This is a genomic window from Methylocystis sp. ATCC 49242 (assembly GCF_000188155.2).
In the GTDB taxonomy this organism is placed as follows: domain Bacteria; phylum Pseudomonadota; class Alphaproteobacteria; order Rhizobiales; family Beijerinckiaceae; genus Methylocystis.
Window position 1 is genome coordinate 1,577,125 of record NZ_KE124774.1, and the last position, 54,371, is coordinate 1,631,495.

60 protein-coding genes, 1 tRNA gene and 3 pseudogenes (2 of these 64 only partly in view) are annotated in these 54,371 nt (G+C 61.6%); 34 read left to right on the forward strand and 30 right to left on the reverse strand.

Going from position 1 to position 54,371, the window contains the following annotated elements:
* On the forward strand, window positions 1-339 hold the 3' portion of the coding sequence (locus MET49242_RS09785) for a Bax inhibitor-1/YccA family protein (protein ID WP_036282657.1). 429 nt of this gene lie to the left of the window's left edge; 339 of the gene's 768 nt are visible here — the last part of the coding sequence; the start codon falls outside the window, past its left edge; it ends in the stop codon at window positions 337-339.
* A 53-nt stretch (window positions 340-392) separates the two neighbouring features.
* On the opposite strand, the gene MET49242_RS09790 is transcribed toward MET49242_RS09785, so the two are convergent.
* On the reverse strand, window positions 393-815 hold the full coding sequence (locus tag MET49242_RS09790) for a DUF2794 domain-containing protein (RefSeq protein ID WP_036287587.1): 423 nt from the start codon (window positions 813-815) through the stop codon (window positions 393-395).
* Window positions 816-1,321: 506 nt separating this feature from the next.
* Here MET49242_RS09790 and htpG point away from each other — a divergent pair.
* From htpG to MET49242_RS09810, 3 genes are all read left to right on the forward strand, one after another.
* A complete protein-coding gene (gene htpG / locus MET49242_RS09795; RefSeq protein WP_036282659.1) occupies window positions 1,322-3,241 on the forward strand; it encodes a molecular chaperone HtpG in 1,920 nt (639 codons plus the stop codon).
* Window positions 3,242-3,267: 26 nt separating this feature from the next.
* Window positions 3,268-4,164, forward strand: coding sequence for a peptide chain release factor N(5)-glutamine methyltransferase (gene prmC, locus MET49242_RS09800; protein ID WP_036287588.1), 897 nt, complete (start codon window positions 3,268-3,270; stop codon window positions 4,162-4,164).
* Between the two features lie 548 nt (window positions 4,165-4,712).
* On the forward strand, window positions 4,713-5,597 hold the full coding sequence (locus MET49242_RS09810) for a DUF4167 domain-containing protein (RefSeq protein ID WP_084678992.1): 885 nt from the start codon (window positions 4,713-4,715) through the stop codon (window positions 5,595-5,597).
* Between the two features lie 6 nt (window positions 5,598-5,603).
* Here the strand turns inward: MET49242_RS09810 and MET49242_RS09815 are convergent, their stop codons facing one another.
* Window positions 5,604-6,359, reverse strand: coding sequence for an MOSC domain-containing protein (locus MET49242_RS09815; protein WP_144259549.1), 756 nt, complete (start codon window positions 6,357-6,359; stop codon window positions 5,604-5,606).
* 202 nt (window positions 6,360-6,561) lie between these two features.
* On the opposite strand from MET49242_RS09815, the gene clpB reads away from it, so the two are divergent.
* From clpB to MET49242_RS09835, 3 genes are all read left to right on the forward strand, one after another.
* Window positions 6,562-9,189 (forward strand): ATP-dependent chaperone ClpB, encoded by a 2,628-nt coding sequence (gene clpB, locus MET49242_RS09820; protein ID WP_036282667.1) that lies wholly within the window; start codon window positions 6,562-6,564, stop codon window positions 9,187-9,189.
* 118 nt (window positions 9,190-9,307) lie between these two features.
* A protein-coding gene (locus MET49242_RS24160; RefSeq protein ID WP_144259550.1) for an IS630 family transposase occupies window positions 9,308-10,238 on the forward strand; the annotation gives its coding sequence in 2 pieces (ribosomal slippage) (window positions 9,308-9,643 and window positions 9,645-10,238; 930 coding nt in all).
* 106 nt (window positions 10,239-10,344) lie between these two features.
* The gene (locus tag MET49242_RS09835) at window positions 10,345-10,635 is read left to right on the forward strand and encodes a hypothetical protein (protein ID WP_036282670.1); all 291 of its coding nucleotides are present in this window, start codon (window positions 10,345-10,347) and stop codon (window positions 10,633-10,635) included.
* A 45-nt stretch (window positions 10,636-10,680) separates the two neighbouring features.
* Here MET49242_RS09835 and coaA read toward each other — a convergent pair whose 3' ends face one another.
* The 7 genes from coaA to hisB are packed head-to-tail and all read right to left on the reverse strand — an operon-like array spanning window position 10,681 to window position 15,183.
* Entirely contained in the window at window positions 10,681-11,643 is a 963-nt protein-coding gene (gene coaA / locus MET49242_RS09840; protein ID WP_036282672.1) for a type I pantothenate kinase, read from the reverse strand.
* Window positions 11,640-11,963 carry a phosphoribosyl-ATP diphosphatase gene (locus MET49242_RS09845; RefSeq protein WP_036282674.1) on the reverse strand — a complete coding sequence of 108 codons (324 nt, stop codon included), beginning with the start codon at window positions 11,961-11,963 and terminating at the stop codon, window positions 11,640-11,642. The genes coaA and MET49242_RS09845 overlap by 4 nt, the downstream gene beginning before the upstream one ends.
* Window positions 11,960-12,736: an imidazole glycerol phosphate synthase subunit HisF gene (gene hisF, locus MET49242_RS09850; protein WP_036282675.1), complete on the reverse strand. Its 777-nt coding sequence runs from the start codon at window positions 12,734-12,736 to the stop codon at window positions 11,960-11,962. The genes MET49242_RS09845 and hisF overlap by 4 nt, the downstream gene beginning before the upstream one ends.
* Complete coding sequence (hisA, locus tag MET49242_RS09855) at window positions 12,736-13,494, reverse strand: 1-(5-phosphoribosyl)-5-[(5-phosphoribosylamino)methylideneamino]imidazole-4-carboxamide isomerase (RefSeq protein WP_192815592.1); 759 nt, start codon at window positions 13,492-13,494, stop codon at window positions 12,736-12,738. Before hisA ends, hisF begins: the two co-directional genes overlap by 1 nt.
* A complete protein-coding gene (hisH, locus tag MET49242_RS09860; protein WP_036282677.1) occupies window positions 13,482-14,132 on the reverse strand; it encodes an imidazole glycerol phosphate synthase subunit HisH in 651 nt (216 codons plus the stop codon). The genes hisA and hisH overlap by 13 nt, the downstream gene beginning before the upstream one ends.
* Window positions 14,129-14,545, reverse strand: coding sequence for a DUF2628 domain-containing protein (locus MET49242_RS09865; protein WP_036282678.1), 417 nt, complete (start codon window positions 14,543-14,545; stop codon window positions 14,129-14,131). Before MET49242_RS09865 ends, hisH begins: the two co-directional genes overlap by 4 nt.
* A gap of 41 nt (window positions 14,546-14,586) precedes the next feature.
* Entirely contained in the window at window positions 14,587-15,183 is a 597-nt protein-coding gene (gene hisB / locus MET49242_RS09870; protein WP_036287594.1) for an imidazoleglycerol-phosphate dehydratase HisB, read from the reverse strand.
* Window positions 15,184-15,377: 194 nt separating this feature from the next.
* Here hisB and MET49242_RS09875 point away from each other — a divergent pair, with 194 nt between their 5' ends.
* The 4 genes from MET49242_RS09875 to trpS all read left to right on the forward strand — a co-directional run bounded on the left by MET49242_RS09875 (window position 15,378) and on the right by trpS (window position 19,465).
* Window positions 15,378-16,274, forward strand: coding sequence for a hypothetical protein (locus tag MET49242_RS09875; RefSeq protein WP_036282680.1), 897 nt, complete (start codon window positions 15,378-15,380; stop codon window positions 16,272-16,274).
* Between the two features lie 78 nt (window positions 16,275-16,352).
* Window positions 16,353-16,916 (forward strand): ATP-dependent protease subunit HslV, encoded by a 564-nt coding sequence (hslV, locus tag MET49242_RS09880; protein ID WP_036282682.1) that lies wholly within the window; start codon window positions 16,353-16,355, stop codon window positions 16,914-16,916.
* Between the two features lie 90 nt (window positions 16,917-17,006).
* The gene (hslU, locus tag MET49242_RS09885; RefSeq protein ID WP_036282683.1) at window positions 17,007-18,311 is read left to right on the forward strand and encodes an ATP-dependent protease ATPase subunit HslU; all 1,305 of its coding nucleotides are present in this window, start codon (window positions 17,007-17,009) and stop codon (window positions 18,309-18,311) included.
* Window positions 18,312-18,430: 119 nt separating this feature from the next.
* Entirely contained in the window at window positions 18,431-19,465 is a 1,035-nt protein-coding gene (trpS, locus tag MET49242_RS09890; protein ID WP_036282685.1) for a tryptophan--tRNA ligase, read from the forward strand.
* Here the strand turns inward: trpS and glcF are convergent.
* Genes glcF through MET49242_RS09905 form a run of 3 tightly spaced genes read right to left on the reverse strand, consistent with a single transcriptional unit; the run spans window position 19,462 to window position 23,466 of the window.
* Window positions 19,462-20,751, reverse strand: coding sequence for a glycolate oxidase subunit GlcF (gene glcF / locus MET49242_RS09895; RefSeq protein ID WP_036282686.1), 1,290 nt, complete (start codon window positions 20,749-20,751; stop codon window positions 19,462-19,464). The genes trpS and glcF overlap by 4 nt on opposite strands.
* A gap of 1 nt (window position 20,752) precedes the next feature.
* Window positions 20,753-21,970, reverse strand: a complete 1,218-nt coding sequence (glcE, locus tag MET49242_RS09900) for a glycolate oxidase subunit GlcE (RefSeq protein ID WP_036282687.1) — start codon at window positions 21,968-21,970, stop codon at window positions 20,753-20,755.
* 2 nt (window positions 21,971-21,972) lie between these two features.
* Window positions 21,973-23,466, reverse strand: coding sequence for an FAD-linked oxidase C-terminal domain-containing protein (locus MET49242_RS09905; protein ID WP_036287597.1), 1,494 nt, complete (start codon window positions 23,464-23,466; stop codon window positions 21,973-21,975).
* A gap of 169 nt (window positions 23,467-23,635) precedes the next feature.
* On the opposite strand from MET49242_RS09905, the gene MET49242_RS09910 reads away from it, so the two are divergent.
* A complete protein-coding gene (locus MET49242_RS09910) occupies window positions 23,636-24,046 on the forward strand; it encodes a heme-binding protein (protein WP_036282689.1) in 411 nt (136 codons plus the stop codon).
* 49 nt (window positions 24,047-24,095) lie between these two features.
* Here the strand turns inward: MET49242_RS09910 and MET49242_RS09915 are convergent, their stop codons facing one another.
* Window positions 24,096-24,407 carry a DUF3572 domain-containing protein gene (locus MET49242_RS09915; RefSeq protein ID WP_036282690.1) on the reverse strand — a complete coding sequence of 104 codons (312 nt, stop codon included), beginning with the start codon at window positions 24,405-24,407 and terminating at the stop codon, window positions 24,096-24,098.
* A gap of 56 nt (window positions 24,408-24,463) precedes the next feature.
* Between MET49242_RS09915 and MET49242_RS09920 the strand changes: the two genes are divergently transcribed.
* The 5 genes from MET49242_RS09920 to MET49242_RS25840 all read left to right on the forward strand — a co-directional run bounded on the left by MET49242_RS09920 (window position 24,464) and on the right by MET49242_RS25840 (window position 27,685).
* The gene (locus MET49242_RS09920) at window positions 24,464-24,838 is read left to right on the forward strand and encodes a response regulator (RefSeq protein WP_036282691.1); all 375 of its coding nucleotides are present in this window, start codon (window positions 24,464-24,466) and stop codon (window positions 24,836-24,838) included.
* Window positions 24,839-24,852: 14 nt separating this feature from the next.
* Entirely contained in the window at window positions 24,853-26,226 is a 1,374-nt protein-coding gene (locus tag MET49242_RS09925) for a PleD family two-component system response regulator (RefSeq protein ID WP_036282693.1), read from the forward strand.
* A gap of 112 nt (window positions 26,227-26,338) precedes the next feature.
* A tRNA-Ala gene (locus tag MET49242_RS09930) sits at window positions 26,339-26,414 on the forward strand.
* A gap of 242 nt (window positions 26,415-26,656) precedes the next feature.
* The gene (locus MET49242_RS25835; RefSeq protein WP_036282695.1) at window positions 26,657-26,989 is read left to right on the forward strand and encodes a hypothetical protein; all 333 of its coding nucleotides are present in this window, start codon (window positions 26,657-26,659) and stop codon (window positions 26,987-26,989) included.
* A 12-nt stretch (window positions 26,990-27,001) separates the two neighbouring features.
* Window positions 27,002-27,685 (forward strand): integrase core domain-containing protein, encoded by a 684-nt coding sequence (locus MET49242_RS25840; protein WP_244430777.1) that lies wholly within the window; start codon window positions 27,002-27,004, stop codon window positions 27,683-27,685.
* On the opposite strand, the gene MET49242_RS24885 is transcribed toward MET49242_RS25840, so the two are convergent.
* Window positions 27,659-28,171 (reverse strand): choice-of-anchor P family protein, encoded by a 513-nt coding sequence (locus MET49242_RS24885; RefSeq protein ID WP_144259551.1) that lies wholly within the window; start codon window positions 28,169-28,171, stop codon window positions 27,659-27,661. The genes MET49242_RS25840 and MET49242_RS24885 overlap by 27 nt on opposite strands.
* A gap of 395 nt (window positions 28,172-28,566) precedes the next feature.
* On the opposite strand from MET49242_RS24885, the pseudogene MET49242_RS09950 reads away from it, so the two are divergent.
* Window positions 28,567-28,800 (forward strand): annotated as a pseudogene (locus MET49242_RS09950) (transposase); the annotation flags it as partial.
* A gap of 484 nt (window positions 28,801-29,284) precedes the next feature.
* Here MET49242_RS09950 and MET49242_RS26605 read toward each other — a convergent pair.
* Window positions 29,285-29,815, reverse strand: a complete 531-nt coding sequence (locus MET49242_RS26605; RefSeq protein WP_371212525.1) for a hypothetical protein — start codon at window positions 29,813-29,815, stop codon at window positions 29,285-29,287.
* On the reverse strand, window positions 29,734-30,639 hold the full coding sequence (locus MET49242_RS26120; protein ID WP_244430778.1) for a hypothetical protein: 906 nt from the start codon (window positions 30,637-30,639) through the stop codon (window positions 29,734-29,736). Before MET49242_RS26120 ends, MET49242_RS26605 begins: the two co-directional genes overlap by 82 nt.
* A 135-nt stretch (window positions 30,640-30,774) precedes the next feature.
* Between MET49242_RS26120 and MET49242_RS25850 the strand changes: the two genes are divergently transcribed.
* The 3 genes from MET49242_RS25850 to MET49242_RS09965 are packed head-to-tail and all read left to right on the forward strand — an operon-like array spanning window position 30,775 to window position 32,795.
* Window positions 30,775-31,596: a ParB/Srx family N-terminal domain-containing protein gene (locus tag MET49242_RS25850; RefSeq protein WP_144259552.1), complete on the forward strand. Its 822-nt coding sequence runs from the start codon at window positions 30,775-30,777 to the stop codon at window positions 31,594-31,596.
* Entirely contained in the window at window positions 31,593-32,306 is a 714-nt protein-coding gene (locus MET49242_RS25855) for a site-specific DNA-methyltransferase (protein ID WP_202804162.1), read from the forward strand. Before MET49242_RS25850 ends, MET49242_RS25855 begins: the two co-directional genes overlap by 4 nt.
* A 12-nt stretch (window positions 32,307-32,318) precedes the next feature.
* Window positions 32,319-32,795 (forward strand): DUF5681 domain-containing protein, encoded by a 477-nt coding sequence (locus MET49242_RS09965; protein WP_036282699.1) that lies wholly within the window; start codon window positions 32,319-32,321, stop codon window positions 32,793-32,795.
* A gap of 93 nt (window positions 32,796-32,888) precedes the next feature.
* Here MET49242_RS09965 and MET49242_RS25525 read toward each other — a convergent pair whose 3' ends face one another.
* Complete coding sequence (locus tag MET49242_RS25525) at window positions 32,889-33,053, reverse strand: hypothetical protein (protein ID WP_158497280.1); 165 nt, start codon at window positions 33,051-33,053, stop codon at window positions 32,889-32,891.
* Window positions 33,054-33,261: 208 nt separating this feature from the next.
* Here MET49242_RS25525 and terL point away from each other — a divergent pair, with 208 nt between their 5' ends.
* The 6 genes from terL to MET49242_RS09990 all read left to right on the forward strand — a co-directional run bounded on the left by terL (window position 33,262) and on the right by MET49242_RS09990 (window position 38,275).
* On the forward strand, window positions 33,262-34,242 hold the full coding sequence (gene terL / locus MET49242_RS09970; protein WP_158497281.1) for a phage terminase large subunit: 981 nt from the start codon (window positions 33,262-33,264) through the stop codon (window positions 34,240-34,242).
* Between the two features lie 470 nt (window positions 34,243-34,712).
* Window positions 34,713-35,045, forward strand: coding sequence for a hypothetical protein (locus MET49242_RS25860; RefSeq protein ID WP_036282695.1), 333 nt, complete (start codon window positions 34,713-34,715; stop codon window positions 35,043-35,045).
* Window positions 35,046-35,105: 60 nt separating this feature from the next.
* Entirely contained in the window at window positions 35,106-35,741 is a 636-nt protein-coding gene (locus MET49242_RS25865) for an integrase core domain-containing protein (protein ID WP_244430779.1), read from the forward strand.
* A gap of 121 nt (window positions 35,742-35,862) precedes the next feature.
* Window positions 35,863-36,861, forward strand: a complete 999-nt coding sequence (locus tag MET49242_RS09985; protein WP_144259554.1) for a YheT family hydrolase — start codon at window positions 35,863-35,865, stop codon at window positions 36,859-36,861.
* Window positions 36,862-36,926: 65 nt separating this feature from the next.
* Complete coding sequence (locus MET49242_RS24905; RefSeq protein WP_144259555.1) at window positions 36,927-37,283, forward strand: hypothetical protein; 357 nt, start codon at window positions 36,927-36,929, stop codon at window positions 37,281-37,283.
* A gap of 179 nt (window positions 37,284-37,462) precedes the next feature.
* Window positions 37,463-38,275: an IS5 family transposase gene (locus tag MET49242_RS09990; RefSeq protein ID WP_036282700.1), complete on the forward strand. Its 813-nt coding sequence runs from the start codon at window positions 37,463-37,465 to the stop codon at window positions 38,273-38,275.
* Here the strand turns inward: MET49242_RS09990 and MET49242_RS24910 are convergent.
* From MET49242_RS24910 to MET49242_RS10020, 5 genes and pseudogenes are all read right to left on the reverse strand, one after another.
* Window positions 38,256-38,921 (reverse strand): lytic transglycosylase domain-containing protein, encoded by a 666-nt coding sequence (locus tag MET49242_RS24910; protein ID WP_144259556.1) that lies wholly within the window; start codon window positions 38,919-38,921, stop codon window positions 38,256-38,258. The two genes, MET49242_RS09990 and MET49242_RS24910, sit on opposite strands and share 20 nt — an antisense overlap.
* Window positions 38,922-39,230: 309 nt before the next feature.
* Window positions 39,231-40,116, reverse strand: a pseudogene (locus tag MET49242_RS09995) (transposase).
* Window positions 40,117-40,619: 503 nt separating this feature from the next.
* Window positions 40,620-40,817, reverse strand: a pseudogene (locus MET49242_RS10005) (L,D-transpeptidase); the annotation flags it as partial.
* Between the two features lie 156 nt (window positions 40,818-40,973).
* Window positions 40,974-41,201, reverse strand: a complete 228-nt coding sequence (locus MET49242_RS10010; protein ID WP_144259557.1) for a hypothetical protein — start codon at window positions 41,199-41,201, stop codon at window positions 40,974-40,976.
* A 386-nt stretch (window positions 41,202-41,587) separates the two neighbouring features.
* On the reverse strand, window positions 41,588-41,968 hold the full coding sequence (locus MET49242_RS10020; protein ID WP_144259558.1) for a hypothetical protein: 381 nt from the start codon (window positions 41,966-41,968) through the stop codon (window positions 41,588-41,590).
* A 368-nt stretch (window positions 41,969-42,336) separates the two neighbouring features.
* Here MET49242_RS10020 and MET49242_RS10025 point away from each other — a divergent pair, with 368 nt between their 5' ends.
* The 7 genes from MET49242_RS10025 (at window position 42,337) to MET49242_RS10055 (ending at window position 47,246) form a co-directional block, all read left to right on the forward strand.
* Complete coding sequence (locus MET49242_RS10025; RefSeq protein WP_036282710.1) at window positions 42,337-43,134, forward strand: bifunctional DNA primase/polymerase; 798 nt, start codon at window positions 42,337-42,339, stop codon at window positions 43,132-43,134.
* Window positions 43,135-43,746: 612 nt separating this feature from the next.
* Window positions 43,747-44,127 (forward strand): flagellar basal body rod protein FlgB, encoded by a 381-nt coding sequence (flgB, locus tag MET49242_RS10030; RefSeq protein ID WP_036282712.1) that lies wholly within the window; start codon window positions 43,747-43,749, stop codon window positions 44,125-44,127.
* The gene (flgC, locus tag MET49242_RS10035) at window positions 44,124-44,543 is read left to right on the forward strand and encodes a flagellar basal body rod protein FlgC (protein ID WP_036282714.1); all 420 of its coding nucleotides are present in this window, start codon (window positions 44,124-44,126) and stop codon (window positions 44,541-44,543) included. Before flgB ends, flgC begins: the two co-directional genes overlap by 4 nt.
* Entirely contained in the window at window positions 44,543-44,869 is a 327-nt protein-coding gene (locus MET49242_RS10040; RefSeq protein WP_036282715.1) for a flagellar hook-basal body complex protein FliE, read from the forward strand. The genes flgC and MET49242_RS10040 overlap by 1 nt, the downstream gene beginning before the upstream one ends.
* A gap of 12 nt (window positions 44,870-44,881) precedes the next feature.
* Window positions 44,882-45,670 (forward strand): flagellar basal-body rod protein FlgG, encoded by a 789-nt coding sequence (gene flgG / locus MET49242_RS10045; protein ID WP_036282717.1) that lies wholly within the window; start codon window positions 44,882-44,884, stop codon window positions 45,668-45,670.
* Window positions 45,667-46,146 carry a flagellar basal body P-ring formation chaperone FlgA gene (gene flgA, locus MET49242_RS10050; RefSeq protein ID WP_051134111.1) on the forward strand — a complete coding sequence of 160 codons (480 nt, stop codon included), beginning with the start codon at window positions 45,667-45,669 and terminating at the stop codon, window positions 46,144-46,146. Before flgG ends, flgA begins: the two co-directional genes overlap by 4 nt.
* Window positions 46,146-47,246 carry a flagellar basal body P-ring protein FlgI gene (locus MET49242_RS10055; protein WP_036287615.1) on the forward strand — a complete coding sequence of 367 codons (1,101 nt, stop codon included), beginning with the start codon at window positions 46,146-46,148 and terminating at the stop codon, window positions 47,244-47,246. The genes flgA and MET49242_RS10055 overlap by 1 nt, the downstream gene beginning before the upstream one ends.
* A 99-nt stretch (window positions 47,247-47,345) precedes the next feature.
* Here MET49242_RS10055 and MET49242_RS10060 read toward each other — a convergent pair whose 3' ends face one another.
* The 8 genes from MET49242_RS10060 to MET49242_RS10095 form a co-directional block, all read right to left on the reverse strand.
* The gene (locus tag MET49242_RS10060; protein WP_036282719.1) at window positions 47,346-48,416 is read right to left on the reverse strand and encodes an EscU/YscU/HrcU family type III secretion system export apparatus switch protein; all 1,071 of its coding nucleotides are present in this window, start codon (window positions 48,414-48,416) and stop codon (window positions 47,346-47,348) included.
* Window positions 48,417-48,431: 15 nt separating this feature from the next.
* The gene (locus MET49242_RS10065) at window positions 48,432-49,460 is read right to left on the reverse strand and encodes a flagellar motor switch protein FliG (protein ID WP_036282721.1); all 1,029 of its coding nucleotides are present in this window, start codon (window positions 49,458-49,460) and stop codon (window positions 48,432-48,434) included.
* Window positions 49,461-49,479: 19 nt separating this feature from the next.
* Entirely contained in the window at window positions 49,480-49,788 is a 309-nt protein-coding gene (gene fliN / locus MET49242_RS10070; RefSeq protein ID WP_051134498.1) for a flagellar motor switch protein FliN, read from the reverse strand.
* Between the two features lie 105 nt (window positions 49,789-49,893).
* Window positions 49,894-50,838: a FliM/FliN family flagellar motor switch protein gene (locus MET49242_RS23310; protein ID WP_051134112.1), complete on the reverse strand. Its 945-nt coding sequence runs from the start codon at window positions 50,836-50,838 to the stop codon at window positions 49,894-49,896.
* The gene (gene motA / locus MET49242_RS10080; protein ID WP_036282725.1) at window positions 50,835-51,710 is read right to left on the reverse strand and encodes a flagellar motor stator protein MotA; all 876 of its coding nucleotides are present in this window, start codon (window positions 51,708-51,710) and stop codon (window positions 50,835-50,837) included. The genes MET49242_RS23310 and motA overlap by 4 nt, the downstream gene beginning before the upstream one ends.
* A 78-nt stretch (window positions 51,711-51,788) precedes the next feature.
* Complete coding sequence (locus tag MET49242_RS10085) at window positions 51,789-52,346, reverse strand: transglycosylase SLT domain-containing protein (protein ID WP_371212526.1); 558 nt, start codon at window positions 52,344-52,346, stop codon at window positions 51,789-51,791.
* Complete coding sequence (locus tag MET49242_RS10090) at window positions 52,297-53,610, reverse strand: flagellar hook-length control protein FliK (protein ID WP_036282728.1); 1,314 nt, start codon at window positions 53,608-53,610, stop codon at window positions 52,297-52,299. Before MET49242_RS10090 ends, MET49242_RS10085 begins: the two co-directional genes overlap by 50 nt.
* A protein-coding gene (locus MET49242_RS10095) for a hypothetical protein (protein ID WP_144259559.1) crosses the window boundary here: on the reverse strand, window positions 53,607-54,371 show its 3' portion. Its footprint extends 396 nt past the window's final position; only the last 765 of its 1,161 coding nucleotides appear in the window; its start codon lies off the right edge, out of view — the gene reads right to left on this strand; its stop codon occupies window positions 53,607-53,609. The genes MET49242_RS10090 and MET49242_RS10095 overlap by 4 nt, the downstream gene beginning before the upstream one ends.

Here is a 54,371-nt window from a genome sequence, read left to right on the forward strand (position 1 = left end):
GCTTTCGGCGGCCTCAGCCTTTATGGCTACATGACGAAGCGGGATCTGTCGGCATTCGGCTCCTTCCTGGTGATGGGCGTGTGGGGCCTTGTCATCGCCGGACTCGTCAATCTGTTCCTGCAGTCCACCGGCTTGCAGTTCGCCCTGTCGATCATTGCGGTTCTGGTCTTCGCCGGCCTGACCGCCTGGGATACGCAGAACATCAAGGACATGTATTACGAGGGCGACGGCTATGAAGTCGCGCAGAAGAAGAGCGTGTTCGGAGCCCTCTCGCTCTATCTCGACTTCATCAACATGTTCCAGTCGCTGCTGTATCTGTTCGGCCAGCGCAACGACTGATCCGCCCCGCGATCGTGAAAAGCCCCGCTTCGGCGGGGCTTTTTTGTTGGCCGCTATTCGGCGCCGACCAGTTTCAACCCGCGATCGAGCACGCGAATGACGCGTGCGAGATCATGCCCGCGGCGCATGACGAGGCCGGTGGCGGCGATGACGGCATAGGCGCCCTGCCGACGCGCGAGTTCGGGATTTTTCTCGATACGGTAGAGCGGCGCCTCGCTCGAGCGGCGGAAGATGGAGAAGACGGCCTTCGCCGGCGTGAAGTCCAGCGCGTAATCCCGCCACTCTCCGGCGGCGACTTTCGCGCCATACAGATTGAAGAGCATGTTCAATTCGCGCCGATCGAAAGATACTGGCGCGTAGCTGCGCGCTTCGCCTCGTCCGCGATTCTGCTCGCCCCGTTGCGCGCGGCCGGCGCCCGCCACCACGACGAGGGCGGGCCGGGAGGGGCTGGGCTCCGTCGTCTCCGACTCCGCCATGCAACGATTCTCCTCGAACCTCCTCATGTTCGCGCGATGCGACGCCGGGGGCAAGCCTTTCATGTCAGCCTCGTGACAATAATTGCGGCGATCGGCGCGGCCTTAGCAAATTGGAAAGGAAAAATCACATTTCCGCCGGTATTGAGCCCCTTGCAGGCCAAACGATGTAGACAATATCTACGTGTTGCCCCGACAGGCTTCGCGATGGGCGTTTCCGGTTTTCGTCAGCCCCCCAGCCCCCCGGAATCGCGCGGCGCGAGGATCCTGAGCTATCGTGGCGATGGGCGGGTCGGCCGGGATATTCCCGCGCCGGCTCGTCTGCCCGGCAGATCCGGGACAGCGTGCCGATTCGGCGTTCACAGCCGGCGGTCAGGCGTTTTTTCCAAAGCTCCGGACTTGCAAAATCGTCACGAATAACGAACTCAAGGGCGCGGCCGATTGCGGCCCATTTTCCCCCTTTTATCGTTCTCTCCCGGGATGGAGAGGAATCTTCTTCTGGAGACGCCATGACTGACGACGCTGCTTCCGCCGACGCCGCTTCCCTGTCGCGCGAGCCGAGCGAAGCCGCCAATTTCGGCTTCGAGGCGGATGTCACGCAGCTCCTGGAGCTGATGACGCATTCCGTATATTCGGAGCGCGAGGTGTTCCTGCGCGAGCTGATCTCGAACGCGGCCGACGCCTGCGAGAAACTGCGCTACGAATCGCTTTCCAACGAGAAACTCGCCGCGATGGCGGGCGCGCCGCTGGTGACGATCTCGCTCGACAAGGAGAAACGCACCATAACCGTCGCCGACAATGGTGTCGGCATGTCGCGTGACGAGCTCATCAGCGCGCTCGGCGCGATCGCCAATTCCGGCACGCGCGCTTTCCTCGAAAAGATCGGCAAGGAAGGGAGGGACGCGGGGTCGTCCCTCATCGGCCGATTCGGCGTAGGCTTCTATTCGGTGTTCATGGTCGCCGACAATGTCGAGGTTGCGACGCGCCGCGCCGGCGAGGACAAGGCCTGGCTGTGGACCTCGCAGGGCAAGGGCACATATTCGATCGCGCCGCTCGCGCTCGAAGACGCGCCGCCGGTCGGCGCGCGCGTGACGCTGCATCTCAATTCCGAAAGCGACGAATTCCTCGAGCCGTGGCGCATCGAGAGCATCGTGCGCGAACATTCCGGCGCCGTCTCGACGCCGATCGATCTCGTCGAGGAGCCAGGCAAGGAGCCGCGGCGCATCGCCGACGGCGTCGCGCTGTGGACGAAGCCGAAATCGGAGATCACGGAGGAGCAGTATCTCGACTTCTACCGGCAATTGTCCGGCCAGTTCGACGAACCCGCCCTCACCGTGCACTGGCGCGCGGAAGGCCGCACGGAATATACGGTCCTTGCCTTCATTCCGGGCAGCCGGCCATTCGATCTCTTCGATCCGGGGCGCAAGAGCAAATCGAAGCTCTATGTCCGCCGCGTGCTGATCTCGCGCGAGGTGGACTTGATGCCGGCGTGGCTGCGTTTCGTGCGCATCGTCGTCGACAGCGCCGACATTCCGCTCAACGTCTCGCGCGAGATGGTTCAGAAAAGTCCCGTCATCGCCTCAATCGGCAAGGCGGTCGCGACGCGCATCCTTCAGGAGCTGACGAAGCTCGCGGAAAATGAGCCGGAGAAATTCGCGAAAGTCTGGGAGAACTTCGGCGCCGTTCTGAAGGAGGGCCTGCATGAGGATCCCAGCCGTCGCGACGGTCTTTTCGCCATCGCGCGCTTCGCTTCGACGAAGTCCGAGGGGAAGACGCGCACGCTGAAGGATTACGTGGCCGATCTGCGCGAGAACCAGACGGCTATTTATTATATCGCCGGCGACGATGCGAAGCGCCTTGCCGCGAGCCCGCAGCTCGAAGGATTCCGAGCGCGCGGAATCGAGGTGCTGCTGCTCGACGACGCGGTCGATTCCTTCTGGGTCACGAGCGCGCTGGGCTTCGATGGCAAGCCTTTCAAATCGGTGACGCAGGGTCAGGCCGACATCGATTCGATTGCGCTTCTCGACGAGCCGAAGGAAGACGCGACTCCGGCGACGGAAGTCGGCGACCTTGTCGCCGCGCTGAAGGAAACGCTCGCCGAAAATATCGAGGACGTGCGCGTCTCGACACGATTGACGGAAAGCGCCGCCTGCCTCGTCGCCTCCGACAGGGGACTTGACCGGCAACTGGAACGAATCCTCGCGGAGAGCGGACAGAAATCGATGTTCGGCAAGCCGGTGCTGGAGATCAATCCAAGGCATGCGGCCATTGCCGCGCTTGCCGCAAATCTGCGCGACAAGGGCCGCGAAGGCGCCAAGGATGGACTCTATATGCTGCTCGATCTCGCGCGCGTCGCGGATGGCGAAACGCCGGTCGATCCGGTGGCCTTCACGCGGCGACTGAGCGCTCTCATCGCGAAAGACGCGTAAAGGCAATGGACGCAGGCGGCGGCGCAATGACGACATCCGAAGCGCGCGAGGAAACGCCCACGCGCGCTCAGGCCATTGCGCAGGTCGCTAAATTTCTGGTCGCCGGCGGCGTGGAAGAAACGCAAGCGCATGACGATGCGCGCGCGCTGCTGCGCGCCGCCGCCGATCTTTCGAGACTCGAACTCGCCATGCGACCGCAGGCGCCGCTCGCGGAGGAGCATGCGGACGCGCTTTCGCACTATGCCGCGCGCCGCGCCGCGCGCGAGCCCGTGTCGCGCATTCTCGGCGAACGCGGCTTCTGGACGCTCGATCTTCTCGTCGCCCCCGATGTGCTCGATCCACGTCCCGATACGGAAACGCTGATCGAGACGACGCTCGACCTGATCGGCGAGAAACGCAACGAACCGCTTTCAATTCTCGATCTGGGCACGGGCTCCGGAGCCATCGTCTGCGCGCTGCTCAGCGAATTGCCGAGGGCGCGCGCGGTGGCGGTCGACCTTTCCCCGCAGGCCTGCGCAGCGGCGGCGAATAATCTCGCGCGTTGCGGATTTTCGAATCGCGCAAGCGTGATGCGCGGCAGATGGGCGGCGGCGCTATCGGAGCGGTTCGACATCATCGTCTCCAACCCGCCCTATGTGCGCGCGGGAGAAATCCCCCAGCTCGACCCAGAGGTGCGGCTTCATGATCCGGCGCTTGCGCTCGACGGCGGCATCGACGGGCTCGACTGCTACCGGGAGATCATCGACGATCTGCCACGGCTCGTCGCGGACGACGGACTCGTGGCTTTCGAAGTCGGCTCAGATCAGGCGGTGAGCGTCGCTTCGCTTCTCGGCGCGCAGGGATTCGGCGTCGAACGCGTCGGCCGCGACCTTGGCGGGCATGAAAGGGTCGTGGCGGCGCGGCGCGCGCGGTCGCGGTCGTGACATATTAGCTACAGTGCGCGGTTTTTCTGCCCTTTCCCGCGCACGCGCCCTTGGCGGCGGGGAAGCGAGTCACTATAGTCAAATCAAATCCAGCTGATCGTCGACATCGAGATAGGGGTCTCGAAAAATCCGGCTTCGCCGCGTGAGCGGAAGCCAAGGACCAGCCGGCAAAAAGCCGGTGTCGAAGCTGACATGATCCCGGCGGAATGAGGCGACAAGAATTTGTCGCGACGCGCATCAATTTGAAGCTGCGCGTGACGTGTGACCGCCACGGACGTTTGTCGCTCGCTCGACCTGCGGCGCGGGCCGCGGGCGACGCGCACGGTAAGTGCAGCGGGCGGAACGACGGCAATTTTGGGAATACGCAAGGTGGGGCGCGCGCAGACGCCTTGCGCCGCGCGCGAAGGATCGGAAAGGCCGGCCGTGCCGACGGTACTTTCAAGTCTGCGGATGAATGAAGCGACGCAGCGGACCGTCAAAGAGCGAAACAACGCACGGTGCGTGCGAACCTCTCGGGGAGTTTGATGAGACCAGGACAAAACAAGAGAATGCGGGGTCGCAGCGGCCGCAAGGGGCCCAATCCCCTCACCCGCTCCTATGAGTCGAACGGCCCCGACGTGAAGATTCGCGGCACCGCGCAGCATATCGCCGAGAAATATCTGCAGCTCGCGCGCGACGCGCAGTCCTCCGGCGACACGATCATGGCCGAGAGCCTGCTGCAGCACGCCGAACACTACTTCCGGCTGATCGCGGCCGCTCAGGCTGCGCAGCAGGTCGCTGGCTTCGGCGGACGTCCGCAGATGGAGGCGGAGGTCGATCTCGGCGACGACGACGACGATTTCGCGGCCCTGCCCGACCGTTTCGCGCCGCTCTCCGAGCGCCTGCCGCCGGCCGCCTATCAGGCCCAACCGCAGCCTTTCGCGCCGCAACCCCAGCCGCAGCCGCATTTCGTCCAGCCGCCGCAACCGCAGCCGCAACCGTTCGAGGAACGCCCGATAGGCGAAATGCGCCCCGAGCGCATTGAGCGCGCGCCGCGGCCGGAGCGTGCGCCCTATGGCGAGCGTGGCCGTGATCGAAATGGGGAAGGCGGCGAGCGTCCCCCGCGCCATCAGGCCGCCTATGAGCGTAATCGCGACGGCCGACGGTTCCACCAGCGGTCCGAAACCGCCGAGGCTGCGCCTGCCGCGGCTCTGCCGTCGTTCATCACCGCCCCGCCGGCGCGTCCGGTCGTCAGCGAGACCGAGGCCCCCGAGAGCGCGCTGACGACGCCCTCCCGCCCCGCCGCCGCGCGGGAGCATGAAGGCGTGAACTTCCACCTCAGCTCGCGCCGCCGTCGCCGGCCGCGCGCCGCAGCCGACGAGGCCGCTGGCGAATCGCGGCAGGAGGAAGCCCCGCAGGCGAGCGAACTGCCCTTCGAGCCCGACCACATCTGATCGGGATCAGACCAATGCGAGCGCGTCGCCCCGGGTGACGCGCCCGCCCCTCTCGATGCGGGCGTAGACGCCGCAATCGATATGGCCGAAAGCCTTGCGGATCGTCTGCACAAGATCCATGTCGCGCCGGCCGGAGCCCGGCTCGACGCCCGTGGCGGCGCAACGGTCGGTCATCTTCAGCACCGTCAGCGTCGCGCCGCCGAGTTGAAACGTTTTTCCGGGCCAGTCCGCCTCGGCCCAGCGCTCCGCCCTGTCGATGTAGAGGTTGGCGCGAAAGCGCAGCGGATCGACTGAGGCTCCCTGCACCTCCTCGATCGCCTTCACGCTCGCCAGATTGACGAGGGACACGAAGCCCGACTTCGAGTCCGTGAAACGAAAGCCTTCCGGCGCCTGGAGCAGGCGAACGGGGCCGCGGATTTCGTCGCCGAGAAAGCCGGTCAGAAAAGTCTCGATCGCCGCGCGACCTTCGGCGCTCCGCAGATCGCCCCGCGCGACCTCCCGCCCCTTCTGCGCAATCGTCAGCACGCCGCTCGCATGGTCGTAGCGCGTCGCCAGGCCGGCAAGGGCTCCGTTGCGCATCAGCATCAGGAATTTCACCTTCGGCTGATGCTCCGGCGCGGCCGGGTCGAAACCCGAGGGGCCGTTTTCCAGCGCAAAGACGCGGTCGCCGGGGAAATAGCCGTCCGCGTCGAGGTCGGCGAATTCGAGCGCCTCGGGCGAGAGGCCCTTGACGGGATAGCGGTAGATGGACGCGAGGCGCATGATTGCTCCGATTGCGAAAATTCGCTGCGACATTAAGTCCGGCCGATCAAAAACGAAAACGCCGCGACCAAGACGAAGCGCCCTCTTTTCAGGACCCGGGGGCTTTCCCATATCGCCTCAGAGGGTCGCCGCAAGGGACCGAAAGATTTGGACGCGAGGCGCGCCGCTTGGATGGGCCGCCTCAAGGTCGAAAGGGGTGCAAATGAATTTCGAGAAATACACCGAACGCGCGCGCGGTTTCGTGCAGTCCGCGCAGTCGCTCGCTACGCGCGAGGGGCATCAGCAGTTCACGCCCGAACATTTGCTGAAGGTCCTGCTCGATGACGAGCAGGGTCTTTCCGCCGGTCTCATCGACCGCGCGGGCGGCAATTCGCGCGAGGCGCTGGCCAAGACCGAGGCGGCGCTTGCGAAGCTCCCCAAGGTGATGGGCTCGGGCGCTGGGCAGCTTTATCTGGCGCCGGCCACGGCGCGGCTTTTCGACAACGCCGAGAAGATCGCGCAGAAGGCGGGCGACTCTTACGTCACCGTCGAGCGGCTGCTGCTTGCGCTCGCGCTGGAGAAGGACGCCGAATCCGCGAAAATCCTCGCCGCCGCCGGCGTGACGCCGCAGACGCTTAACGCCGCGATCGAGGATCTGCGCAAGGGCCGCACCGCCGATTCCGCCTCCGCCGAGAACGCCTATGACGCGCTCAAGAAATACGCCCGCGACCTGACGGAAGCGGCGCGCGAGGGCAAGCTCGACCCCGTGATCGGCCGCGACGAGGAAATCCGCCGCACCGTGCAGGTTCTGTCGCGCCGGACCAAGAACAACCCGGTGCTGATCGGCGAACCCGGCGTCGGCAAGACGGCGATCGTCGAAGGCCTCGCGCTGCGCATCGTCAATGGCGACGTTCCCGAGTCTCTCGAAGACAAGAAGCTGCTTGCGCTCGACATGGGCGCGTTGATCGCGGGTGCGAAATATCGCGGCGAGTTCGAGGAGCGGCTGAAGGCCGTGCTCAACGAGATCACTGCGGCCGAGGGCAAGATCATCCTCTTCATCGACGAGATGCACACGCTGGTCGGCGCCGGCAAGGCGGATGGCGCGATGGACGCGTCGAACCTGCTGAAGCCAGCGCTCGCGCGCGGCGAGCTGCATTGCGTCGGCGCGACCACGCTCGACGAATATCGCAAGCATGTCGAGAAGGACGCGGCGCTCGCCCGTCGCTTCCAGCCCGTCTTCGTCGATGAGCCGACGGTCGAGGACACGATCTCGATCCTTAGGGGCTTGAAAGAAAAATACGAGATGCACCACGGCGTGCGCATCACCGATTCGGCGATCGTGGCGGCTGCGACCCTGTCGAACCGTTACATCTCGGACCGCTTCCTGCCCGACAAGGCGATCGACCTCGTGGACGAAGCCTCGTCGCGCCTGCGCATGCAGATCGACTCGAAGCCCGAGGAGCTCGACGAACTCGACCGCCGCATCATCCAGCTCAAGATCGAGCAGGAGGCGCTGCGCAAGGAGACCGACGCGGCCTCGAAAGACCGGCTCGTGAAGCTCGAATCCGAGCTTGCCGATCTGGAAGAAAAGTCGTCGTCGCTCACGGCGCGCTGGCGCGCGGAGAAGGACAAGCTCGGCAGCGCGCAGAAGCTGAAGGAGCAGCTGGAGACCGCACGCAATGAACTGGCGCAGGCGCAGCGGCGCGGCGAATATCAGCGCGCGGGCGAATTGACTTATGGCGTGATCCCGGACCTCGAGAAGAAGCTTGCGGAGACGGAAGCCTCGGAGGGCAAAGGCGCCCTGATCGAGGAAGCCGTGACCGCGAATGACGTCGCGCAGGTCGTGTCTCGCTGGACGGGCGTGCCGGTCGACAAGATGCTCGAGGGCGAGCGCGAGAAGCTTCTCCATATGGAGGACGAACTCGCCAAGCGCGTCGTCGGTCAGCGCGAGGCGGTCGAAGCGGTTTCGACCGCCGTGCGCCGCGCCCGCGCCGGCCTGCAGGACCCGAACCGTCCGATCGGCAGCTTCATCTTCCTCGGCCCCACGGGCGTCGGCAAGACGGAGCTCACCAAGGCGCTCGCGAGCTTCCTGTTCGACGACGAGACGGCGATGGTGCGCCTCGACATGTCGGAATATATGGAGAAGCACTCTGTCGCCCGCCTCATCGGCGCGCCTCCCGGCTATGTCGGCTATGAGGAAGGCGGCGCGCTGACGGAAGCGGTTCGCCGCCGGCCCTATCAGGTCGTGCTGTTCGACGAGATCGAGAAGGCGCATCCGGACGTGTTCAACGTCCTGCTGCAGGTGCTCGACGACGGGCGCCTGACGGACGGTCAGGGCCGCACGGTCGACTTCAAGAACACGCTCATCATCATGACGTCGAACCTCGGCGCCGAATTCCTCGTGATGCAGCAGGAGGGCGAGGATTCGACCGCCGTGCATGATGAGGTGATGCAGGTGGTGCGCTCGCATTTCCGGCCGGAGTTCCTGAACCGCATCGACGAGATCATTCTGTTCCATCGCCTGCGGCGCGAGGATATGGGCGCGATCGTCGACATCCAGTTCAAGCGTCTCCAGAAGCTGCTCGAGGATCGCAAGATCACGCTGCATCCCGACAGCAAGGCGCGCGACTGGCTGGCGGCGAAGGGCTACGACCCCGCCTACGGCGCAAGGCCGCTGAAGCGCGTTATGCAGAAGGAACTGCAGGACGCGCTGGCCGAACGGCTGCTCGCGGGCGAGATCGTCGACGGCGCGACGGTGGAAGTCTCCGCCGAAGGCCAGGCGCTGACCATCGACGGCAAGCCGACGCACGGCCCGGTGAAGCCGGTGCTGCGGACGGTGGGGAACGCGTAGGGCGGAAAAAACCGCGGGCGCAATACTAGAGCATTTCCCTGTATTTCTGAATCGGGAGGGATTCCTGTTTTAGCAGGAGTGTGATTCAAGATGCTGGCTGGGCGGAGGCCAGCATCCAATGGTTCGACCTCTCTCCAATGATCTTCGAGAGCGTGTGGTTGCGTCGGTTTTGGCTGGCGAGAGTTGCCGCGCCGTGGCTTTGCGCTTTGGCGTGGCCGTGTCATCGGTCGTGAAGTGGTCGCAGCGCCAGCGCGAGACGGGCTCGGTCGCGCCGGCGAAAATGGGCGGCTATCGCAAGCGCGTGCTGGAGCCGCATCGCGCTTTCATTGTCGAGCGTCTGGCGCAGACGCCGCATTTGACGTTGCATGGCCTCAAGGACGAGCTGCTGGCGCGCGGGGTCAAGGTTTCGCACAACGCCATTTGGATGTTCCTGCGCCGCGAGGGGCTGCGGTTCAAAAAAAACGCTGCTGGCGCTCGAACAAGGCCGCGCTGACATTGCGCGACGGCGCAAGCGCTGGCAATCGCTGCAAGCGCGCCTCGATCCCAGGCGGCTGGTCTTCATCGACGAGACCTGGATCAAGACGAACATGACGCCGCTGCGCGGCTGGGGCCCCAAGGGCAAGCGCTTGCGCGGCCTCGCGCCGCACGGCCATTGGCGCACGTTGACCTTTCTCGGCGCGCTGCGCTGCGATCGTCTCGACGCGCCCTGCGTCTTCGACGGGCCAATCAACGGCGCGTGTTTCCGCGCCTATGTCGAACAACAACTCGTCCCCGCGCTTAAGCAGGGCGATATTGTCATTATGGACAATCTCGGCAGTCACAAGGGCGAGGCGGTGCGACGCGCGATCCGCTCCGCCGGAGCCAGACTGTGGTTTCTGCCACCCTATTCGCCCGACCTCAATCCAATCGAACAGACCTTTTCCAAGCTCAAACACTGGATGCGACAGGCGCAGCAGCGAACCATCGATGAAACCTGGCGACAGATCGGACGCCTCGCAAAAGACATCCAACCACAAGAATGCAGCAACTACTTCACAAACGCAGGATAAGCTTCCGTCAAAATATGAAACGCTCTAGAGCGCGGAGGCCGCCGTTGACGAAACGGCGGCCTAAGTTTTTATTCATAATGCAAATCGAATTTTTCAGAGGTCATCAATGGTCAAGGTGCTCAACGTGTTGGACCAAATTGGCAATCATTGGAAAGAGGGGGACGGAAAATTCGAGTCTGGGTTCTGGTATGGTGGCCCTGTGGATGATGAACTCATCCGGATTTTCAGCGGCGAGGGAAATTCGACTCTGGGCGGCAGAATAACCGCAAGGCGAAATGTGAAGTTTTCAGACGGGCGCACGAGAAAAATCTATACCTTCGAAGCGGACCCGTCCCAAAGTGGGCGACCGCGCCCTCGCGCCTTCAACCCGAACGGATGCGTGGTCACCGAGGAATAAACCGCTCATCCCTTCTCTCACGAGCAGGAGAGGCGATGGGCTGCATTACAACTTCCGCAGCGCCACTTCCTCGATCCTGTGGTCCTCGCCCTTGGTGAGGATCAAACTTGCGCGCGGGCGCGTCGGGGCGATGTTGTTGCGCAGGTTTTCGAGATTGATGCGCGTCCAGATGTCCTTCGCGACGCGCACCGTCTCTTCGTCGGAGAGATCGGCGTATTTGCGAAAATAGGAGCGCGGGTCGCGGAACGCCGTCTCGCGCAGACGCAGGAAACGCTCGACGTACCAGCGCTCCAGCACGTCCTCCGGCGCGTCGAGATAGACCGAGAAGTCGAAGAAATCCGAAACGAAGGGAATGTCGCGCGGGTGGCGCGACGGGCGCGCGGCCAAGACATTCACGCCTTCGACGATGAGAATGTCGGGACGGTCGACGCAGGTCGCCTCGCCGTCGACGACGTCGTAAATGAGATGCGAATAAACCGGCGCGCAGACATTGCGCTGTCCCGCCTTCACGTCGGAAAGAAAGCGCAGCAGCGCCTTGTTGTCGTAGCTTTCGGGAAAGCCCTTCTTCTCCATGAGGCCTTCGCGCTCGAGCACGGCGTTTGGCAGGAGAAAGCCGTCCGTGGTGATGAGTTCAACCTTCGGCGTGTTCGGCCAGCGCGACAGCAATGCGCGAAGAATGCGCGCGGTCGTGGATTTGCCGACGGCCACGGAGCCCGCGACCCCGATGATGTAGGGAACCTTGCCGTCCTCGGCGCCGAGAAAGCGCTGTGTCGCCTTGAAGAGCCCCTGCGTCGCCGCGACATAGAGCGCGAGCAGGCGTGACAGCGGCAGATAGATTTCGATGACTTCCTCGAGGGAGATCGGATCGCCGAGCGACTTCAGCCGCGCAAGGTCATCGAGCGTCAGCGTCAGCGGCGTGTCGGCGCGAAGGCTCGCCCATTCGGCGCGCGTAAACCGGCGATAAGGCGAAATCGCCACGCCCGTTTCAGCGGCGCCCGCTTCGTTCATTTCGAGCCTCCGCGCGACGCCTTTTCGGCAAGGCCCGATTGCGCCGTGCGGCGGCCGAGTTCGGCGACGACGTCGCTCAAAGCGATATCACGCGCCTCGAGCAGCACCAGCAGGTGGTAAAGCACATCGGCGGCTTCCGAGGTCAAGGCATTGTTGTCGCCCTCCATTGCGGCGATCACCGCCTCGACCGCCTCCTCGCCGAATTTCTTTGCGATGCGCGGCGGCCCCGCGTCGAAAAGACTCTTGGTGTAGGAGTTGGAGGCGCTGTCGTTGCGACGCGATTTGATGAGCGCGGCGAGATCGTCGAGAGAAAAGCTCATGCCGCCTCCAGTCCATCGAGCCTCATCGGTAGGCCGGCGGCGGCCATGTGGCGCTTCGCCTGCGGGATCGTATATTCGCCGAAGTGGAAGATCGACGCCGCGAGCACCGCGGTCGCGTGGCCTTCGCGAATGCCGGCGACGAGATGATCGAGATTGCCGACGCCGCCGGACGCGATGACCGGCACGGAAACGGCGTCCGCGACGCTGCGCGTCAGTTCGATGTCGAAACCGCTTTTCGTGCCGTCGCGATCCATCGAGGTGAGCAGAATTTCCCCGGCGCCCAGCGCCGTCACTTCGCGCGCATATTCCACCGCGTCGATGCCGGTGGGGCGGCGCCCGCCATGGGTGAAGATTTCCCACTTGCCCGGCGCGACCCGCTTGGCGTCGATGGCGACGACGATGCATTGCGCGCCGAATTTCTCCGACGCCTCGCGCACGAATTGCCGGTTGGCGACGGCGGCCGAATTGATCGATGCCTTGTCGGCGCCCGCGAGCAGGAGATTGCGGATGTCGTCGAGCGTGCGCACGCCGCCGCCGACGGTGAGCGGCATGAAGCAGGCTTCGGCCGTGCGCTGCACGACGTCGAGCAGAATGCCGCGATTTTCATGGCTCGCGGTGATGTCGAGAAAGCAGAGTTCGTCAGCGCCGGCGGCGTCATAGGCGATGGCGCATTCCACCGGATCGCCGGCGTCGCGCAGATCGACGAAATTCACGCCCTTGACGACGCGGCCTTCCTTCACGTCGAGGCAGGGGATGACGCGGGCTTTGAGCATCAGGCGCTCCCCGCCGTCGCGCGCGCCTTCCTGATCAGCGCCAGCGCCTCGGCCGGATCGAGGCGCCCATCGTAAAGCGCGCGTCCCGTGATCGCGCCGGCGAGCCTGGCGCAGTCCGGTTGCAGCAGACGCTCGATGTCGGCGAGCGAGGCGAGGCCGCCGGAGGCGATGACGGGAATCGTCAAGGCGTTGGCGAGCGCCAGCGTCTGCTCGATGTTGAGGCCCGTCAGAATGCCGTCGCGCGCGATGTCCGTGTAGATGATCGCGCTGACGCCCGCGTCCTCGAAACTCTTGCCGAGTTCGAGCGCCGGCATGCGCGTCGTGCGCGCCCAGCCGTCCACGGCGACCATGCCGTCCTTGGCGTCGATGCCGACGGCGACGCGGCCCGGATAGATCCGCGCAGCCTCTCGCACGAAGGACGGATCCTTGACCGCCGCCGTGCCGATGATGACGCGCGTCACGCCTTTCTCCAGCCAGCCGGACAGCGTGCGCATGTCGCGAATGCCGCCGCCGAGCTGCACGGGAATTGTAAGCACCGCAAGGATGGACTCGACCGCCGCCGCATTGCGTGGCGCGCCGGCGAATGCGCCGTCCAGATCGACGACATGCAGATATTCGAAGCCCTGCGACTGGAAGGCGCGCGCCTGCTCCGCCGGATCGTCGTTGAAGACGGTCGCGCGGTCCATATCGCCCTGCGCAAGCCGCACGCATTGGCCTTCTTTCAGATCGATCGCGGGAAACAGAATCACGGACGCCACCTCAGGAAATTGGCGATGAGCGCGAGGCCGAGCCTCTGGCTCTTCTCGGGATGGAATTGCACGCCGACGAGATTGTCGCGCGCGACGGCCGCGGTGAGCGGCGCGCCATAGTCGGTCGTCGCCAGCACATGTCGCGGCTCGGCCGGCGTCAGATGATAGGAGTGGACGAAATAGGCGTGGAGCCCGCGCTCCCCCGTCGCGATCCCGTCGAAGACCGGATGCTCGCGGGTCAGGCTGAGCGTGTTCCAGCCCATATGCGGAATTTTGAGCGAAGGATCGCCCGGCTCGATCGCCACGACGTCGCCGCCGATCCAGCCGAGGCCGGGGGTCTCGCCATGTTCGAGACCGCGCGCCGCCATCAGTTGCATGCCGACGCAAATGCCGAGGAAAGGTCGGCCCCGCTCGATGGTCGCTTCCTGCAACGCGTCGTAGAGGCCCGGCAGGTCGAGAAGCCCGCGGCGACAATCGGCGAAAGCGCCGACGCCCGGAAGCACGACGCGCTCGGCGCCGCGAACCTTCTGCGGATCATTGGTGACGCAGATTTCCCCGCCGACGCCCGACTCGCGCGCCGCGCGCTCGAAAGCCTTCAGCGCCGAGTGAAGATTGCCGGAACCGTAATCGATGATCGCCGTCGTCAAGCGTCTTGCTCCCCGGAGCGGGCTTGCGGCGCGATCCCGCGCCAACGATGAAAAAACGCCATCTCCGCCTCTTCCTCGTCGTCGCCGACCACGACGTCGGTCTCGACATAGCCGCGCCGCGCCAGAGCCCAGGCGACAATCCGTTCGCCCTCCAAGCCGAGCCAAACCGCCAGGGAAAGACCAAGCCATGACATGGCGTCGCGCGAAATCTTCAGCTTCCACGCCACGAGACCGATGACCGTCAGCAGCGCGGTCCAGGCCGCGGCGGCGATCCAAGCGCGCCTCCATAGCAGCCAGAAGGGGCCGAGGAAAAAGGCGGGCCACGAGAAGCCGTCGCGCAGGAACACGATCTTCTCCGGCGCGGGGGCGGCCCCCTGCGCCGTCGGCGGGAGATGAACGGTGAAAATGGCCATCGGCCGTCCCCTCGTCGTCTGGACGCCAGAGCCGCCGCCGCTCAGGCGGTCAGCGTTCCCTTGGTGGAAGGCGCCTCGCCCTGCAGGCGACGCGGATCGATCGCCACGGCCTTGCCGAAGGCGCGCGCAAAGCCCTTGAACGCGCTCTCCGCAATATGGTGGCTGTTGACGCCGCTCAGGCTGTCGATGTGCAGCCCGACCCGGGCCTGAACCGCGAAGGCCTGAAAGAATTCGCGCATCAGCTCAGTGTCGAAGGCGCCGATGCGCTCCGCCGGGAAGCTGACGTTATAGACGAGGAACGGACGCCCGGAAATATCGACGACGACGCGGGTCAAGGCCTCGTCGAGAGGTATGTGCGCGTCGCCGTAGCGCGCGATGCCTTTGCGGTCGCCGAGAGCGCGGTCCACCGCCTGCCCCATCGCGAGCCCGACGTCCTCGACGGTGTGGTGGCCGTCGATGTGCAGGTCGCCCTTCGCCAGCACGGTGAGATCCAGCGGCGCATGGCGCGCGATCTGGTCGAGCATATGGTCGAAAAATCCGATTCCGGTGGAAATGTCGGAGCGTCCCGACCCGTCGAGATCGACAGTGACCGAAATGGACGTTTCCTTCGTGTTGCGCTCGATAGTGGCGCTGCGCATGGCGAATTGGCCTTCCGGATGACGCCGCCGAGCATCATTCGGCCGCGGGCCGCCAGCTTGTAGCAATTTCGACGCATCTTCGCCACCCGCGCGAGGAGCGCGGCCGGCTTGCTGGCGGCGCGCGGCGGGGACGACTATCATCCCGATCGAGAAAACGCGAAAATTCGCGAAAAAGTCCGCGTTCGGAGGCATTTATGAGACAGACGCCGCTCGCCTTGCTCGCCCTCGTCTTGACCTTGGCCAGCGCCTTTGCGGCGACCCCGGAGGAGGCTTACCTCGCCGCGCGCGACGCGGCGATCGCGAAAATCAAGAAGCTGGAGGCCAAACAGGGCGCGGAAGACGCCGTCGGCAAGGAGCAGCAGAAGGCGCTCGCCGATCTGGAAAAGCGCCTGCAGGGGATCATCGGCGATCTCGCGGTCAAGCCCTATCCGGCGAAAGGCAAGATCAACATCGACACCCTCAGCGAAAATGAAATCGGCTTCGGCATGCTCGATACGCTGCGCTTTTCGCAGGAGGACAACGGCGCTCAGGCGATCGTCACGACGGACGGGCTGCTCGATCACTGGCTGCGCACGCAGTCACAATGGTGGAAGAAGACGGACAAGTCGGCGCCCGACGCCGAATCGGCGTTGAAGTCGGACGACTTCTATACGGAAGCAATCGGCTCCGACGCCGCCTTCACCAAGACCGCCGACATTCCGATCATGAAGCCCGAGGGAGCGGTTTTCGCCGTGGCGCTGCTCGGCGGATGGGCGCAGGATATCGGACCCAATCCTTCGCAGGAGATCATCGTGGCGCTGCGCAGGGGCGGAAAGGTCTATATCGCCACTGAGGCCGCGAAGGGGGCGGAGAAGATCCCCGCCTGCGACGCCATCTGGAAAGACGCCGAGAGCAAGGCGGAAAAGATTTTGCAGAAATACAACGAGGGCGGGATGAAGGACGAGAAGCTTTTCGACGAATCGACCGCCGCGCAGGCCAAGGGCGACGACGACTATCGCGCCTGCTACGCCGCCCGTGCGCCAAAGGAGGCCTTCTTCGCCGCGCTGACCCGCGAGGCCCAGGAGATCGCGGATCGCTTCAAGGACAGGTAAGGCCCGCACAGCCTCCGCCCTTGCTGAAAGCGCGGTTCAGTCCTACATCGGCCAAAACGCTCGGCTCGGAAGGCGCGAATGGACAACGAACAAAACAAGACGCCCGGCATGCACGCGACGACCATCATTCTGGTCAAGAAGCAGGGACAAACGGTGATCGCGGGCGACGGACAGGTCAGCCTCGGCCAGACGATCATGAAGGGCAACGCCCGCAAGGTGCGCCGGCTCGGCAAGGGCGACGTGATCGCGGGTTTCGCCGGCGCTACGGCGGACGCATTCACGCTGTTCGAGCGGCTCGAATCGAAGCTCGATCAATATCCCGGCCAGCTCATGCGCGCCTGCGTCGAGCTCGCCAAGGACTGGCGCATGGACCGATATCTGCGCCGGCTGGAGGCGATGATGCTTGTCGCCGACCAGAACGTCGGACTCGTCCTCACCGGCTCGGGCGACGTGCTGGAGCCCGAAGGCGACGCCAATGGCGCTGTCGCCGCAATCGGCTCGGGCGGCAATTACGCGCTCGCCGCGGGCCGAGCCCTCATCGACACGCCGGCGGACGCAGAGACCATCGCGCGCCGCGCCATGTCCATCGCCGCCGACATCTGCGTCTACACGAACCACAATGTGGTGGTGGAGAAGATATAGGCGAAAAATGCGCGGCGAATGGCGAAGAAAAGACCAAACAAACCGCCCGTTTCCGTGCCAGATGAACGATAGCCCAAGGAAACTGAACTCATGGCCGATTTTTCGCCGCGCGAAATCGTCTCGGAACTGGATCGCTACATCGTCGGGCAGAACGAAGCCAAGCGCGCCGTCGCCATTGCGCTGCGTAACCGTTGGCGGCGTCTTCAGCTCGAAGGGCAAATGCGCGAAGAAGTGCTGCCCAAGAACATTCTGATGATCGGCCCCACCGGCTGCGGCAAGACCGAAATCGCCCGCCGCCTCGCCCGACTCGCCAATGCGCCCTTCCTGAAGGTGGAAGCGACGAAATTCACCGAGGTCGGCTATGTCGGCCGCGATGTGGAGCAGATCGTGCGCGACCTTATCGAGGTCGCCCTGGTCATGGTCAAGGAGCGCCGCCGCAAGGATGTGCAGGCGCGCGCGCAGCAGGCGGCCGAGGAGCGCGTGCTCGACGCGCTCGTCGGTCCCGCCTCGTCCCCCGCCACGCGCGAAACCTTCCGCAAGCGTTTGCGCGACGGCGAGCTCGACGACAAGGAAATCGAAATCGAGCTGGCGCAGAGCGGCGGCTCCACCCCCATGTTCGAACTGCCGAACATGCCAGGCGCGAGCGTTTCCGCCTTTTCGCTGGGCGATATTTTCGGCAAGGCCCTGCAACGCGGCAAGCCGCGCAAGCTGACGGTGAAGGAGGCTCATGACCCACTCGTCGCCGAGGAAAGCGACAAGCTGATCGACCAAGAGGCCAGCGTTCGCGAGGCGATCCACGAGGTCGAGAACAATGGCATCGTCTTCATCGACGAGATGGACAAGATCTGCGCCCGCGAAGGCCGCAGCGGCGCCGATGTCTCGCGCGAAGGCGTGCAGCGCGACCTGTTGCCGCTGATCGAGGGCACGACCGTCGCCACCAAGCACGGGCCGGTGAAGACCGACCATGTGCTGTTCATCGCCTCAGGCGCCTTCCATGTCGCGAAACCTTCCGACCTGCTGCCGGAGCTACAGGGCCGCCTGCCGATCCGCGTGGAGCTGGCCTCGCTCAACGAAGAGGATTTCCGCCGTATTCTGACAGAGACGGAAGCCTGCCTGACCAAGCAATATGTGGCGCTCATGGGCACGGAAGGCGTGACGCTCGAATTTTCGCCGTCGGCCATCGAGGCCATCGCCAAGGTCGCCGTACAAGTAAACACGTCGGTTGAAAACATCGGCGCCCGCCGCCTCCAGACAGTAATGGAGCGCGTCCTCGACGACATCAGCTTCTCCGCCTCGGACCGCGCCGGGGAGACTGTCGTTGTCGATGGCGACTATGTCGAAAGACACATCGGCGATCTCGCGAAGAACCGGGATTTGAGCCGGTTTATTTTGTGACGCAGGGCCTGACCCTCCTCCCTGTCGGAAATGGTGGATGCCCCGTGGATCGCCCCACTTGCGCCCGCGGCCTCGCATTGCCATAAGACCGGCCAAAGCTCACAACCTGCGGCCTGTCCATGTCCACTTTCCCCCAGCGCGTCTTCTCCGGCGTGCAATCCACCGGCAATCTGCATCTCGGCAATTATCTCGGCGCGATCGTCAAATTCGTCGAGCTGCAGAAGGCGTTCGAGTGCCTCTATTGCGTCGTCGACCTGCACGCGATCACCGTGCCGCAGGATCCCATCGCGCTGAAGGCGAACACGCGCGAGATCGCCGCCGCCTTCATCGCCTGCGGCATCGACCCCAAGCAGAACATTGTCTTCAACCAGAGCCAGGTTCCCGAACACGCCGAACTCGCCTGGGTGCTAAACTGCGTCGCCCGCATCGGCTGGCTGAACCGCATGACGCAGTTCAAGGACAAGGCCGGCAAGGACCGCGAGAACGCCTCCATGGGTCTTCTCGACTATCCCGTGCTGATGGCCGCCGACATTCTCATCTATCGCGCGACGCATGTGCCGGTCGGCGACGACCAGAAGCAGCATCTCGAGCTTGCGCGCGACATTGCGCAGAAGTTCAACAATGACTTCGGCCCGTCGATCGAGCGCAACGGTTTCGGCGGCGCCTTCTTCCCCCTGCCCGAGCCGCTGATCTCCGGCCCCGCGACGCGCGTGATGAGCCTGCGCGACGGCACGAAAAAAATGTCGAAGTCCGACGCCTCTGACTATTCGCGCATCAATCTCTCCGACGACGCGGACCAGATTGCGCAGAAGGTGCGCAAGGCCAAGACCGATCCCGAGGCCCTGCCCTCCGAGGAAAAAGGCCTCGAAGGCAGGCCCGAGGCGGACAATCTTGTCGGCATTTTCGCCGCGCTCGCCGGCCGCACGAAAGCCGATGTGCTGACCGAATATGGCGGCTCGAATTTCTCGACCTTCAAGAACGCGCTGGTCGATCTCGCTGTCGCCAAGCTCGCCCCCATCACCGCGCAGATGCGCCGCATCCGGGAGGACGAGAGCTATATCGACGGCGTGCTGCGCGACGGCTCCGAACGCGCCCGCGCCATCGCCCGCGAGAACATGAATGCGGTGAAGGATATCGTCGGCTTCCTGCGTTAACCGCCGAGAGCCGCGGGCTTCGGCCCGCCGCTCGCCCAGTCGAGCAACTCGACAGTGTGAACGACAGGGATTTGCGTCCCCGCCCCGATTTGCACCATGCAGCCGAGATTGCCGGCGGCGATGACGTCGGGCGCGACGTTTTCGATACTGGCTACTTTTCGCGCGCGAAGCTCATCCGCCATTTCCGATTGCAACAGGTTATAGGTTCCCGCCGAGCCGCAGCAGATATGGCCTTCCGGCGGAGCGACGACATCGAAGCCGGCGCGCTCAAGCGCCTCCACAGGTTCGCGCGTGATTTTCTGGCCATGCTGCAGCGAGCAGGCGGAATGATAGGCCACGCGCAGCCGTGGCGCGTCGCCGCTCGCCTTCAGATCGAGCCCGGCGATAATCTCGCTGACGTCGCGGGCAATCGCGGAAATGCGCGCGGCCTTTGCGGCAAGCTTCGCGTCGTTACGGAACAGAAAGCCATAGTCCTTCACGCTCGTGCCGCAACCCGACGTGTTGATGACGATATGATCGAGACCGCCCGTCTCGATCTCGCGCGTCCACGCCTCGATGTTCCTGCGCGCGAACGCATGCGACTGACCGACCTTGCCGAGATGATGCGGCAGCGCGCCGCAACAGCCCGCTCCTTCAGCGACGACGACTTCGACGCCATGGCGCGTGAGAAGACGCACGGTCGCTTCGTTGATGCGGGTATCGAGCACGGTCTGCGCGCAGCCGTTCAACAGCGCGACGCGTATCCGGCGCGCGCCTTGCGCTGGAACGACCTGTGGGCGATCGACATCCGAAGGCGCCGGCAGACTCTTTGGCGCGAGGACGAACAGCGCGCGCAGACGCTGCGGGAAATGATCCCTGAACGGTCGCGCGAGCGCAGCGAGCCGCAAGGCAAGGCGGAACAAGGCAGGCCGCGGCAGCACGAAGGCGAGCGCCGCGCGCAGGGCCCTCTCCTCGAAAGGTCTCTCGAATGTCTTTTCTATGTGCGCGCGCGCGTGATCGACGAGATGCATGTAATGCACGCTCGATGGACATGTCGTCATGCAGGAAAGGCAGGAGAGGCAGCGGTCGATGTGTCGAGCGGTGCGCGCATCGGCGGGACGCTCGTGCTCCAGCATCTCCTTGATGAGATAGATGCGTCCGCGCGGGGAATCGAGTTCGTCCCCCGTGAGAAGATAAGTGGGGCATGTGGCCGTGCAGAAGCCGCAATGCACGCAGGCGCGCAGGATCTTCTCCGATTGCGCCATGTCCGGATCGGCGAGCGCGCTCAGTGAAAAATGCGTTTGCATCTCAGAACTCCGCGCGCATGCGGCCGCGCTCCAGGACATGGGCGGGATCGAAACTGTCCTTCACGCGCCGCGTCAGCGCGGCGAGCGGCGCAGGCTGCGGGTGAAAAACGTCGACGCGCGCGCGTGTGTCTTCCGAAGCGCGAATGAGCGTCGCATGTCCGCCCCGCGCATCGACTGCGCCGCGCACGGCGCTTGCATGCGCATCCGGCGCCGGCTCGAGACAAATCCACACGAGGCCGCCGACCCAGTCGTAATAATGCGCGATGATCGGCGCGCCGGCGCGGCGCAAGGCCTCCACCACCATGAAGCCGTCGGTCGGCGCGACCGAAATGCGCCAGATCTGGCCGGAGTGCGCCGCGATGGGCGCCGCGTCCCGCAACGATTTCCAGAACGCCGCAGACTCCGACGGCTGCAAGACCTCGAATTGCGCACCGCTGTCTCGAAGCTCCGCCATCAGCGCCTCGCAGCGCGTCGCAACGGAAATCTCGGGGCCTTCGACGCGCAGCGCCGCAACATTGGCGTCGATCTGAAGCGGCCCTGCTCCGGCCGGAAGCATTGCGAAGGACGAAACCTCGTTCGGCGTTCCGGAGGCGCCGCGCAATTGCGCGAGGCTTTTTTCCTCATCCAGTCCGACGACCAGCAGGGTTCGTTCCGTTTCGGCCTTTGGCAGAACTTTCAGCGTGACTTCGGTGAGAAGCGCAAGCGTGCCGAAGGAGCCGCAGACGAGCTTGGAGAGGTCGTAGCCTGTGACGTTTTTCATCACCCGCCCGCCCGATTTCACGATTTCGCCGCGTCCCGTGACGCAGTGAAATCCGAGCAGATGATCGCGCGCGGCGCCGGCCTTGACGCGGCGGGGACCCGAGGCGTTGACGGCGACGACGCCGCCAATCGTTGCGCTGCGCGTCGCGCCGCCAAACAGCTGCGCGTAATCTACAGGTTCGAAAGCGAGCTGCTGATTGTTCGCGTCGAGGAAATCCTCGATCTCGCGCAGCGGCGTGCCGGCCCGCGCGGAAAGCACGAGCTCGTCGGGTTCGTAAAGCGTGACGCCCGTCAAAGCCTTCGTCGAGATCGTCTGCGATTGCGGCGCATGGCGGCCGAGCTGCTTTTTCGATCCCGCCCCCGCGACGGCCAGTGGCGTGCGTCGCGCATTCGCCGCGCGCAGCGCTTCGACGGCGTCGGCCGCGTCGCGTATGTCGAGCGTCTGCGAATTTACGTCCATCGCTAGAATCTCGGCAGGTCGGGGAAAGTCGTTTTACCGCCGGAAACATGCATCATGCCGAATTCGGCGCAGCGATGCAGCGTCGGAAACACCTTGCCGGGATTGAGTCGATTCATGGAATCGAAGGCGCATTTGACGCGCATCTGCTGCTCGAGATCCGTTTCGTTGAACATCTCGCTCATCAGATCGCGCTTCTCGACGCCAACGCCATGTTCGCCCGTCAGCACGCCGCCAACGGAAACGCAGAGACGCAGAATGTCGAAGCCGAGCTTCTCGGCGCGCTCGACATCCCCTTCTTTCGAGGCGTCATAGAGGATCAGCGGATGCAAATTTCCGTCGCCCGCGTGAAACACATTGGCGACCTGCAATCCATGTTGTTTCGCAAGCTCATCCATTCCCGTCAGCACATCGGGGAGACGGGCGCGCGGAATGGTGCCGTCCATGCACAGATAGTCGGGCTTGATGCAGCTCACCGCCGGAAAAGCGTTCTTGCGCCCTGCCCAGAACTGCAGGCGCTCGGCCTCGCTGGTTGAAACCCTGGCGGTCGTCGCGCCTTCGTCGCGCGCGATCTTCTCCACGACACCGACGAGATGATCGACCTCGGCCTGCGTTCCGTCGAGTTCGACGATGACGATCGCCTCGGCGTCGAGCGGATAGCCGCAGGGCTGGAAGCGCTCGACGGCGTGGATCGTCGCCCTGTCCATCATCTCCATACCGCCGGGGATGATGCCCCGCGCAATCACCGCGCCGACGAAGCGCGCCCCGGCGGTGACGCTCGTGAATCCGAGCAGCAGGCAACGCGCGACGGCGGGCTTCTGCAAGATGCGCACGGTGACTTCGGTCACGACGCCGAGCAGCCCCTCGGAGCCGGTCATGATGCCGAGCAGATCATACGCCTCGCTGTCGAGGTGCTTGCCGCCAAGGCGCACGACCTCGCCGCCCATCAGCACGACCTCGAGGCCGAGAATGTTGTTCGTCGTCAGGCCGTATTTCAGGCAATGCACGCCGCCCGCATTCTCGGCGACATTGCCGCCGATGGAGCAGGCGATCTGCGAGGACGGGTCCGGCGCGTAATAGAATCCCTCGGCCTCGACGGCTTTGGAAATCGCGAGATTCTGCACGCCGGGCTGCACGCGCGCACAACGGTTTTCATAGTCGATTTCGAGAATGCGATTGAACTTCGACATGCCGAGAAGAATGCCGTCCTCTAGCGGCATGGAGCCGCCGGAGAGCGACGTCCCGGCGCCGCGCGGCACGATCTTCACATTCATATCGGCGGCCAGCGCCATGATCGCGCTCACCTGCTCCACCGTCTCCGGCAACGCGACGACGAGCGGGAGCGCGCGATACATGGTGAAGGCGTCGCATTCATAGGCGCGGCGCGCCGTCTCATCGACGATGAGGTTTGATGCGGGGAGAATGGCGCGAAGGCGCTCAATGAGTTCGTCGCGGCGCGCGAGGATTTCCGTCTCCGGCGCTGGCATCAATAGCGTCATTCCGATGCGCCCCCCCATTTTGCGTCCGCAGGCGGCCGTTGCGCCGGCCGCGGCGACATGGGATTGAACGGCCAACACCCGCGCCTTGGTTTCCCTAGTCGAGCCGGGGGAACGGCGCAAGTACGCGCGCGGCGCTGCGACGACCCATTAATAAGTCATTGGAGGATCAATGAAAACGAAATTCGAGCTCACGCTCGCCGACGCCAGGAGGGTCGCGGCGGCCGCCGCGCGCGAAGCGCAACGCAACGGCTGGAGCGTCGTCATTGCGATTGTCGATGACGCGGGGCTGCTGGTCTATTTTGAACGACTCGACGGGACGCAGCCCGCCTCCTGCGAAATTGCCCAGCACAAGGCCCGTGCGGCCGCGCTGTTTCGCCGGCCGACCAAGGCGCTGGAGGAGGTGGTGGCGGGCGGCCGCGTCGCGCTGCTGAGCCTGCCCCAGATCACGCCCGTCGAGGGCGGTCTGCCGCTGATGCACGAGGGCCATGTCGTCGGCGCAATAGGCGTCTCGGGCGTGCAGTCCTTTCAGGATGGACAGGTCGCGAAAGCCGGCGCGGACGCGCTCGCCGAAGGGGCGTAGGAATTTAACTGATTATTAACTGCGTCGGCGACGGAGGGTGAGAAAGCGCCTATTCCTCGCCGCCGCCCAGCGCCCGCCGGGCTCGGCCAATGGCCTCCGGCGGAAGCGACTCCGCGACCGCGAACTCCAGCAACAGCGTTTCGTCGCCGGCGAGATGGTCCAGAACGGCCAATTGAAAGCCCCTCTCGCCCAGAAGCCCGCGCACCTCGCCGGGATCGAGCCCCGTCAGCGCGAGGAAGCGCGAAACCCTCTCATCGTCCTGGCTGAGAAAGGCGAGCGCGCGCAGCGCCAGCTCCGCGGGCGGGGCGGCAATTTCGTTCTTTTTCAGTCGGGAACCCAAACCGTCTTTGGCGCTTTTCATTAATCTTCCCATGCTAACCGTCTCTCGAACGGTATCGCGTCCACAGAGTTGGCCCCATGACGAAAACGGTCCTCATCGTAGAGGATAACGAATTGAATATGAAGCTCTTCAACGATCTGTTGGAGGCCAACGGCCATGCGACGCTGCGCACCAAGAGCGGCGTGGAGGCGATCGCCCTTGCGCGAGAGCACCATCCCGACCTGATCTTGATGGATATCCAGCTGCCGGAAGTCAGCGGGCTGGAAGTCACGCGCTGGCTGAAGGACGACGAGGAGCTGCGCGACATTCCCGTCATCGCGATCACCGCCTTCGCCATGAAGGGCGATGAGGAAAAAATCCGCCAGGGCGGTTGCGAGGCCTATCTCTCCAAGCCCATTTCCGTCGCGAAATTCCTCGAGACGGTAAATTCCTTCCTTGCGGACAAGAAGTAGGAGACCACGGCGAAATGACCGCGCGCGTGCTGATCGTTGACGACCTGCTTCCCAACATCAAACTGCTGGAGGCGCGGCTTTCGGCCGAATATTTCGACGTCGTGACGGCGACCAATGGCCCCGAGGCGCTGGAGCTCTGCCGCGACGGCCGATGCGACATCGTGCTGCTCGACGTCATGATGCCCGGCATGGACGGCTTCGAGGTCTGCACGCGCCTGAAGGCCGACGCCGCGACCATGCATCTCCCCGTCGTAATGGTTACGGCGCTCGACCAGCCGGCCGACCGCGTGCGTGGTCTGGAGTGCGGCGCCGACGACTTCCTGACCAAGCCCGTGGACGAACTCGCGCTGATCGCCCGCGTTCGCTCGCTGACGCGGCTCAAGATCATGCTCGATGAGTTGCGCGCCCGCGCCACCACGTCGGCCAATCTCGGCATTATCGACCATCTGTCGGCGCAGACGCCAAACGACGGCGCGAAAGGCCGCATCCTTCTCGTCGAGGACCGCGCCGGCTCCTCCGACCGCATCGTCGCCGCCCTGCGCGACCTGCATGACGTCGAAATCGAGCCGCATCCGCAGGAGGCGCTGTTCCGCGCCGCGGAGAATGGCTACGAGCTCGTGATCGTCAGCCTCAATCTGACCGATTTCGACGCGCTGCGGCTTTGCAGCCAGCTCCGCTCGCTGGAGCGCACCCGCTCGATTCCGATCCTGCTGCTCGCCGATCTCGAGGACCGCCCGCGCATTCTGCGCGGACTTGACCTTGGCGTGAACGACTACATCGTGCGGCCGATCGACCGCAATGAACTCGTCGCCCGCGTCCGCACGCAATTGCGCCGCAAGCGTTACGCCGACAGTCTTCGTGACAATGTGCAGGCGGCGATCGAACTCGCCGTGGTCGACGCGCTGACCGGCCTCAACAACCGCCGCTTCCTCGAATCACACCTCGCCAGCGCTCTGGAGCACGCCGCCCATAATGGCCGCCCTCTCTCGCTGATGATTCTCGACATCGATCACTTCAAGTCGGTCAACGACACCTATGGCCACGACGCCGGCGACGAGGTGCTGAAGGTCTTCGCCCAGCGAATCAAGCGCGTCGTCCGGGGAGCCGATCTGGTTTGCCGGCTTGGCGGCGAGGAATTCGTCGTCGTCATGCCCGACACGCCGCTGGTCGTCGCGGAAAAGGTCGCCGAACGCGTGCGCGCGGCCGTGGAGGGCGGCCAGTTTCCGATCGACCCGGCGGCGACGCGGACGATTCCCGTCACCACCTCGATCGGCCTGGCCGAGCGCGGCGCGGACGCCAACGCCGACGCCCTGCTGCGCCGCGCAGACAAGGCGCTTTATGGCTCCAAAGCCTCCGGCCGCAACCGCGTGACCGCCGCCGCCGCATAATCGCGCAAAAGCGCAACACCGGGCTTGCAGCCGGCCGCCGCCTGAACTATACACCGCCCGTCGGCGCTTCGCCGGCCAACGCCTCCCCCAAGAGGCGGGTAAATAAAAAGATGGGGCCATAGCTCAGTTGGGAGAGCGCTTCAATGGCATTGAAGAGGTCGTCGGTTCGATTCCGTCTGGCTCCACCACGCAACTCCCTGAACTTTCTCCCCTTTTGCCCATATCGGTAGTCCCCGGCATATCCGGGACTTAGGGACGCGTTTGGCTCCGAAGCGGCGTCAGAGACCGCAATTTCGGAGACTCCGAGCGCGATTTCGGCGGCGGTCTCTGCGCGCGAAATTTCGTTCTCCGTCGAAAACGACGCCGGCGTCTTGGAGACCTGTGCCTACCGCAAATTCAATCCGACTGGAATGCGGCTGAAAGTTGGGGCATGCTTCGTCTCATGTCGGACGTGTTCAAGCTGGTCTGGTGGACGATCCTCGACCTGTTCCGATCCAGAGCGTCACTGGAGACGGAGATCGTCGCGCTGCGCCAGCAACTCAACGTCCTGCGCAGAAAATCGGCGAGGCGACTGGCGTTCAGCATCGTCGATCGTCTGATTTTTGCTGGGCTCTATCAGGCTGCGCCACGGCTTACTGACGCTTTGGCGATCGTAACGCCCGAGACGGTTATTCGTTGGCGTCGCGCCGGCTTTGGTTTGTTCTGGCGGAGGAAGTCGCAACCTCGCAGCGGCAGGCCAAAAGTGGCGCTGGAATTCCGGTAACTGATCCGCGACATGAGCCTGGCCAATCCCCTGTGGGGAGCGCCGCGGATCTATGGAGAATTGCTGAGGCTCGGCGTCGATATTGGCCAAACCTCGGTGGCCAAGTACATGGCCAAACGCCGCCGGCCTCCTTCCCAAGGCTGGAAGACATTCCTCCGCAACCACGCCGATGGCATTGCGTCGATGGATCTGTTCGTGGTTCCGACGTTCTCCTTCAAGCTACTGTATGGCCAACTGATTTTACGCCACGGCCGACGGCGGCTGCTATGGCTCGGCGTGACGGCGCATCCGACCGCCGAATGGCTGGCCCGGCAACTGACCGAGGCCTGCGGCTGGGATCCCGCGCCGCAATATCTGATACGCGACCGCGACGGCGCCTACGGCGAGATCTTCAAACGCCGCCTTCGCGCGATGGGCATTCGTGACCGTCCAACCGCGCCGCGCTCGCCCTGGCAGAACGGCTGGGCGGAACGGCTGATCGGCTCGATCCGACGGGAATGTCTTGATCATGTCGTCGTGTTTGGCGAGCGGCATCTGCGCCACGGGCTTCTTTCTTACATGGCGTATTACAATGATACGCGGACTCACTTCTCACTAAACAAGGACGCGCCCATATCGCGCGCCATTCATGCTGTCGGACGCATTGTTCCCACGCCAATTCTCGGCGGACTACATCACCGATATGTCCGGATTTAATTTCCGACAAGGACAGGTGTTCGGTGCGACATTGACCGCGACTGGAACGCCCGCAATTTTGAGGTTGGCGAAGGTCGAACCATCGGCATCACTGATGACGGCCGAGTCAGTTGCAGTCGTGTTGGCTACCGCCATGAGGGCATCGGCCGTGATCAGGCCGTTGAGCAGGTTTAGCGCTTGGATTGTGGAGCTGTTCCTCACGATCTTCGCAGTTGTAGTTTCGGCCGTATGCACCGTGCTGATGGCAGTGGCCCCATTGAGAATGTTGCCACCCACGCCCGCTGTGAGCGAGTTCACGCTGCTGCTCAGCGTATCGCCGTTCGTACCTGTGCACGGGCAAGGAATAAAGGCGGTGTTGCCCAAGGCGACGCCAATCAGACCTACCTTGATATTGGAGTTCGTGGCGAAAGCATTGCCCTGATATGTGCCGTTCGGCAATGCGAGCGCGACGCCGGGCGAAGACAACTCGGCTAGGACGCTTGCCATGAGGACTACAAACAGTGGGAAGGGTCGTCTGCGGAGAATTTCAGTAAGGCAAGTTACTGCCGCTTCGAGTTTTCGCAACATCATACGTTTCTTTCTTCGTTTAATGCTAAGCGGGGACGATGGACAACCCGCCACAAAACAATGTTTACAATCAAGAGGCGTCGATTGGTATGTGCTGCAACGCAAATAATTGTGAATGTCGGCGCGACATAATAGCAATCTTGACCTTTGCAATTTTGACTGCGCGAATGTTGCGTCCTTCTGGCTCTATTTCCGATGTCCACTCAGCCTACGCCTCATCGCAGGAGAGCTGGCCTCGCAAATTCGGACAGTGACATAAGTGGATTTTCTACCTGACGCCGACGAGGATTCTCACCGCGAATCAAAAGCATTCGATGACGAAGAGGAGCCCCCGGACGCATTCTCCGGCATTCAAGGCGAAGGTGGCATTGGCCGCTATCAAGGGTGAGAAGACGCTGGCCGAGATGGCGCAGCAGTTCGACGTCCATCCGAACCAGATCACGATCTGGAAAAGTCAGCTTCTGGAAGGCGCGGCGGGCGTGTTCGGGCAGGAGAAGACGGAGCCCAAGAAGGCGGCCGTCGATTTGAAGACGCTTCACGCCAAGATAGCGAACTGACACTGCGAGGCATAGAACAAGCTCGTCGAGCAGCCCTGGCGCATCATGTCCATCGCATTACGCGAAGGGATTTATGGATTATAATGAATACGACTTGGTATAACTTTGGCAGCGATTGACGCGACAATTCCGAGCCAACGAAAATGGAAAGCAAGCACATCACGCTTTGTGGAGAAATTGCTGCAATTCTATACGAACACGGGAACAAATGGATGACGGCCGATGAAATCGCAGCGGCCGTCAATGAGAAAGGGCGATGCCATCATCGGAATGGTGGCGCAGTAACCGTGTTTCAGGTTCGCCGGCAAACGCGAAATTATGCAAACATCTTTGAGCGACAAGGATGCAGCGCGCGTCTCCGACAGACCGTAAGGTGACCGGAGGCAGCCGAAATCGTATGCAAAGGCGGCCGGCGACTAACGGTGGCGGGACAGGCGTGCGATTCAAAAAGATTGAGCCCAGCGTGGAGCCGGGCTCAAGTTATAGTTGGGAGGGAATGTGTCCCTGCAGAAATAGCTTCCCGCGCATCCCGGGGCCAATGCGACAGCTTGTCATGCGCGCAGTTGTCGCAGTCGGATTGCATCATTACCACCAAAGAAAAAGCCTGGCACGGAGTCGGGCCAATAGGGACAAGCCAAGGGCAATGTGAGCCTACACGTGTTACTTCGGGTCCGCTCTCAAAGCGCGGCGGATTGACGTCATGTTTGCGCCTACATGAACATTCCGATACCGCCTCCAATAATAGCTCCAATGATAGCGGATGAAATGTAGCCCACGGCTCCACTGGCCAATAATGCTCCGCCGATGCCGCCCTGTCCTTGTCGGAAATTAAATCCGGACATATCGGTGGTGTAGTCCGCCGAGAATTGGTGTGGGAACAATGCGTCCGACAGCCTGAATGGCGCGGTATGGGCGCGTCCTTGTTTAGTGAGAGGTGAGTCCGCGCATCATTGTAATACGCCATGTAAGAAAGAAGCACATGGCGTAGATGCCGTTCGCCGAACACGACGACATGATCAAGACACTCCCGTCGGATCGAGCCGGCCAGCCGTTCCGCCAGGGCGAGCGCGGCGCGGTTGGACGGTCACGAATGCCCATGGCGCGAAGGCGGCGTTTGAAGATCTCGCCATAAGCGTTGTCGCGGTCGCGAATGAGATATCTCGGCGCGGGATCCCAGGCGCAGGCCTCCGTGAGATGCGGGGCCAGCCATTCGGCGGTCGGATGCGCCGTCACGCCGAACCATAACAGCCGTCGTCGGCCGTGGCGTAAAATCAGCAGGCTATACAGTAGCTTGAACGAGAAAGTCGGGACCACGAACAGGTCCATCGACGCAATGCCGTCGGCGTGGTTGCGGAGAAAGGTCTTCCAGCCTTGAGAAGGAGGCCTTCGGCGTTTCGCCATGTACTTGGCCACCGAGGTTTGGCCAATATCGATTCCGAGCTTGAGCAATTCTCCGTGGATCCTCGGCGCTCCCCACAGCGGATTGGCCAGGCTCATGTCGCGGATCAGTTGCCGGATTTCCAGCGCCACTTTTGGCCTGCCGCTGCGAGGTCGCGACTTCCACCGCCAGAACAAACCAAAGAAAGCGCGACGCCAACGAATAACCGTCTCGGGCGTTACGATGGCCAAGGCGTCAGTAAGCCGTGGCGCAATCAGATACAGACCGACGAAAATCAGACGATCGAGGGTGCTGAACGTTGGCCGCTTCGGCGATTTTCTGCGCAGGACGTTGAGTTGCTGGCGCAACGCAACGATCTCCGCCTCCAGTGACGCTCTGGATCGGAACAGGTCGAGAATCGTCCACCAGACCAGCTTGAACACGTCCGACATGCGACGAAGCATGCCCCAACTTTCAGCCGCATTCCAGTCGGATTGAATTTGCGGTAGGCACAGGCAGCACGGGCGAAAGCGCCAGTCGCGTCATGCGCGGCGGGCTTTCGTTATCCATGCTTCGAGGAGCGCGCTATGGGCGAGCCCAAGGCCCGTACTTTTCCGTCAAATTCACAGACCGCCCGCGCCGCTAATTCGGTGTCGCACAACGCCGGCGACTGCGCGTTGCAATCGGTCGAACAGCCGCTCAAGCTTGCGCCAGAGCTGGCCCTTAAGGTCGCCTACGTCGCGCCCTCTGACCTAAACGAATATCAAAAAAATCCCCGAACGCACTCCGCCGATCAAATCGAACGAATCGCGGAATGCGTAAAATCTTTCGGTTTTGTGAGCCCGCTGCTTATCGACGCCGAAGGAAATGTGATCGCCGGCCATGGTCGGCTGGCGGCAGCGAAGCTTCTCGAGCTCGCGCGAATTCCAGTGATTCGTATCGACCACCTCGATGAGGCGCAGATCAAAGCCCTACGAATCGCAGATAATCGCCTCGCAGAATTGTCAGACTGGGACCAACGCCTTCTGGCCATCGAATTTTCGAGCCTGATCGAAATGGAGGCGGAATGCGTTCTGAATTTCGAACTGGAAACAACCGGTTTCTCGTTCGCCGAGATCGATCAATTGATCGAAACCACGAAGAGCGGCGACGCGCCTGATCCCGATGACGATTTTGAAATGGAGCCTCCTGACGCGCCGATTTCCCGCCCCGGTGATCTCTGGCTTCTGGGAAAGCATCGCCTGATCTGCGGCGACGCGCGCGATCCGAAAGTCTACGAGCGCGCCATGGCCGGCTCTCTGGCGCAGCTGGCCGTTTGTGATCCTCCTTACAACGTAAAAATCAACGGCCATGTCAGCGGACTCGGAAAGCCATTCACCCTGAATTCGCAATGGCCTCGGGCGAGATGAGTGAGGCGGAATTCACGAAATTCCTCACCGAATTCCTGCAAACGACGTCAGCCTCGCTCGTCCCAGGCGCGGTCCTCTCTATTTTCATGGATTGGAGACACCAGCGCGAGGTTCTCAACGCCGCCCGCTCGACCAGTCTCACCTTACTGTGCGTCTGCGTGTGGAACAAGGGCTCCGGCGGCATGGGCAGTTTATATCGCTCGCAACACGAACTCGTTTTCGTGCTGAAAAAAGGCGGAGCGCCTCACAAAAACCGCGTGCAACTCGGCCGTCATGGACGCTGCCGCACTAACGTGTGGAATTACCCCGGGCTCGCGGGGTTCGGACGCGACCGCCAGCAACAGCTCGCCGACCACCCTACCGTCAAGAATTGCGCCATGATCGCGGACGCGATCCGTGACGTTTCGGATCGCGGAGATCTCGTCATCGATCCCTTTTCCGGATCCGGCACCACGATTATCGGCGCCGCCAAGACTGGTCGCCGCGCCTGCGCAATCGAACTCGAACCCAAGTACACAGATGTCGCCATTCGCCGCTGGGAGAAATGGTCAGGCGAGACGGCGCGCCACGCCGACACTGGCCTCACCTTCGCCGAGGAGGCCGCTCGTCGCGCAAACGTCAGCAACGAAGACGCTGTCTCTACCGTGATTCGCCACGACGCGTCGTCATCACGGCCCGTTCGGGCGCGCAATCGCCTTCGCTCCGCTTAATGGGAGGCGATCGTGACCAAGTCGAAAAATCCTCCGAAGCGCGGGGAATACAGCGTGGGCAAGGGCAAACCGCCCTTGCACAGCCGCTGGCCGAAAGGAGTTTCGGGCAACCCCGGCGGCAAGAAGAAGGGCGCCATTGATCTGGGGCGCGCCTTCGAAGCAGCTCTGCAACGTCCCATTAAGGTAACGATAGATGGAGAAAAGCGCGAAATTTCCTCGCTCGACGCGATTCTCATGCGTCTCGTCGAAAGCGGACTGAAAGGCGACATGCGCGCGATCATTACGATTCTTGAACGCAGCCCGCTGTTGCTCAGGTCGGCGGACGACCAGGAAGCCGAAACCAGCGCGGACGATCTCGCGATCCTCCAACGCGTGCTCGCCGAGCGAGAACCTAAACCGCCCCACAAGCGGCGAAGCAAGAAGGATAAGTCCGTCGGGAATGAAGGCGCGCAACTCTGCAGCGGCGATCGGGAGGGCGATAATGGCTGATCTCTCCCGCGTCGCGCGCGCCCTGTATCGCTAACATCTGCCGAGCTTTGTCGAAAGGACCTTTCGCACGCTTGAGCCCGGCAAAGCCTATCATCACAATTGGCATATCGACCATATCTGCTGGCGACTTTCGCAAGTCGCCAGCGGCAAGATCAAGCGCCTCATCATCAATGTCCCGCCGCGGTCGATGAAATCAATCACCGTCAGCGTCGCCTTCACCGCCTGGGTGCTGGGGCGTGATCCAACGAAGCGCATCATCGCCGTCTCCTATGCCGATGAGCTGGCGCGAAAGCTGGCGATCGACACGCGAAACGTTATGGAGAGTGACTGGTTCCGCGCCCTCTTTCCCGCCTTGCTGCCGCGCTCTTCGGTGCAACGCCGCCACGAATATGTCACCAGCGCCAACGGATTTCGTTTCGCTTCGGGAATCGGCGGCGCCATTCTCGGCCGCGGCGGCGACCTGATCGTGATCGACGATCCGATCAAGGCGCTCGATGCGCTTTCCGAGGCGGAACGCCGGCGCGTCTGGGACTTCTACATCGGCACGCTCTGCACGCGTCTCGACGACAAGCAGAATGGCGCCATCGTGATCGTCATGCAAAGGCGGCATCAAGACGACCTGGTTGGACGACTCCTCGAGCTCGAGCCCGATGGGTGGGAGGTCCTCTCTATCCCGGCGATCGCCCCCGAGGACAAAACGTTTGAGTTGAGCGACCGCCCAGACGACATTTACTTTCGGCGGGCTGGCGAAGTTTTGCACCAAAGCCGCGAACCGATGCGTATTCTCGATGAAATTCGCCGCGCTCAGGGCAGCATGAATTTCTCGGCGCAGTATCAACAAGCGCCCGTTCCCGCAGGCGGCAACGTCATCAAACGCGACTGGCTACGTTACTATGCGGTTCCCCCTGCCCACTTCGACCGCGTCGTTGTTTCGTGGGACACGGCGTCGACGCTATCCGAGACCAGCGATTGGTCCGTCGGCGCCGTTTGGGGGGCCGTCGGTCTCGATTTTTACCTTCTGGAGGTTTACCGCGCCAAACTCGAAGCCCCAGAGCTGCGGCGTGCAATTATCGAATTGCATGAACGCCACAATGCCTCTGCTACTTTAATCGAGGACACCGAACTCGGCCGGGCGTTAGCGCAAGACCTTCATCGAACCGGTCATTTGCGGGCGATCGCGCAACGGCCGCAACGGGACAAGCTCGCCCGGCTTCTGGCGCAGGCGGCCCGCTTCGAATCGGGGCAGGTCCACCTGCCCCGATCGGCCCCCTGGCTTGCGACCTATTTGAACGAACTCCTTGGTTTCCCCAATTCGGCGCATGACGATCAGGTCGACGCGACCTCGCAGGCCCTCAACTGGCTGACCGCTCGGACGCCTCTTGATCAGCCGCTCATTCGCAAGGACCCACGTCGCCGGGATATCGTCCGACGCGACCCGAAAGCGTGATCCGACATTATAAAGCTACTGACCGCGTGAAATGATGCTCAGCGGATGATTTCCCAGAATGGAGCGGTCGCGAGGCTCCGCGGCCTAATGGGGCGAGGCGGGCGCGTGAAGGGCCATACGCCCCTCCTCGACACTTTCCTTCAGCTTTTCCGTTTTCCCTGCATTTTTCCCTGCTCTGAGGGAAACGCCGTGCCAGAGACCGGTTTGGCGGAACTGCCTCCGCCACCACACAACTCCCTGAACTTTCTCCCCTTTTGCCCATATCGGTAGTCCCCGGCATATCCGGGACTTAGCGACGCGTTTGGCTCCGAAGCGGCGTCAGAGACCGCAATTTCGGAGACTCCGAGCGCGATTTCGGCGGCGGTCTCTGCGCGCGAAATTTCGTTTTCCGTCGAAAACGACGCCGGCGTCTTGGAGACCTGTGCCTACCGCAAATTCAATCCGACTGGAATGCGGCTGAAAGTTGGGGCATGCTTCGTCTCATGTCGGACGTGTTCAAGCTGGTCTGGTGGACGATCCTCGACCTGTTCCGATCCAGAGCGTCACTGGAGACGGAGATCGTCGCGCTGCGCCAGCAACTCAACGTCCTGCGCAGAAAATCGGCGAGGCGACTGGCGTTCAGCATCGTCGATCGTCTGATTTTTGCTGGGCTCTATCAGGCTGCGCCACGGCTTACTGACGCTTTGGCGATCGTAACGCCCGAGACGGTTATTCGTTGGCGTCGCGCCGGCTTTGGTTTGTTCTGGCGGAGGAAGTCGCAACCTCGCAGCGGCAGGCCAAAAGTGGCGCTGGAATTCCGGTAACTGATCCGCGACATGAGCCTGGCCAATCCCCTGTGGGGAGCGCCGAGGATCCATGGAGAATTGCTCAAGCTCGGCGTCGATATTGGCCAAACCTCGGTGGCCAAGTACATGGCGAAGCGTAGGAAACCGCCATCGCAAGGCTGGAAGACCTTTCTCCGCAACCACGCCGACGGCATTGCGTCGATGGACCTGTTCGTGGTCCCGACAGTCTCCTTCAAGTTACTGTATGGTCCGCTGATTTTACGCCACGGCCGACGGCGGCTGCTATGGCTCGGCGTGACGCCGCATCCGACCGCCGAGTGGATTGCCCGGCAACTCACTGAGGCCTGCGGCTGGGATCCCGCGCCGAGATATCTCATTCGCGACCGCGACGGCGCTTATGGCGAGATCTTCAAACGCCGCGTTCGCGCCATGGGCATTCGTGACCGTCCAACCGCGCCGCGCTCGCCTTGGCAGAAGGGCTGTGCGGAACGGCTGATTGGCTCGATCCGACGAGAGTGTCTTGATCATGTCGTCGTATTCGGCGAGCGGCATCTGCGCCACGTGCTTCTTTCTTACATGGCCTATTACAATGATGCGCGGACTCACCTCTCATTGAACAAAGACGCACCCATGCCGCGCGCCATTCAGGCCGTCGGACGCATTGTTCCCAAACCAATTCTCGGCGGACTACGCCACCGATATGTCCGGATTTAATTTCCGACAAGGACAGGATTGGTATTAAGTTCAAAAAGCGGGCACGCGCCGATTTCGCTTCAGCATTGCCCAGCCCTAAATTCTCTGTCAGCGGAGAAAACGCCATGTGGAGGATCTCCAGTTGACAAACTTGCGCGGGACCGCTCCGGTTCCGCCGTTCCGGGAACGGGCGCCCTGGTTTGGAGCGGACCTGCAAACGGTTCGCAACCTCCTGCGTGGCGGCCCGCCGGATCTTCCGGGTGGCGAAAGGTTGCTGCTGACGATGCCCGACGGCGATCGGCTGGCGGCCCGACTCGACCTTCCGGCGTGGCCGAGCGCGCGACCGCTCGTCGTGCTCATCCATGGCCTCACCGGCTCCGAGCGCAGCCTCGCCGTCGTCGCGACAACGCGCCATCTCATGCATGAGGGATGGCCGGTGCTGCGCCTCAACCTGCGCGGAACGCTCCTGTCGCGCGCGACCTCGACCGGGCGCTACCACGCCGGCAAGACCGAGGATCTCGCGGCGGCCCTCCGTCAATTGCCGGCCAATCTTCGCGGCGACGGGATCATCCTGCTGGGACATTCGCTCGGCGGCAATCTCGTCCTGAAATTCATGGGCGAAGGCTGCCACGGCCTCCCGGTGCTCACAGCCGTCGCCGTGTCCGTTCCGCTGGATCTCGCCGCGAGCTGCACCCGCATGATGAGCCGCCGCAATCTCGCCTATCACGCCTATTTGCTTCGGGAGATGAAGCGCGAGGCCCTAGCGCAGGGCGCGGCGCTTACGACACGCGAATGCAGCGCCATCGCTGGCGCCCGAAGCATTTACGAGTTCGACGACCGCTTCGTCGCGCAACGCTTCGGCTACAGGGACGCGGAGGATTATTACGAAAGCAATTCCGCAAAAAACTTCCTCGCGACAATTACTCGGCCGACGCTCATCCTTCATGCGCTCGACGATCCGTGGATACCGTCCGAATGCCTCGCCGGCGTCAACTGGTCGCGCTTGCCGGCGATCGAGATTATGTTGAGCCCCCGTGGCGGGCACCTCGGCTTTCACGGCCGCGACAGCCGCGTTCCCTGGCACGATCGGGTGACGGCATGGTGGCTCGCGCAGAGACTCGGCTTGGAGCCTGAAATGTGAGTCGGCGTGCGTGTCGAAAATCTCATCCGCGTTGGTGTGGCGACGAAATCGGCTGGTTCGGCCAGATGATCGCGCTGATCAGCTTACTGGTGGCCATCCTGGCGTCACCCTTCAAGTCGAGAGGCCGAATTGAAGCGGAGAACGCAGCGCTCGGACAACAATTGATCATCTTGCGGCGCAAGGTTGGCGCTCGCGCCAAGCCGACCAATACCGACCGCTGGTTTTTCGTCCAGCTGTATCGATGGTCATCATCAGCGTGTCGCGATGCCTTCCATTTTCATTTTGGCCCAATTTTTCAGATCTTCAACGGTGAAGTCGCGGAGGAACGGATTGCTATTCAGAATTTTCGTGCGGGTCACTTCGGGGCGGGAATCGGCATTGGCCATCACCAAAGCGGCGTCGGCCTCGCCAGGAGAGGTTAAAATAGGGACAGCTCCCGCCGGACCAGCGAAGTGAGCCAGGTAAAGCGTGCTTGGCGTCACTGGCAATCCCCGCTTCGCTAGTGTGATGGCGTTCCGTTCGATAAAGCGTCTTGTCATCTCACGACTAAGCCCTAGAGGGTGTTATGTACTTTGGTGATTGATTGTCTTAGTAGAATCGGATGTCTCCGATTCGCAAACCTTATCCGTCTGACGTCAGCGACGAAGAATGGTCGCTGGTTGCGCCTTATCTGACGCTCATGGACGAAGGCGCGCCGCAGCGTCAACATTCGCTGCGCGAGCTGTTCAACGGCCTGCGTTACGTGCTGCGCTACGGCATCGCCTGGCGCGCCATGCCCAACGATCTGCCGCCATGGTTCGCCGTGTATCAGCAATCGCAGCGCTGGCTGTCGGCGGGCGTGTTCGAGGCGCTTGCGCAGGATCTGCGCGCCCAGTTGCGCGTCGCTTCCGGGCGGGCGGCGGAGCCGACGGCGGCGATCATCGACAGCCGCACCTTGCGCTCGACCCCTGAGAGCGGCCCACGAGCGGGCTATGACGGCGCGAAGCGAAAGCGCGGCTCGAAGCTGCACATGGCAGTCGACACATTGGGCCATTTGCTGGCGTTGCATGTCACGCCGGCGAATGTCGATGACCGCGCCGAGGTCGGCAAGCTCATCGCAGCCGTGCAGGATGTGACAGGCGAAAGCGTCGAACTCGTTTATGTCGATCAGGGCTACACCGGCGAAAAGGCGTCCGAGGCGGCGAAGGCGCAAGGCGCCGAACTGTGCGTCGTCAAACTTGCCGAAGCGAAGAAGGGCTTCGTGCTGTTGCCCAAGCGATGGGTGGTCGAGCGTTCATTCGCCTGGGCGACGCGATGCAGGCGGCTCGTCAAAGACTACGAGCGCTATGCTCAGACCCTCGCAGGACTCCACGTCGTCGCCTTCGCATTTCTCATGCTCAAGCGCGCAGCAGATTTCATGATCCAAGGTGCATAACACCCTCTAGGTCTTTGCGTAGATTGAGCACCTCTTTTTCTGTGCGGCCTGTGAGAAGCTCTCGACGATGCGCCCGTACGAGCTCCAACCAGGTCTGGTCCAAAAATTGGCCGGCCCCCGTCGCGCTGGATCGCTTGTTTTTCGCATTCGAGTCTCCTCGGGACTCGGTCGCTACAATTTGATCAACCAGCCTTTCGAAGGAGGCGTCAAGCACGGGCCGAGGAGGCGGCTCTATGAGCGTTGGTTCGACCAGTGTCGGCATAAGACCGCATGTGAGACCAAAACAGGCGAGCGGAAGCAATATAAGTAGAAGGACTTTAAAATTGCCCCTACGCTGCTTAGAAGGCGAAAATTGAGCATTTTCACGGCCGCAATCACCCGTGGGTGGCAATTCAACAACTGCCGACAAAGGCGCAATAATGGCAAGATACGGCAAGAAATGCCCACTTGCTCGCGTATACTCACGACCTGCGATAGCTTGTTGTCCGTGGCGCTCGGCGGGTCCGGTTAACTCATTCGGGAGCTTTTCACATGGGCGTTGAATTGCAAAATCGCCGTGAACCACACCTGCTGTGTTTTGATATGTCATGGCCACCGCATGCATCAAAAATCGCGGAACAAGCATCTGCCTTAGATAAGAAAGCAAATATAATTCCTAACAAATACTTAATATTTGGCGGCGCAAAGCACTCGATCCGAGGGCCCACGCGGCTGCTGTCGATGCCGGCGCACCTGCGACCTCTCATCTCTACAGCTGCCCTTGTCGGAAATTAAATCCTGACAAATCGATGATGTAGTCCGACGAGAATTGGTGTGGGAACAATTGTCGCTGCTCAAAAAGCTGGACGCTTCTATCAACACGCCGCCGGCGTTGGCGAGGCGGTGATTTCGCTGACAGGAAGAGACGGGAGGGGTCTGCGCCGCGCGGCCGGGGCCTCTCGGCTCCTGCGGCGCGTCATGTGGCGGCGATCCTTTGCCAGAAGACCAGCCGCTTGACGTTATAGACGAGGATGGCCATCCCGATTTTCAACCTGGCGCGGGCGATGCCGATCGTTCGGATGAAGAGGGCCATCCTGTCCTTCTGCTCGGCGAGGACATGCTCGACGCGCGAGCGAACGGTCGATTTCAAAGCGTTCGCCCGACGGACCGCGTTGGGCATCGGTCGTCCCTTCGGCTTCTTGCGATGAATGCGGCTGACGAAGCCGTTCTTCGCCATGAAGGCTTCGTTGGCCGCCGAGCGATAGGCTGTGTCCGCCCATACGGACGCTGCGGTGTTTATCTTGTCGAGCAGGCCTTCGCGTAGCCGCGCGCCTTCGTAGGCGGCGGCGTCGGTCGCCGTCCATGTGCGGATGAAGCCGAAGCCCCGATCAATAGAGATATGGTTCTGATAACCGAAGGTCGGGATGGCGATGTCGACCGGCGGCTTCGTTCCGTCCGGCCGCTCCTTGCCCTTGCTGAACTTCATGGTCCGGCGCGCGTCGCGATCTTTCTGCCGCAATTTCGCGGAGTTTTCCGCCCAGCCGTCCGGACTGCGGCCCTCCTTGATCGCCTTCTTTTCGTCCTCGGTGTTGCGCTGCTTCGGCGCGGCGACCAGCGTCGCGTCGACGATCTGGCCCGTCATGGCGATATACCCCGAGGCCCGCAACGCCGCATCGAAACACGCGAACAGCCCCTCGATCGCGCCCGCCCTTCGCGCCGTCGGAATAGCCGAGCGTCGCGACGAGGTCGGCGCGAAACATCTCGAAATCGACCGCCGCCGAGAACGCTTCGAGGTCATCCCCGAACCCGCTCAGCCGCTTCAGCCCCTCGTCGACGTCGAAAAAGCCAGGCTGCCCCCGCATCGATCCGCCTCCAATCCTCTCTCCCAGAGAATCAGAAACACGCCGATTTGGCGAGGTTCTTAGAAGCGTCCAGGTTTGGCGAGCGCGGCCACGTGGCTTTGCCTGCCGCAACTCCCAGCTGACTGGAATGGGGCTGAAAGTTGGAGCATGCTTCGTCTCATGGCGTGTCAACGGCGGCGCAAATGCCGGCCGTCATGTTGGCAAATAACCAGCACAACCTTGCGAGATCGCCGTCGTCAAAAGGCGCCGATCGGGTCCCTTGATGACGGTCGCGAAATTCTTTTTTCGTGGGGCTGCGCTGGGATGATTTCTCCGGTCGCGGGATCGACGACCGGCTCGTCTGACTTCGCCGGATCTTTGCGGCGGCGCGCTTCCGATCGCCGGAGCCGATATGTCTCGCCGTTCATTTCCAGAATAAGGACATGATGCGCGAGGGGAGAGCAGCGCGCCGGAAAAGTCAGGAGCGGACGGTCGCCGCGTCGGTTCCCCAGATGAAATGCGCCTCAGGGCTGCATGATGACTGTCGCGCCGACGCTCACGCGGTCGAAGAGATCCGCGACGTCTTCGTTCCGCATGCGGATGCAGCCATAAGAGGCGGCCGTTCCGATCGAGGCGCGCATCTTGTTCGTCGTGCCGTGGATGGCGACCTCGCCGCGAATGAGCAACATGGCGCGCGTCCCCATCGGGTTATTCGGCGCGCCGACCGGAAATCAGGGCCGCCCCGCGAGGCCGGCGTGCTCCGGAAAAGACGAATTGGGGCGTCGCCAGTCTCGCCGGAGACGACCGGCGGCAAGTCGCGCAGCCTGTCGTCTTTCCAGCCCCCGCGCAGCACCATGACCACAGCGCGACGATGTCGTTCAATTGGTCCCCTGCCCCTGAAAATGCGCGATCTTCGCATTGAGATAGGCCTGCTGATCGTTCAGAAACTCGAACTGGCTGAAACTGTCGGAGCGCACTTCATCCCGGATAATGCCGAGGTTTTGGCGGGCGGTGTCCTCGGTGCGGAAGCCACCCGAAGGCGAAAACGTGACATTGGTCAGTCGCGCTGCAATGGCGACGCCGACCTGCGCGGCCGCGGCGTACATATTCGCTTCGGCGCCACGGACGTCCGGACGCTGACGCACGACTTTCGAAGCCGCGTGAGCGGGAGGCCGCCGGGCAAATTGAGCGACGTCACCCAGAAGGTCTCGGGGAACTCGTCGGCCGCTTAGCGCCGAGCTTGTCCGAGGTGAAGCTCTCAACCGCCGGTGGATTTGAAATTTGGCCCCACCGCGCAGCCCGTCACCGATAGCGCCGCAAGGACGACGAGCGACCTCCTGCTCAGGTCCCGGAATATGCGGCAAACACGCAGCGCTTCAGGCGACTGTTTCTTAACGGATAGCTTCGCCGCCGTAACGCGCTTTTCAATGAATTGATTGAGTCCTGTATCCTCGCGCTTCGTTACAAAACGACATGGAGCGTCGCATTTCATTCAGGAGATCCATAAATCGTCCGGATTTCCGATGCCGTCCCATTGGGAATCCGCAGGGCTCAGGCGCTGGCATTCGTTTTCCGGGTCACGCGCGGCGACCTCCTGCAGAACGTCGCGCATGAGTTTCGTGCCGCCAAGTGAAAACAATGCTTCGCCGATTCCCCGGAGAGTGAAGAGAAGGGACCCTTCGAAAGGGTCTCTCGCGATCCGCGAAAAGAGCGCTGCGCGCTTCTGCAAAGCCGTTTGCGGCGCGGGCGCAAGCAGAATGAGGTCCGTCGAGCGCGGTCGAGAGAGCCGGTATTCGACAAGCTCCGTCAATACGGCGTCGAGCGCAGTCGCCAGTTCCTGCTCTGTCACGTCAACGGTTTCGCGTTCGGACATCCATCGCTCCCCGGCTTTTTGCTGAAAACCGCAATGCTCGCGCCCGGCGAAAATTTGCCCAATATCGCCAGAGCGCGCTTTGATTTCCTCATTTGTAGCGCGATTTATCGCTCCCGCCATAGTCGCCGCCTCATGCGCTGGCGCCGGCCGTCCGCGATCGAATATCGCCGTCCTCCACACTTTCGGTTTCAAGGCCGCCGGGATCGCTACTCATTAGCAGCGGCTGAGTTAATCCCGACCCCTGTCACGTTTGGGATATTCTGCCTATGATGGCTGACCGGGAGCGCTGCGAGTATTGTTCGAGCGGCGAGAACGTCGCTTGATACTGTGTTCGGATCGATGTTCAGCGTTCGCGATGAGGATGACGGATGGTCCATTCAGAAGGATCGGCGCATCGCGTGAAGGTCGCCAGGAGTTACCTGGCGCGCGGATGGTCCGTGTTGCCTTTGCGTCCGCGCGAGAAGCGACCGCTGGCCGCCTGGCGAAAACTGCAACGCGAACGCCCCACCGAGGACGATCTTGTCGACTGGTTTGAGCGATGGCCGGACGCCAATATTGGAATCGTCACCGGCGAAGTCTCAAATCTTATTGTGCTCGACGTTGATCCCAAGCATGGCGGCGACATTGCGCTGAAACAGCTGGAGCGTCGCTATCGCCCGCTTCCCCCGACTGTTGAAGCCGTGACAGGGGGCGGCGGCCGTCACTTTTACTTTACGCATCCCGGCTTTTTGACGCGCAATCGCGCCGGCCTCGCGCAAGGCGTGGATTTGCGTGGGGACGGCGGATATATCGTCGCTCCACCGTCCGTCCATCCCAGCGGAAGGCCCTATCAATGGGCCAGCGGACATGGCCCCGACGAGATAGCGCTGGCGCCGCTTCCACGATGGCTGTTGACGACGATTCACGGCGCGCGCGCCGGCAGGTCGCTCAACGACTGGCGCCAACTGGTGCAGGAGGGCGTCGCGGAGGGACAGCGCAATTCGTCGATCGCGTCGCTCACCGGCCATCTGCTATGGCACAACGTTAACCCCGGCGTCGCTCTCGAACTGTTGCTCGCATGGAACAAGGCGCGGTGTCGTCCTCCATTGGACGACGCCGAGGTCGCCAACGTCGTCGCGAGCATTACGCGTTTGCACGAAGTTGAAAACGAGCAAGATCAAGAATAGACTCTTTGCGCGAAATTCCTTCGGCCCAGCCATCCCCCGTGTCGATCAATTCGGTCCAAACCGATCTTCACACCGGCATCGACGTCGGTCCAGAAGAACCCGGCAGCGGCGGCACGAACGCGGGCCGGCCATTGCGGGTGGGAAGATCAGCTGCAAGGGCCGAACCGGCGCAGAGCGCCATGGTCATGGCCGCACTGAAAGAATTGTCTTTTGTATCACTCTAAGCTCCTGAAAAAACGCCGTCCGAACAGGCCCACCGTCGATTCGAGTAAGCAACTCAGATCGCATAAAGTTATTGCGTACGCCAAAAAAGCTAACAATATAAACTATGTTTTCTTCTAAGAAGTTTAGTGCTTTGCCATCTCCTGTTGCGCATTCGTCGTATCAATAGCATTACCGGTATCCGAAGCCGTCCAACTGCGCGGTGAAATTCTTAATAAATCGTTAACATCATGCCGATAGTTCAAATCAGACGCCGGGCTCGACAACGAACGCGCGTTCGACCCGAGCTACGCACTTCGCTCGAACGGTAACGAATCATTAAGGTTACCATCCAGTCTGAGACAAGCGCCGCATTCTAGCTTGACCATGTTCAGTCATGTGAGGCCGAATATGGAGCCGGTGCATCTATTCAATCTCATCGATCACCAAAGAAGCTGGCTCTCGACGCGACAGTCTCTGGTTGCACAAAACATCGCGAACTCGGACACGCCGGGCTACCGCGCGCGCGATGTCATGCCCTTCGCACGCGTCATGGAAAGCAGCGCTCTCGAAATGGCGGGCTCGAACCCGTTGCACATGCATCCTTCACAATCCGAAGCCTATGCGGCCGCTACAAAGCCCACCGACGGCTGGGAGACGACGCACTCCGGCAACTCCGTTTCACCCGAACTGGAAATGATAAAGGCAGGCGAAATTAGAGGCGCGTACACCCTCGACACCAATATCCTGCGCTCCTTTCATAACATGTGGCTTTCAGCGGTGAGATCATGACCGATCCTCTCGACGCCTCCCTAAAGGTCGCCGGCGCCGGCCTCGCCGCCCAATCCGCGCGTTTACGCATCGTCTCCGAAAACATGGCCAATGCGCAATCGACGGGGAACACGCCCGGCGCCGATCCTTATGTGCGCAAGACAATTTCGTTCGCCAACGAACTCGATCGCGCTTCCGGCGTCCGGCTCGTGCGCGTCAATCAGATCGGCGTCGATCCGACGCCCTTCACGATCGAACACGACCCCGGCAATCCGGCTGCAGACGCGAACGGCGATGTGAAACGACCGAACGTCAATCTTCTCGTCGAAATGGGCGACATGCGCGAAGCCAATCGCGCCTATGAAGCTGATTTGCAGGTCATGAAGCAAAGCCGCGATCTTATTGCAATGACGGTCGATCTCCTGAAAGGCGCCTGATGACTCCCCTCGTTCCAATCATATCCGCCGCCGTTGGCGCCGCCGCCGAAACGGCGACCACGGTTCTCGCCCAGGCGCAAAGCGCAAGGCCCGCGGCCGACGCCGCTGGCTCGTCATTCGGCGAAGTGTTGCAAAAGTTCGCCGCCGATGCGGTCGACTCGCTCAAATCCGGAGAAGCGGCCGCGATCAGCGGGGTAGAAGGCAAACTCGCCGTGCATAAGGTCGTCGACGCCATAATGTCCGCCGAACGCGATTTGAACACCGTCATCGCGCTGCGCGACAAGGCTGTGAACGCCTACCAGGAAATCAGCCGAATGGCGATTTGAGGAGTAAGAGTCATGAGAGCACTCGCCATTGCGGCGACGGGCATGAGCGCGCAACAACAGAATATCGAAGTCATTGCGCACAACATCGCCAACATCAACACTACCGGTTTCAAGCGCTCGCGCGCCGAATTTACCGACCTTCTCTATCAGACCGACCGCTTGCAGGGCGTCTCCAACCGCGGTCGCGACGCGACAGTTCCTCAAGGCGCGCAATTCGGCCTTGGCGTGCGCGCAGCCGCGGTTCGCAGTCTGCAGCAACAAGGTCCGCTGACCAATACCGGCAACATGTACGATCTCAGCATGAACGGACGCGGCTGGTTCCAGATCCTAGGATCAGACAACGAAACCCTTTACACGCGCGCAGGTTCATTCAGCACGAACAACAACGGACAATTGGTCACCGTCGACGGTTACTTGCTCACGCCCACGATAACCATACCCAACAATACGCTAAATGTGAGCGTCAGTCAGAGCGGAATCGTGTCAGCAATAGTCGCCGGACAGACTCAGCCGCAGCAGATCGGTCAGCTCACCGTCGCGAACTTCGCAAATGAATCTGGGCTGGAAGCCCTTGGCGGCAATCTTTTCCGCGAGACCTACGCCTCTGGCCAGCCGATCGTCGGCATTCCCGGCGATCCGGGATTTGGCGTGATCAACCAGGGCTATCTCGAAAGCTCCAACGTCGATCCAGTCAAAGAACTCGTCAGTCTCATTTCCGCGCAGCGCGCTTTCGAACTCAACTCCAAAGTCATCCAGGCAGCCGACGAAATGGCCGGCACGATTTCGAAGGGCATCAGATGATTCGCAATTCGGGCGCGCACGTTCGATCGTTCACCTTCTTTGTCGTCGCAAGCATGACGCTCACGCTCGTCGCCGCCAGAGCCCAGGAGAGTCAGGTTCCCGTTCCGCGCGTCACGATCTATCCCGGTGATCAAATCACGGATCAGGTCCTCGAGGAAAAGAACTATCGCCTGCCCAATGGCGCCGACGCGCTCGTCTTTCTCTCGAGGACTGGCCTCGTCGGCAAGGTCGCTCGCCGCACTTTGCTACCCGGCCAACCTATTCCCACGATCGCCGTTGATAATCCGCATGTCGTGAAAGTGGGAGCGCAAGTAAGGATCGTCTTTTCAGAAGGCGGCATGCAGATAACGACATACGGCGTCGCACAACAGTCCGGAGCCGTGGGCGACGTCATCCGAGTTCGCAATCAGGAGAGCGGCCTGTTCATCTCCGGTCGCGTTCAGTCCGACGGCTCGATCCTCGTCAGCGAGGGATGATGCGACGCTCACTGGTCATCGCCGCGGTCTTCCTTGTCGTTACGCCGGCTAGCGCGCTGGTCCGGATCAAGGATATCACCTATCCTCAGGGCCCGCGCGAATATCAGCTCGTCGGTTATGGCGTCGTTGTCGGTTTGCAGGGCACCGGCGACACGATGCGCAATTCGCCCTTTACCGAGCAGGCGACGTCCGCCATGCTCGATCGCATGGGCATCAATGTTCGCCCCAATAACACCATGCGCACGCGAAACATAGCTGCGGTCATGGTGACAGCGTCGCTGCCGCCCTTCATGAACTGGGGGACAACCCTCGACGTCACCGTCTCGTCGATGGGTGATGCGACGTCATTGATGGGCGGAACGCTCGTGCTGACCTCCCTCTCCGGCGTCGATGGACAGGTTTACGCCATTGCCCAGGGTCCGATAGCGGTCTCCGGTTTCGCCGCGCAGGGACAGAGCGAAACATTAACCCACGGCGTGGCGACCGTCGGCCGCATTCCCAATGGCGCGACGATCGAGCGCGAACCCCCGAGAGCCACCACGAGCGACGGCGGGCTAATTTTGCAATTGCGCAATCCCGACTACGCAACATCGGTACATATCGCTGACGCTGTCAATAACTACACGCGCAAGCGCTACCGCATGACGACCGCGCGTGAACGCGACGATCACAGCGTCGCCCTCGCCCTGCCCCGTGACTGTCACGCAACGCGCTTTCTCGCCGAAATCGGCGAGCTCAAGATTGCGGTGGAAACGCCGGCGCGCGTTGTCATGGACGAACGTACCGGGACCGTCGTCATCGGCCAGGACGTTCAAATTTTGCCCGTCGCCGTCACGCACGGAGCGCTTACTGTTCGCGTCACTGAGACGCCCGAAGTATCGCAACCGGCGCCATTCTCAAACGGCCGTACGGTTGTCACATCGCAAACCAATATCGCGGCCTCCGAGACCGAGGCCAAGGTGGCCATCATCGCAGGTCCGACTCTGAAACAACTTGTAAAGGGACTGAACCAGGTCGGCCTGAAGCCGACCGGCATCATTTCCATTCTGCAGGCTATCAAGAGCGCGGGCGCATTGCAGGCCGATCTCATCATTCAATAAGCAAATGCACGACATCCGGATAGTTGAGAGCAAAATGCCGACTCATCTTTGGCAAGCCCATTCCAACCCGAACACCCCTATAATCTTCATCCCCGCAATCTATCGCCGAGCCGCCGCCGAACTGAGGAAGTGAATAAGTTCAGCAACCGGGCGATAGAATTCCGCCGGAATCATTCTGTCAACTTCGACCATGTCGTACATCGCGCGCGCCAGTTCCTTCTTTTCAAAAACCGGCACATTGTTCCGCTCCGCAATCTCGCGAATTTTCAGAGCGATGAGGTCTTTTCCCTTCGCCAGAACGAGAGGCGCGCCGCCCTCCTCCCGCACATAGCGCAAGGCGATTGCATAATGGGTTGGATTGGCGACGACAAAAGTCGCGTTTGGCACCGAAGCCATCATTCGACGTCGCGAACGATCCATTGCAAGCGATCGCATGCGAGCCTTTACCAAGGGGTCGCCTTCCGCCTGTTTGAACTCCTCTTTCAACTCCTGTCGGCTCATGCGAAGATCACGCCGCCATTTGAAGCGGGCCCAAACGAAATCCGCCGCCGCAAGAACCCCGACGGAAATTGCGACGACGCTCGTAAGGTGAATGATCAGGCGAAGCGTGAGTCCAGGCAGACGACTGGGATCGGTACGCATGGCGTCCACCAGCGCCGCATGGTCGCTCAGTCCGGCAAATATCACAGCGCCGCCGACGATGATCATCTTCACAACGGATTTGAGCAACTCCACAACACCGGCTAAGCCAAAAATCCGCTTCCACCCCGCAATTATCGAAATCCGCGAGAGATCCGGCTGAACCCGATCGAAGACAAATTGCGGCGCGCCTTGCGTGAAAGAGGCGACCAGCCCCGCAATGACAAATCCCAGAAGAATCGGCCCAAGATATCGGCCAAGCTCAAGATTAACTACACTAACGTAGCGATAAGCATCCGCGCCGGAGCGAAGGGGCAACTCGCCGACATTCGCAATCAACAACCCAAGGGCTTCGATCAAGCGCGGCGTCAAAGCGTCGACAAGAAAGCTGAAGGCGCCGAGAAGGGCGAATATACCGAACGCTGTGCCGACGTCGCGAGAGGAAGGGAGCTTTCCCTGCTCGACCGTATCGCGGATTTTTTTCTCGGTAGCTTCTTCCGTTCTGGATTCCGGATCGTCCGACTCCGACACTCATGTGGCTCCCTTCTATTCGGGTTGATCAGGCGCGCTTCCGGACTTTGGAATTTCGATCGCTCCCTGATCGGCGAGCCGAAGCACCGTGTCGGCAATTTGCCGCTGGGCTGCTGCAATTTCGCGTTTGGGCGGCGACGCGTCGGTTGAAAGCTCCGCTTCGACCATTCGTCGCGTACGCGTCGACAAGCACGGAAGAACCGAATCGCGCACTCCTGCATCCGCGCCGCGCAACGCGAGAATGACCCTGTCCGTCGGCAATTGATCGAAAACAATCGTGCGAGCACGTTGTCCGAGTTTGACGATGTCTTCGAAAGAGAAGATCAGCGATTTCAATTGCGCCGCGATCAAGGGTTCACTTTCGCTGATTCCTTCCAGGATTTCGTCGACCTGATCACGCTCCAGCTGATTGATGATGCCAGCCACGCGCGCATTCAACTCTGCGGAAGATGGCGCATTTGACGTAGCGAACAGATCCTCCTGCAACGTGGTTTCCACGACTCGCAAAACGGATTCGACGATGGGTCTCGAGACGAGCATGCGCCGCATCACCTTGGCGCGGATCGGGCCGGGTATTTGAGCAAGCAAGCGCCCCGCGTAAGCAGGGTCAACTTTCGTAATGACAATCGCAATGACCTGCGGATGCTCATTGACGAGATAATCGGCAAGGGTCTTTTCCGGGAGCGAGCAAACACGACGCCAGAAGAACTGGTTCGAGCTCCCGCGCACGTCGGACATGATATCGGCGACCTGCTCCTCGGACATCACGCCGGTCAACAGATTTTCTGCCTGAGCCGCGTTACCGACAAGATCCACCCCGCCGTGCGAGATTTCGTCGATAAGGGCGCTGTAGATCTCCTCCAGCGCCGTAGCCGGAACGGCGCCGAGGCCTGCCGCGAGTCGCGCAATTTCCCGCAATTCATCGTGATCGAAATATTTCAGAATACGCTGCGAAGCCTCGCGATCGAGCGCAAGCAACACTGCTGCGACTTTCTCCGCGCCGTCGAGAGACCGGCTCTGCTCCTGCGCAACAAGAGTCGTCATGACGCCTTCGGCCGCTATATCAGTTGAGCTGCTCGTTCTGGGGCTCGCAGATCTCTGTCAAGGACACGCCAAACCGGGCTCCATCCTCCTCGACAACTACAACCTCGCCGCGCGCAATCGTTCTTCCGTTGACGACAATGTCGACGGGATCGCCGACGCGATGGTCGAGCGGAATAACGGCGCCACGCCCGAGTTTCAAAAGACTCGACACCGGCAAGGTCGCAGATCCAACCACGACCTGTACTACGACCGGAATGCGCAGGATCGAGTCGATCCGACGCAACTGGCTCTTATCCGTGTCGACTGGCGGCGCGCCTGAACCGAGCATCGCTTCGTCCGGAAGCCGCGCCCCCTCGGACTCGAAACTTTCTGTTCCCATGTCAATATTGCTCATATTCGTTCCCTCAATTTTTGCCTTGCCCGTCTGATCGTCTCATACGCCGAGGATATTTTCGATGAAGGATTGCCGCTCATCGGAAAAATCTTCGAGGCGAACCGTGTAATGGCCATCCTTCTGGCCAAGCGTGCACCAGAAAAGCGTTCGCCCTTCCGACTCGATACGTATCGGGCTTGTGGGAGCGATCGGAAGCCCCAACACATCTCCTACTTCAAGGTTTGCAATATCTTCAAGCGTAAAGCCGCGCGCTTCGATCTTTACGTTGACCGCTACCTCGGTCCGAACGATGTTGTCGTAAAGGTTTTCCGACCATCGCTCGTCACGCGCGACACCCTCGGCGCCCGGGAACCGCGACAAGGCTGTGCGGTAGGGATCAAGCGCCGCCCGAGGTAAAACTATCGCGACAAGTCCTTCGTGTTCGAGAGACTTCAGCCTGAAGCGACAAGCTATTGCCACCGCGCCTCTTTGTCCTACTGCGCCGTAGCCTGCTTCTGAGGCCAGCATGTCCTGCTCGAATTGCACCTCCGCTACGGGCGCGAGCGCAGCAGCCAATCTATTCAGTAATCTGTTCACCGCAAAGTTGACAAGCCTTGCTTCAACTCGGGAGGCAGCACGATCAGTTTTGTCCGAACGTTCAACAACGCCGGAACCAAGAAGCATTTCAACCGCCATATCACGAAATCCACTATCGACGGCGACAGCAAATTTCGCGCTCAGGCCATTCGCGTCATACACCAGGATTGACGAGAGCCCCTCGCAATGTTCCTGAAGATCTCCGACACGCTTTGCGTCGAGATCTTCGAGGGACAATGCGACCGGAATATTCGTGAACTCTTCCAGAGCACGCGTGAAGTTCGCAGCCGTCTCCTCGAATATCAGGGTCAGCGCCGGCATCCGATCGAGCGAGGCTTCGCCGATCGATATCAGCGGTTCGTCCCCACCTGGCCTCGCGCGGTCGCCCTGTTGCAGATTCAGCGTCATGCCGCCTCCGCGCTCGGACCGCCGCCCGAAAGTGTTTCATTTTCGACTTCGTCGATCGTAGGACGTTCATGCGAAGGGATCGACTTGCGCCCATGCTCGATCGCCACCTGCGGAAGCGCGCCATTCATGAAAGCCAGCAAGGTCTGTTTTATGATAAGATATACATGACATTCCTTGCTGCGTGCGACCTTCACCTTGTAGGCCAACGGCGTCATGATGCCGTATGAAACGAAAATCCCGGCAAATGTCCCAACCATCGCCGCGCCAATCAGACCCCCGAGCAGTTCCGGGGACTGATCGAGCGCGCCCATCGCCTTGATGACGCCGAGCACCGCAGCGACAATTCCGAGCGCGGGGAGACCGTCGCCGATTGCCGTCAGCGCGTGATAGGGCTTGAGCTTGTCGTGCTTGATCTCCGCCATCTCCTCATCCATCAGACTCTCGATTTCAAACGTCTTCACGTTTCCGATGATGTAAAGACGGCAATAATCGCAGATGAATGTCGTGATCTCGGTGTTCTTGAGGACATTCGGAAACGCCGTGAACAAGGGGGATTCCGAGGGCTGATCAATATGCACTTCAACTTCGTTGCGCGCCTTGCTGCGCAATTCCCGCATCAATGCGTGCAATAGCCCGAGAATATCCAGATAATCACGGCGCTTCGGAGTCTTTTCCAGCACAGCCTGCACAACCGCCTTACCCGTATCCTTAATAACCTTGACGGGATTGGCGACGATAAACGTGCCGAGCGCGGAGCCCATAATGATGACGAATTCCCATGGCTGCCACAAGACGATCAGATGGCCGCCGAGAGCCGCGAAGCCGCCAAGCATGCAGCCCATGGTAACGATCAAACCGATAATGAAGCTCATTTCATGTTGCCCGCAGCGTCAACCTGGCAAGCTCTGGATAAGCAATGGGACTTGCCCGAGGCTGAAGCCCGATTAATGTCAGCGCCTACAGAAGGCGGACGACTCCGAGGTCCAGGCCCCAAAGCCGCTTGACACCATGTTTCGGATCACAGCGCAAACATAGGTTCGCTGTGCGGGCGCATTCCCTGGACCGGCGTGATATCGCGCCACCGCCGCTGTCCAGGATCCCTCGGATGCATGCAGGTCCTTCAGGAAATGGGCGGCATAATCGACGTTTCGGCGCGGATTGAACATCTCCTCGACCGAATGGAATTTTCGGCCGTGAAAGTGATGGTTGATTTGCATGCATCCGATGTCGATCAGCTTCACCCCTCTTTGCCGAGCCCCGTCGAAGGTCGCGAGCGCCTCAACCAGGCCAGCGTTGAAAGAAGGGCGGCCCGCGATGTTCATCGCATAAGCATTCAGCGCCCCTCGCTGTCCGGTCTCGGTAAGCGCTACGGCGTAGAGAACCGATACGGGAACGCCATTCTCGCGTGACGCGCGGATCATTTCCGCTTCACACACATTTTCGCCAGCGAAGGCTTCGCTAAATGAAAACACCCCGCACACCGCCAGGCGGATGATTAGTAGCTCCAATCGCTCTCTTCGTGTCTTCTTGCCCTGGCGTAGCATGTCGTCGTCTCGATCTGTCACCATCTGCGAAACTGCGCTCCCCGGACTGAAACCCCTGTGACGGTGGATTCGAGGCGTCCTGACCACGCATTTGCCCGGAGTCTGGCTGCGCCGCCGGAACGATACGAATGTCGAACGCGTCGACGGCGTAACCGGTCGCGCCGATCGCTGTTGCAATTTTACCTTTGATGTCGTGAAGAATTGAAAGAGTGTCGGACGTCTGCACCTCGATCTCGATTTCAACTCGAGCCTGCATCATGCGCATCTTGACGGAGATCGAGCCCAGCGAAGCTGGGTCCAATTCGAATTTCAGTATTTTCAACGGGCCGCGATCATCCGTCAGAGCCGAATACCCGGGAGCCGCCATGGGCGCCTCGATCGTTGGCGCAGCGATTTCTCCCGCCATGATCATCACAGTCTGCCCGATTGCGATCGGCAGGTGATTTTCCAACGTGCTGACGTGCATGAGCGCCTGCGTATTTATCGACCCAAGTGAGTCTGGCGTCGACGTTTGCACGAACCCGGCTGAACTTTCGGACTGGCGCGGCGCTTCGTCTCCCCCCATAGTCAATATTTGATCGCTCGCCGCCGCCGCTTCTTCCCGACTGAGCACAAGTTGTTGTCCGAAAGGCGCCTCTGCCTTTTCGGTCCTGGAAGCAGAGGCGTACCTCGGTCCGGCCTTCGTGGGCGAGATTTCTGCCTCCAATGCCGATCCGTATTCCCTTCGTACCGTCCCGCCAGGATCGGAACTTCTGAGTAGCGGATCAACCGTCGCCGTCATTCCGTCCCGATCGCCGATCGGCCCCGACCATGTGCCGACCGGCGAATGCCCGGGTAACGCGCCCTGCGTTCCGATCAATTGTTGGAGCATTATTTGCCGAGAGCTTGCGGTTGCATCGGATTCAACCAGCCTCGCATTCTGTTGTTTGGCAGCGCAGATGCTGAATTCGGCGGCAGCGAAGATCTGCGCCATGCCGATTCCAGTATTGGACATCGACTCCCCGGTTGCAGCAGCATCGCCGACGAGGGAATTATCGGCCTTGGATTTTACATTATCGATCGCGTTTCGATTCTTCTCGGTCGAAGAGATCGACTTCATTGCATCGACGAAAGCGCTTGAGGGCTGCTCCTGGTCATTTTCGCCTCGCTCGAAATGGTCGGTGTCATGACTTCTCGCAAGGCGCGAAGATGAAGGACAGATGAGGATTTCACGCGCCCCAAAATTCATTGCGCTGTCTTCCGTTTCAGCAATTCGTCGCTCTTCTCCAGCGCCACGCGCGCGCTCGCAATGATCGGCGGTTCGTCATTCGCAGTGACTTCCGGCGCCGCGGCGCTCGCGCCTATTGCATGCCGGTCAGTCTCCGCCGGCTTTTCAAGTCGTGCGAGAACACCGCTTGCGATCTTGAGCATTTCAGAATCCTCGCGGGTCAGCGCACTCAGATCAGTATCCTGCAAGTTGGATGCGCTCGAAGCATCGCCTTTTGACAGCGATTTCACGATATTTCGATATGTTACGATTCGCTTATGCGCTTGTGGGTTATCGGCAGCCTGCTCAGCCTTGTCGAGTTTGCTCGCGGCTTCGCCCAGACGGCCGTTTAGAATGGCGCGGCGGGAAAGCAACAGATAAATATCGAGGCGCTGATCAGTCGAAGCCTTTTCGATGGCGCCTTCGAATTTGGCGAGCAGTTCCGCATCCGCGTTTATCGAAGGGCTGAAGACAATCGATCGCAACTCCGTCCAGAAATTCTGCGCATAGGGCGACGCCGTATATTTTGCAACATACCGATTTACGAGCGCGCTCACCTTGTCGGCGTCCGTTTCCGGATCGACTGCCCTGATTTCACGACGCAGGGCCGCCTCTTCCACGAGAGACGCGGGCATAAGCAGGCGCGCTAAGTCCAGCAATGCTATAGCCCGGGCGTTGTCGGAGCCGATCACGGAGCCGCCCTGCACAAGCGCGAGATGTCCACCGAGTATCGGAGGAAAATG

What these genes read in the sequence shown, in the direction of transcription:
- MET49242_RS09790 (WP_036287587.1), bottom strand. Translation starts at nt 815, where the DNA reads ATGGCGGAGTCGGAGACGACGGAGCCCAGCCCCTCCCGGCCCGCCCTC.
- htpG (WP_036282659.1), top strand. Translation starts at nt 1,322, where the DNA reads ATGACTGACGACGCTGCTTCCGCCGACGCCGCTTCCCTGTCGCGCGAG.
- prmC (WP_036287588.1), top strand. Translation starts at nt 3,268, where the DNA reads ATGACGACATCCGAAGCGCGCGAGGAAACGCCCACGCGCGCTCAGGCC.
- MET49242_RS09810 (WP_084678992.1), top strand. Translation starts at nt 4,713, where the DNA reads ATGCGGGGTCGCAGCGGCCGCAAGGGGCCCAATCCCCTCACCCGCTCC.
- MET49242_RS09815 (WP_144259549.1), bottom strand. Translation starts at nt 6,359, where the DNA reads ATGCGCCTCGCGTCCATCTACCGCTATCCCGTCAAGGGCCTCTCGCCC.
- clpB (WP_036282667.1), top strand. Translation starts at nt 6,562, where the DNA reads ATGAATTTCGAGAAATACACCGAACGCGCGCGCGGTTTCGTGCAGTCC.
- MET49242_RS09835 (WP_036282670.1), top strand. Translation starts at nt 10,345, where the DNA reads ATGGTCAAGGTGCTCAACGTGTTGGACCAAATTGGCAATCATTGGAAA.
- coaA (WP_036282672.1), bottom strand. Translation starts at nt 11,643, where the DNA reads ATGAACGAAGCGGGCGCCGCTGAAACGGGCGTGGCGATTTCGCCTTAT.
- MET49242_RS09845 (WP_036282674.1), bottom strand. Translation starts at nt 11,963, where the DNA reads ATGAGCTTTTCTCTCGACGATCTCGCCGCGCTCATCAAATCGCGTCGC.
- hisF (WP_036282675.1), bottom strand. Translation starts at nt 12,736, where the DNA reads ATGCTCAAAGCCCGCGTCATCCCCTGCCTCGACGTGAAGGAAGGCCGC.
- MET49242_RS09865 (WP_036282678.1), bottom strand. Translation starts at nt 14,545, where the DNA reads ATGGCCATTTTCACCGTTCATCTCCCGCCGACGGCGCAGGGGGCCGCC.
- hisB (WP_036287594.1), bottom strand. Translation starts at nt 15,183, where the DNA reads ATGCGCAGCGCCACTATCGAGCGCAACACGAAGGAAACGTCCATTTCG.
- MET49242_RS09875 (WP_036282680.1), top strand. Translation starts at nt 15,378, where the DNA reads ATGAGACAGACGCCGCTCGCCTTGCTCGCCCTCGTCTTGACCTTGGCC.
- hslV (WP_036282682.1), top strand. Translation starts at nt 16,353, where the DNA reads ATGGACAACGAACAAAACAAGACGCCCGGCATGCACGCGACGACCATC.
- hslU (WP_036282683.1), top strand. Translation starts at nt 17,007, where the DNA reads ATGGCCGATTTTTCGCCGCGCGAAATCGTCTCGGAACTGGATCGCTAC.
- trpS (WP_036282685.1), top strand. Translation starts at nt 18,431, where the DNA reads ATGTCCACTTTCCCCCAGCGCGTCTTCTCCGGCGTGCAATCCACCGGC.
- glcF (WP_036282686.1), bottom strand. Translation starts at nt 20,751, where the DNA reads ATGCAAACGCATTTTTCACTGAGCGCGCTCGCCGATCCGGACATGGCG.
- glcE (WP_036282687.1), bottom strand. Translation starts at nt 21,970, where the DNA reads ATGGACGTAAATTCGCAGACGCTCGACATACGCGACGCGGCCGACGCC.
- MET49242_RS09905 (WP_036287597.1), bottom strand. Translation starts at nt 23,466, where the DNA reads ATGACGCTATTGATGCCAGCGCCGGAGACGGAAATCCTCGCGCGCCGC.
- MET49242_RS09910 (WP_036282689.1), top strand. Translation starts at nt 23,636, where the DNA reads ATGAAAACGAAATTCGAGCTCACGCTCGCCGACGCCAGGAGGGTCGCG.
- MET49242_RS09915 (WP_036282690.1), bottom strand. Translation starts at nt 24,407, where the DNA reads ATGAAAAGCGCCAAAGACGGTTTGGGTTCCCGACTGAAAAAGAACGAA.
- MET49242_RS09920 (WP_036282691.1), top strand. Translation starts at nt 24,464, where the DNA reads ATGACGAAAACGGTCCTCATCGTAGAGGATAACGAATTGAATATGAAG.
- MET49242_RS09925 (WP_036282693.1), top strand. Translation starts at nt 24,853, where the DNA reads ATGACCGCGCGCGTGCTGATCGTTGACGACCTGCTTCCCAACATCAAA.
- MET49242_RS25835 (WP_036282695.1), top strand. Translation starts at nt 26,657, where the DNA reads ATGCTTCGTCTCATGTCGGACGTGTTCAAGCTGGTCTGGTGGACGATC.
- MET49242_RS25840 (WP_244430777.1), top strand. Translation starts at nt 27,002, where the DNA reads ATGAGCCTGGCCAATCCCCTGTGGGGAGCGCCGCGGATCTATGGAGAA.
- MET49242_RS24885 (WP_144259551.1), bottom strand. Translation starts at nt 28,171, where the DNA reads ATGGCAAGCGTCCTAGCCGAGTTGTCTTCGCCCGGCGTCGCGCTCGCA.
- MET49242_RS26120 (WP_244430778.1), bottom strand. Translation starts at nt 30,639, where the DNA reads ATGTCGGACGTGTTCAAGCTGGTCTGGTGGACGATTCTCGACCTGTTC.
- MET49242_RS25850 (WP_144259552.1), top strand. Translation starts at nt 30,775, where the DNA reads ATGGGCGAGCCCAAGGCCCGTACTTTTCCGTCAAATTCACAGACCGCC.
- MET49242_RS25855 (WP_202804162.1), top strand. Translation starts at nt 31,593, where the DNA reads ATGAGTGAGGCGGAATTCACGAAATTCCTCACCGAATTCCTGCAAACG.
- MET49242_RS25525 (WP_158497280.1), bottom strand. Translation starts at nt 33,053, where the DNA reads ATGATGCGCTTCGTTGGATCACGCCCCAGCACCCAGGCGGTGAAGGCG.
- MET49242_RS25860 (WP_036282695.1), top strand. Translation starts at nt 34,713, where the DNA reads ATGCTTCGTCTCATGTCGGACGTGTTCAAGCTGGTCTGGTGGACGATC.
- MET49242_RS24905 (WP_144259555.1), top strand. Translation starts at nt 36,927, where the DNA reads ATGATCGCGCTGATCAGCTTACTGGTGGCCATCCTGGCGTCACCCTTC.
- MET49242_RS09990 (WP_036282700.1), top strand. Translation starts at nt 37,463, where the DNA reads ATGTCTCCGATTCGCAAACCTTATCCGTCTGACGTCAGCGACGAAGAA.
- MET49242_RS10010 (WP_144259557.1), bottom strand. Translation starts at nt 41,201, where the DNA reads ATGTACGCCGCGGCCGCGCAGGTCGGCGTCGCCATTGCAGCGCGACTG.
- MET49242_RS10020 (WP_144259558.1), bottom strand. Translation starts at nt 41,968, where the DNA reads ATGTCCGAACGCGAAACCGTTGACGTGACAGAGCAGGAACTGGCGACT.
- MET49242_RS10025 (WP_036282710.1), top strand. Translation starts at nt 42,337, where the DNA reads ATGGTCCATTCAGAAGGATCGGCGCATCGCGTGAAGGTCGCCAGGAGT.
- flgB (WP_036282712.1), top strand. Translation starts at nt 43,747, where the DNA reads ATGGAGCCGGTGCATCTATTCAATCTCATCGATCACCAAAGAAGCTGG.
- flgC (WP_036282714.1), top strand. Translation starts at nt 44,124, where the DNA reads ATGACCGATCCTCTCGACGCCTCCCTAAAGGTCGCCGGCGCCGGCCTC.
- MET49242_RS10040 (WP_036282715.1), top strand. Translation starts at nt 44,543, where the DNA reads ATGACTCCCCTCGTTCCAATCATATCCGCCGCCGTTGGCGCCGCCGCC.
- flgG (WP_036282717.1), top strand. Translation starts at nt 44,882, where the DNA reads ATGAGAGCACTCGCCATTGCGGCGACGGGCATGAGCGCGCAACAACAG.
- flgA (WP_051134111.1), top strand. Translation starts at nt 45,667, where the DNA reads ATGATTCGCAATTCGGGCGCGCACGTTCGATCGTTCACCTTCTTTGTC.
- MET49242_RS10055 (WP_036287615.1), top strand. Translation starts at nt 46,146, where the DNA reads ATGCGACGCTCACTGGTCATCGCCGCGGTCTTCCTTGTCGTTACGCCG.
- MET49242_RS10065 (WP_036282721.1), bottom strand. Translation starts at nt 49,460, where the DNA reads ATGACGACTCTTGTTGCGCAGGAGCAGAGCCGGTCTCTCGACGGCGCG.
- fliN (WP_051134498.1), bottom strand. Translation starts at nt 49,788, where the DNA reads ATGCTCGGTTCAGGCGCGCCGCCAGTCGACACGGATAAGAGCCAGTTG.
- MET49242_RS23310 (WP_051134112.1), bottom strand. Translation starts at nt 50,838, where the DNA reads ATGACGCTGAATCTGCAACAGGGCGACCGCGCGAGGCCAGGTGGGGAC.
- motA (WP_036282725.1), bottom strand. Translation starts at nt 51,710, where the DNA reads ATGAGCTTCATTATCGGTTTGATCGTTACCATGGGCTGCATGCTTGGC.
- MET49242_RS10090 (WP_036282728.1), bottom strand. Translation starts at nt 53,610, where the DNA reads ATGAATTTTGGGGCGCGTGAAATCCTCATCTGTCCTTCATCTTCGCGC.